The sequence below is a fragment of the Acidimangrovimonas sediminis genome, from assembly GCF_002871005.1.
GTDB lineage: Bacteria > Pseudomonadota > Alphaproteobacteria > Rhodobacterales > Rhodobacteraceae > Acidimangrovimonas > Acidimangrovimonas sediminis.
The window spans coordinates 1-57,671 of record NZ_PHSN01000024.1 but is presented as its reverse complement, the minus strand read 5'-3'; the positions used below and the strand labels follow the sequence as shown (position 1 = coordinate 57,671).

The following is a 57,671-nucleotide window of genomic DNA, read 5'->3' as shown; positions in this document are numbered from 1 at the left end:
TGCGGAACGGGGAGTTGTGGCACATCCTCGCCGTCGGCTTGCCGCCTGATTTCACCCCGTCGAATTCGCCCGGCTTCCTGCCGGTCGAGGGCCAGGAAACCGGGGCCGAGCTTGCTCGTCGCGCCCGTGAGGCCGGCGCCTTCGTGGCGATCGCCCATCCGCAATGGTCGGGCCTGACGCTCGAGGATGCCCGCGGCCTCGAGGCGGCGCATGCGGTCGAGATCTACAACCACGGCTGCGCGGTGGGCTGCGACCGGGCCGACGGGGCCGCGATCGCCGACCTCCTGCTGACCGAGGGCCGCGACCTGACCCTGATCGCCACCGATGACGCGCATTTCACCGAGCCGGACCATTTCGGCGGCTGGGTGATGGTCAAGGCCGAGGAGAACGACCCCGATGCCCTGCTGGAGGCACTCAAGCGCGGCGATTTCTATGCCTCGCAGGGGCCCGAGCTGCGTGATGTCCGGCTTGAGGGCAAGTCTCTGGTGGTGGAAAGCGGCGCCGTCGCCACGGTGATCGTGCAGGGCAAGGGATGCGCCGCCATCGCCCGCCATGGCGAGTCCATGACCCGCACGGAGATGCCGCTGGTGCGGTTCAATGCCAGCCCCTGGATCCGGGTCACGGTGATCGACCGGGCCGGGCGACGCGCCTGGTCGAACCCGATCTGGTTCTGATCCTGGGCAGGGCTGGCCGATCGGGGCCGTCCGCTTGGGGGGCTTCCGTTCGGGTACCTTAGCTTACGGCCTTTCACCGCGGGCCTGCCCGTTTGGGGGCTCCGCTCGGGTGCCTCCCTTTGGAACCATTCCCCTCCGGGCCATTCCGTTCGGGGCTCACGGATCTGGGTCTCACCGATCGGGGGCTTGCAGCTCAGGGCGCGTCCGCCTCGGGGGCGTCGGGGGCGAGGATCAGCGTGACCCTGTCGCCGGCAAAGACGGTCTGGCCGTATTCCACCGGCCGGCCCGCGGGGTCGATGCTGACCTGTTCGGAACTCAGCACCGGGTCGCCTTCGGCCAGCTTGAGGTGCCGCGCCTGCGTGGCCGAGGCGCGGGTGGCGCTCAGCCGGGTCTCGCGCCGGGTGTAATCGGTCACGCCCGCGCGGCCGAGGGCCTCGGTGACCGACGAGATCTCGGCCAGCGCCTCGGCCATGCCGGGCAGGCGCTCGGCGGGAAAGATGCTCAGGAAATGCGCAATCGGCACGGCATCGGCGAGTGACACCCCCTCGGTCACCACGACGGGCGCGCCGGGGGCAATCTCCAGCCGCGCGGCCTCATCGGCATCGGCGGGCCGGGTCTCCAGCCGCAGTACCTGCCGCCCCGGCAGCCGCCCGGTCGCCGCGATCGCGCGATGGAACCTGACCCGGCGCCCGATCGGATACTCTGTCGGCGCATGTCGCACGAAGACGCCCGCACCGCGCCGCGACAGGGTCAGCCCGCGCTCAGCCAGCGCAGCCAGCGCATGGCGTACGGTGTGGCGGTTGACCCCGAAGCGGCTGGCCAGCGCGGCCTCGGTGGGAAGCTTGTCGCCGGGGCCATAATGTCCGGCGGCAATCTCTTCCTCCAGCGTCGCGGCGATGGATTGCCAGACCGGGGGGCGGCCGGCGGCACGGTCGGAGCTGCGGCGCATCGGGTCCTCCTGCGACGGGGGGCGGGGCTTTCCCTTCGCCACGGGTCCCGCTATGATTTGTCTAGTTGTATAGTAAGCTCGACAAATCGGCAAGTTGTCCAGTGTCGGCGCGCGAATGGCAGCTGCGCGGGCGGCCGGCCAGATCAGGCCAAACCAGGCCAAACCAGGCCAGATCAGGCGAACGGAACGGAGAGACGGAAATGAGTGGGACGGTCTTCGCGGTGGTTATCCTGGCGGCGGCGCTGCACGCGACATGGAACGCGCTGGTCAAGGGCGGCGCGGACAAGGCCGCGGCGATGGGCGCGGTCGTGATGGGGCAGGGCGTGTTCGGGGTGGTGGTTCTGGCCTTCGCGGGCCTGCCCGGCGCGGCCTGCCTGCCCTACCTCGCCGCCGGGGTGGCGCTGCACATGGGCTATCAGCTGTTCCTGATCATGGCCTACCGGATCGGCGACCTGACCCAGGTCTACCCGATCGCGCGCGGGGTGGCGCCGCTTCTGGTGGCGGTGGTGTCGGTTGGCGTCCTCGGGGTGGAATTCAGCCGGTCCGAGCTGATCGCGATGGGGATGATCTCCATCGGCATCGCCTCGATCAGCCTGGTGCGGCGCCGCGACGGGCTTCTGCAGGGCAAGGCGACCGGGCTTGCCCTGATCACCGGGGTGTTCATCGCCTCCTATTCCATCACCGACGGTCAGGGCGCCCGCCTGGGCGGCACCGCGCTGGGATATTACGGCGTGATGTCGGTGCTGGACGCGCTGCTCTTCGCGGCAACGCTGCGGGTCGCGCGGCCGGGGCTGCTTGGACGGTCGCTGCGGCACCGCCGACATCTTTTCCTCGGCGGCGGGGCCTCCTTCGTCGCCTATGCGCTGGTGGTCTGGTCCTTCACCCAGGCGCCGATCGCGTTGGTGACGGCGCTGCGCGAGACTTCGATCCTCTTCGCGCTGGGGATCGGCGTCTTCGTGCTGCGCGAGCCGCTGAACCTGGGGAAGGTGCTGTCGACGGCGCTGACCCTCGCAGGGGTTATCTTCCTGCGGCTCGGCCGCGGGTAAGGTGCAGCGGCACGGCCTGATCGGCGCGTGAATTTTCGTCGAAAATTCAGACGCCGGTGGCGGGGGTCAGTCCGCCAAGGGGACAGCGCCGCAGCAGGTGGAACCCTTCCGCGGTCTCGCCGAAGAGGCAGAGCTCCGCCACCGGAAAGGGGCGCGGCAGGAGGGGGGCCAGGACCGGGGCGAGGGCGGTGCGCACGGCTTCGGCCTCGGCCTCGGGCAGCGCACCGGTGAGGGTGAGGTGGAAGCGGAAATCCTCCATCACGTGGGGATAGCCCCAGCGTTGCAGGTTGGCCTCCCCGGCGGGCGAGAGCCCCCTGGCGCGACGCCGGGCAAGCTCGGCCTCCGGGGCAGGCGCACGGTGGTGGTCGAGGGCGCGCACGGTCTCGGCCGCGAGTGCCGAGAGCGCGGGCGCGGGCCCCTCCGGCACCAGCGCCACGAAACCGCCGAGCCGGGCGATCCGCAGCCCGGGCAGGTCGACCGGCGCGCGGCGGGCGGCAAGTGCCGCGAGATCTGCTTCCAGCGCCGCGCGGGTCGATCCGGCGGCGAGGCGGAACGGCGGTTTCAGCGTGCCGTGGAAGCCGTAGCGCCGCGGGCGCGCAGTCAGGTCGGCCACCGTGCGGGGCAGGCCGGGAACCTCGGGGTGCGGCCGGGCGCGGCCCGCCGCGGGATCCCAGCCGAGCCAGCGCGCGGCGAAATCCGCCAGCGGGCCGGGCGGGGGGGCGGCGTAGACGGCGAAACGGCTGAACTCTGGCATCGGGTGGGGTCCGGGATCGGCGGGGGGCATGTGCGAGGCTGGACGTCCGCGCCGCGGGATGCAAGAGGTCGGGGGATGAGCGATCTTGTCCTGACCAATGCGCGGATCGTCACCGGAACCGCGGTGATCCGGGGCAGCCTGAGGGTGGCCGGTGGCTGCATCGCTGCGATCGATGACGGCCCGGTTGCCGTTCCGGGGGCCCGCGATTGCGGGGGCGATCTGCTGATCCCGGGACTGGTCGAGCTGCATACCGACAACCTGGAGCGTCACCTGCTGCCCCGGCCGGGGGTCGCCTGGCCCCAGGCGGCGGCGATCCTCGCCCATGACGGCGAATTGGCCAGCGCGGGGATCACCACTGTCTTCGACGCGCTCCGGGTCGGGTCGATCGTGTCGAACGGCCGGGTCGGCTATGGCCGCTACGCCCGGTCTCTGGCCGATGCGCTGGGCGCGGCCCAGGCGGAGGGGATGCTCCGCATCGGGCATTTCCTGCACCTTCGGGCCGAGGTCTGTTCCGAGACCCTGATCGAGGAGCTGGCGGGCTTCGGCCCCGAGGACAGGGTCGGGATCCTCTCGCTGATGGATCACACCCCAGGGCAGCGGCAGTTTCGCGACCTGGGGCAACTGCGGGCCTATGTCATGGGCAAGCACGGCATGACCGAGGCGGAGTTCGAGCGCCACGTGGAGACGCAGAAGGCGACGCGGGCGCGGCTGGGAACGGCGCACGAGGCGGCCGCGGTCGCGGCGGCGAGGCGGCTGGGCGCGGTGCTGGCAAGCCATGACGACACCACCGCCGCGCAGGTCGCGACAAGCGCCGGGCACGGGGTGCGGCTGGCCGAGTTCCCGACCACGGAGGAGGCCGCGCTTGCCTGTCGGGGCCACGGGATCGCGGTGATGATGGGGGCTCCGAACCTGATCCGCGGCGGCTCCCATTCCGGCAATGTCGCGGCGGAGGAGCTGGCCGCTGCCGGGCTGCTCGACATCCTGTCGTCGGATTACGTTCCCGGGGCGCTCCTCCTTGCGGCGCTGCGGCTGGCCACGCTCTGGGACGATCTGCCGCGCGCGGTGGCGCGCGTCACCTCCGCGCCGGCGAGCGCCGCAGGTCTGGACGATCGCGGCCGCCTTGCGCCCGGCCTCAGGGCCGACATGGTGCAGGTCGCGCGGATCGGAGAGCAGCCGGTGATCCGGGGCGTCTGGTCGCGGGGCCGTCAGGTGGGCTGAACCAGGGGCGCGGCGGTGCCGCAAGCCTTTTGCCGTGCGAGGGGCGCGCTGCCCCCCTGTCACCCCCCGGGATATTTCGGCTCAGAAGAACGGGAGAAGTCTTGCTTTCTTCTGAGCGAAAATATCCCACGGGGGTGCGGGGGTGTGAAACCCCCGCGGATGCAGTGGGTGCGGGGGTGTGAAACCCCCGCGGATGCAGTGGGTGCGGGGGTGTGAAACCCCTGCGGATGCAGTGGGTGCGGGGGTGTGAAACCCCTGCGGATGCAGTGGGTGCGGGGTTGCGAACACCGCGCGGGAGAGGCGGGTCACCTGTCGCTGGCGGGTGGGAAGGTCAGTCTGTCTGGCTTGGGCCAGTCGCCGGAGAGCGCGATCTCGAACAGTGTGCCCGGGGCGAGGGGGCTCGCGTCCCGCCGCAGGTGCAGGGAGAGGTGGCGGTTGCCATCGGTGCGGGCGAGGGTGAAGCGGCCGCCGGTCTCGTCGGCGCGTGTAGGGGCCTCGCGAAAGAAATCCGGCGCGGCGGCGCGCAGGTCCAGCAGGCGTGTCGTCGTGGCGGTCTTCAGCCGGTCGAAGGGGGGGAGGTCGTCGCCCGGAAGCGCGAAGGGGCGGCGGTTGTCGGGATCGGTGAGCTCGAACAGGCCGCGTTCCGCGCGCTGGTAGAAATCGGGGATCCCCGGCAGCACAGCCTTCAGGGCGAGCTGCAAGAGCGACAGCCGCCGCCCCAGCGCGATCAGCGACGACAGCGCGGGCGGGCAGGCGGCCTCCCACACCGCATGGATCCGCAGCGCGGCGGCGATCGCGCGGTCCTCGGCCGCGGTGTCGGGATAGGACCAGCGGCTGACCTCGCCGCCCTCGCGCAGGGCCTTGCGCAGGTGATCGGCCAGGCGGGTGGCGATGTCGGGGCCGGAGGGGACGGGGTCGTTCCAGATCCCCAGCAGGCTTTGTGCCGCGTACCAGGTCAGGGACGGGTCGGCCCCCGGAGCCGCGGCCGTGGCGGCGGCGTGGAGGGTGGCGAAGAGGTCGGGCCGGTGAGAGATCGCGGTGATCCGCATCCGTGTATCCTCGGACCGCTTGGTGTCGTGGCTCGAGGTGAGGGTAAGCGCCCGGGCGCGGGCGCCCTGGGGGCTGTCCAGCCAGGCGTTCAGCCCCGCCGTGTCCAGTGTCGCCGCGTCGGGTTCCGCCCCCACCTCGTTCGCGGCGAGGTAGCGGCTATGGCGGAAGAAGGCGGTGTCTTCCTGCGCCTTGGCCACCACCGCGCCGGTCACCTGCTGGAACCGGGTGCGGAAATCGGCGGCCGGCACGCCCTCCGCCTCGAGCAGCAGCGCGGCCATGAGGTCGAGCGCTTCGGTGTTGGGCAGGGTTTTCGCGGCCTCGGCCACCGCGGTCTCGATCAGCGCGCGGTCCGGCGCGGCGGCCGGCGGCACGGTGAGGTAGCTGCGATAGCGCGGGAAGGCGATCAGCAGGGCCAGCATCGCTTCGCGCAGGGTCTCGGCATCCGGAGGGTCGAGCCGGTCGACGGCGAGCGCGGCCTGCGCCAGGCCGATCAGCTGACGCAGTTCGGCGGCGAGGTCTTCGGGGATCACCTGGGCGCGCGCCTCGCGGCAGAGCGTGGCGTAGGGGGCGCGGCCGCCGGTGCGCGCTTGCCACAGACGGTCGAGCGCGGCGAGGCCCGCGGGCGGGGTCAGCAGCCGGCAGATCTGGCGCCCGGCCTCGTAGCCGGTGGTGCCCGCGACGGGCCAGGCGGGGGGCAGGGCCTCGTCCCCGGTCAGGATCTTCTCGACCCAGATCGGCACCTCTGGGCCGACCGTGGCGCGCAGCCGATCGAGATAGGCGGCCGGATCGGCCAGCCCGTCGACATGATCTATGCGCAGGCCCTGGGCGAGGCCCTCGGCCACAAGCCGGGCGGGGAGGGCGGTCATCGCCTCGAACACCTCCGGGTCCTCGACCCGCATGCCGATCAGGCCGGTGACGTTGAAGAACCGCCGGTGGGTCAGCGCGCCGCGCTCGCGCGACCATTCGCGCAGCTGCCAGCTCTGGCGCGCCAGTACCTCGGGCAGGGGATCGCCCGGGGCGTGGCTTCCCGGCGCCAGCGGCAGCCATCCGCCCTCCCATTCCACCGCGCCGCCCTGCGCGTCGGTCAGGCGCAGGGCGCCCGCCGCCAGCATGTCGTCGAGCGGTTCGGGCAGGAACGGCAGGATCAGGCGGCGCGACCAGTCGATGTCAAAATGCCCGGCGAAGGCGCTGGCGCGGCCGTGGCGCAGGACGTCGCGGACCCACGGATTGTCGAGCGACAGCGCGGTGTGGTTCGGCACGAGGTCGAGGATGACGCCAAGGCCCAGCGTCTGGGCGGCCAGTGCCAGCGCCCGGAACCCGGTCTCGCCGCCGAGCGCGGGGTCGATCGTGGTCGGGTCGGTGATGTCGTAGCCGAGGGTCGACCCCTGCGCGGCGGTGAAGATCGGCGAGAGGTAGAGGTGGCTGATGCCCAGCCCGGCGATATGCGGCAGGAAGGACGCCGCCGTCGCGAAATCGACGCCCGAGCGAAGCTGCAGCCGGTAGGTGGCGCTCAGCGGGCGCAGGTCGCCGGAGCGGGTCGTTGCGGACATCAGGGCAGGATCCTCATCTCGATGGCGAAAGGGTCGGTGCGCGGGTCGCCCAGCGTGAAGAGCGGCGCGGTAAGGTCGGGGGTGGAAAGGTCGGGCGCGGGAATGTTGGGGGCGGCAATCGTCGGGGCGGGGGCACCGAGGCTGACCGCGATCTCCAGCCTGCCCGCGGCGAAGGGCCAGCGGGCGAGAAGCGCCCTCGGGCCCGGGCGTGAGACCTCTCCCAACCCGGTCTTGCCGCTGCGGAACAAAGGCAGCAGGCGGTCGCGGCGCAGCGCAAGCAGGTCGCGGGTGAGGGCACGCCAGCGCGCCTCGCGCTCCGGGTCGGTGCCATAGGGATGGCAGAGCGCCGGCGTGCCCGGGTCGGCGGGGTCGATCATCCGCGCGGTGTCGTAGCCGATGCTGCCAAGTTCGCGCCGCCGCCCCTCGCGCAGGGCCGCCACGTCGCCGGGCGGCGGGTCGGCGAAGAACGGGAAGGGGGCGGTGGCACCCGTCTCCTCGCCCATGAACAGCATGGGCGTGAACGGCATGAGCAGAAGGAGGGCGTGGATCACCGTGCCGGCCTCGTCGCCGATCAGGGCGAGGAGGCGCTCGCCGGCGGGGCGGTTGCCGGCCTGGTCATGGGTGAGGTTGGCGTTGACGAAGGCGCTCCATGGCAGGTGCCCGGCGGGAGCACCGCGGGGGGCGGGCAGGCCGGGGCTGGGCTTGCCCGTCTCGTCCCGGCTTTCCTCGTCCCGGCCCTCCTCTACCTGGCCGTGGGCCATGGCGTGGGCGAGATCGGCAAAGGGATCGGCGGCGAAGCTGGCGTAATAGCCCTGGGTTTCCCCGGTCAGCGCGACATGCAGGGCATTGTGCCAATCGTCGTTCCACTGGGCGTCGTAGCCCGCCTCGCGCAGGGTGGGAAGGTTGCGCTCGTCCTCTAGGATCAGGTGTATGGGGCGGCCACGGTCCCTGCCGCGGATCGCCCCGAGCAGCTCCCTCAGGAAATGCGGATCGGAGGGATCGCGGATCGCATGCACGGCATCAAGGCGCAGCCCGTCGAGGCGGTAGTCGTCGATCCACCCCAGCGCGGTATCGCGCAGCAGGGCGCGGACCTGCGGGCGGGTCATGTCGATGCCCTGACCCCAGGGGGTGTGATCGCCGCCGAAGACCTGCGGGGCATAGGCGGGCAAGTAGTTGCCGAACGGGCCGAAGTGGTTCAGCACGAGGTCGAGGATCACCATGATCCCCAGCGACTGCGCGGCCCGGATGAAGGCGCGCATCTCGTCGGGGGTGCCGTAGGCGGGGTGCGGTGCGCGCAGGAGGACGCCGTCGTAGCCCCAGCCATGCGCCCCGTGGAACTGCGAGACCGGCATGACCTCGATCGCCGTGATCCCGGTGTCGGCCAGCTCCGGCAGGCGGCGGGCGGCGGCCGCGAAACTGCCTTCCGGGGTGAAGGTGCCGATGTGGATCTCGAGGATCACCGCCTCGTCGAAGGGCCGGCCGGGCCAGGGTGCGCCCCAGTCGAAGTTGGCGGGGTCGAAGGTGGCGGGGTCGAAGGTGGTGGGGTCATGGGTCAGCGACGGGCCGTGGACGTCGCCCGCCTGCCGGCGCGCAGCGGGATCGGGATAGTCGATGCCGTCGAGGCGGAAGAGATAGGGCAGGCCCGCCTGCGCCGGGCAGGAGAGCCGCCAGCCGCCGTCGCCGGTGGGTGTCATCGCGTGGGGGGTGCCGTCGAGGACCAGCGCCGCGTGGCCTGCGGCGGGGGCCCAGATCGCGAAATGCCAGGTGCCGTCGCTTTGGGGGGCGGCGCCCCAGGGGAAGGCTGGGCGGACCGGGCTGGGCGTGATGCGGCTCATGCGTCCGAACCCTCCTCCGGCGCGTCGGCGCCATCGTCGTCTGTCTGGCCGCCGTCTGCCGCACCGTCACTTGTCTCGGCGCCCTCCGCCCTGTCCGCGCGGGCGAAGGCGTGCAGCGATTGCCAGGGCAGGTCCATGGGGCCATCGGTGGGGCCATCGGTCGCGTCATCGCACCGGGGGCTGTCGCGCGTGGTGTCGAGGATGTGGCGCCAGCCCGTGCCGGGCAGGGTGAAGGTGCAGGCGTCGCCCGCATTGGCCACGATCAGAAGCTCGGGCTGGCCCGCCAGCCGGTGGCGCAGGCCGACGCAGCAGAGGCCGCCGTCGTTCCAGTCCGCTTCTGTCATCCCGTGGCCCGCCGGATGCCACCAGTCGCTGACCGGCGCCGCGGCGTTCGGGGGAAAGGCCGCCGGGGCGAGGTGTCCGCGCCAGGCATGGCGAAACGCGATCAGCTCGGCCACGGTGTCGCGCAGGTCCTCCCTCGCGCCCGGCCAGTCGATCCAGGCGGTCTCGTTGTCCTGGCAATAGGCGTTGTTGTTGCCGCCCTGGGTCTGGCCCATTTCGTCGCCCGCCAGCAGCATCGGCACCCCCCGGCTGACCATCAGCGACCCGAGCATCGCGCGCGCCCGGCGAAGGCGGGCCGCGTCGATCGTCGCGTCGTCGGTCGGCCCCTCGGCGCCCATGTTGTCGGACAGGTTGTGGCTGTGGCCGTCGCGGTTCTCCTCGCCGTTCGCCTCGTTGTGCTTGTCGTTGTAGCTCAGCGTGTCCCACAGGGTGAAACCGTCGTGCGCGGCGAGGAAGTTGATCGAGGATGTCGCGGGCCGGTGCGAATGGTCGAATTGCAGGGGCGAGCCCATCAACCGATCGGCGATCTTCGGCACCATGCCCGGATCGCGGCGCCAGAAGGCGCGGGTGTCGTCGCGGAACTTGTCGTTCCATTCGCGGAACGGCCAGGGGAAGCCGCCCACCTGATAGCCGCCTTCGCCCACGTCCCACGGCTCGGCGATCAGCTTGACGCCAGAGAGCACCGGATCCTGCCGGATCGCGTTGAAGAAGGCGCCCTCGCGTTCGAACCCGTCGGGTTCGCGCCCGAGGGTGGAGGCGAGGTCGAAGCGGAAGCCATCCACATGTACCGCCTCGACCCAGTAGCGCAGGCTGTCCATGACAAGGCGCAGCACCATCGGATGCGCCATGTTCAGCGTGTTGCCGGTGCCGGTGGTGTCGAACCCGTGGCGCGGGCTTTCCTGAGACAGCAGGTAATAGGAGCGGTTGTCGATGCCCCGGAAGCTGAGCGTCGGGCCAAGCTCGTTGCCCTCGGCGGTGTGGTTGTAGACCACGTCGAGGATCACCTCGATCCCGGCCTCGTGGAACCGCTTCACCGCGGCGCGCACCTCGCGCACGTCCTCGGTCGCGAGGTAGGTGCGGTTCGGGGCGAAGAAGCCGATGGAATTGTAACCCCAGTAGTTCGAGAGCCCCTGGTCGACGAGGTGCCGGTCCTGCACGATCGCATGGATCGGCAGAAGCTCGATCGTGGTGACGCCAAGCTTCAACAGGTGGTCGATGATCGGGGGCGAGGCCAGCGCGCGGAAGGTGCCGCGGTCGGCCTGGACGACGCCGGGGTGGCGCATGGTCAGGCCCTTTACGTGGGCCTCGTAGATCACCGTTTCGGACCACGGCAGGCGCAGAATCGCGTCGCGGTCCCATTCGAAGACCGGATCGGCGACCACGGCCTTGGGCATGAACGGCGCGGAATCGCGGGTGTCCTGGGAAAGATCCGATCCGCCGACCGGATAGCCGAACAGCGCGTCGTCCCATTGCAGGTAGCCGCGCATCGCCATGGCGTAGGGGTCGAGCAGCAGCTTCGCGGGGTTGAAGCGGTGGCCTTCCTCGGGGGCGAAGGGGCCGTGCACGCGGTAGCCGTAGGCAAGGCCCGCCTTCGCGCCGGGCAGGTGGCCGAACCAGATCCCGCCTTCCTGCCGCGGCATGTCGAGGCGTTTGATCTCCCTCTTGCCGTCGGCGTCGAAAAGGCACAGCTCCACCCGCTCGGCATGGTCCGAGAACAGCGCGAAGTTCACGCCGTCGCCCCAGACACGGGCGCCCAGAATGTCGGGCCATCCCGCCCTCGGGTCGAAGCTGAGCGCGGTCGGGTCCATGGGATGTCTCCGGCTGAGGGGGGAGAGAGGGGCAGGGCGCAGCGGCGCGGGTCTTGCGCCACCGGATAAGGGCGCGGCCTGCCCCCCGGTTCCCGGAGACGGGGCAGAATCCCGGGTTTCGGGGCGTGCATGAAGGCGGTTGCGCAGGAAAGCGGCAGCGTCGGGAGGTGGAGGACGGTTGCAGGGCGGTTGCCGGGGGGCATGGCTGCGGCCGTGATCCGGGCGGTGCTCTGCCCTCGACGCAGGTGGTGCGACCGGTTGCCGCGCCTCCGGTCGTCCTCTATCACGAAGCGATGAGGTCGTGCGGGGAGGTACGGCCAGCGGCTCCTCCGCACCCGGCATGCGCCCGCCCGGCGCCCGGGCACGGTGGCCGAGGGAGGAAGCAATGGGTCCCGATCCCGAGCATGACGACAGCCGGCTGGGCGAGACAGGGCCTGAAACGGTGCCTGAAACGGTGCCCGAGATCGCGGCCGGGACGGAGACCGGGGCAGAGTCCGGAGGAGAAACCGGTGCTGGGGGGCGCACGGGCGCCCCCGGGGCAGGGGCCGCCGCCCTGCCAACGGGCGAGGGCACGGGACGCGGGGCAGGGGATGGAACCGGCCGACTTGCCGGGGCGGCCGTCCTGGTGGTCGATGACGAGCCGGGGATGCGCAACTTCCTCGTCAAGACGCTGGCGCCGCATTGCGAGCATGTGGCCGAGGCCGAAAGCACCGCCGCGGCGGAGGCCGAACTGGCCCGCCGGCACTTCGATGTGGTCGTCCTCGACAACATGATGCCGGGGCAGACGGGCATCGACTGGCTGGCGGCGCGCAGGCGGCAGGGCAGCCTTGCCGAGACGATCCTGATCACCGCCTATGCCGATCTAGAGACGGCGATCGGCGCCATGCGGGCCGGTGCGGCGGATTTCGTGCTGAAGCCGGTGCGCGCCAACCAGGTGCTGAACGCCGTGCGCCGCTGCCTCGAGGTGGCGCATCTGCGCCACGAAAACGCGCTGCTGCGTCATGAGCTGCGCGCGACCGGCGTGTGGCGCCCGCGGCGCGACCGGCTGATCGGCGCCTCGCCGCAGATCGGGGCGGTGCGCGAGGTGCTGGCCCGGGTGGCCGACCTGCCCTCGCCGGTGCTGATCCGGGGCGAGTCCGGCACCGGCAAGGAGGTGGCCGCCCGCCACCTGCACCGGTTGTCCGCCCGCGCGGCGCGCCCGTTCGTGGCGATCAACTGCGCCGCCATGCCCGCCGAAACGCTGGAGGCGGAACTTTTCGGCCGCCCGGGGGCACCCGCGGGCGAGGAGGGGGAGGCCGCCGGGGGCGGGGAGGGCGGTCTTCTGGCCTCGGCCCGGGGCGGCACCGTGTTCTTCGACGAGATCGGCGAGATGCCGGCGGCGGCGCAATCGGCACTCCTGCGGGTGCTCGAAAATCGGGGCGGCAGCGCCTACGACCTGCGCCCGCTGTTTTCCACCACCCGCGACCTGCCGGGCGAGGTGCGCGCCGGGCGCTTCCGCGAGGACCTGTATTTCCGTATCAACGTGATCGAGGTCGAGATGCCGCCGTTGCGCCAGCGCGGCAACGACGTGCTCGACCTGGCCGAACTGTTCATGGGAGAGCTGTCGGCGCAGCTGCGGCTGCCTGCGCGCGACCTGACCCCCGCGGCGCGCGGTGCGATGCTGCGCCATGGCTGGCCGGGCAACATCCGGGAGCTTTCAAACTTCGTCGAACGGGCGCTGATCTTCGACCGCTTCCCGCTGGAGATGCTGAGCCCTGCCCAGGCCGCGGGGGCCGCCGCAGGGATCGAACCCCTGGACAGCGTGGAGCGGCGCCACATCCTGACCGCGCTCGACGCGGCCGGCGGCAACCGGACGGAGGCGGCACGCAGGCTGGGCATCTCGCGCAAGACGATCGACCGCAAATGCGCGGCCTGGGGCCTCTGACATGCGCCGGCTGTTCCGCCCGGCGAAGGGGTCGGTGCGGCTGCGCCTGCTGGTCATCGCGCTGCTGCCCATGCTGGTGCTGCTGCCGGCGCTGCTTGGCTTCACCACGCTGCGCTGGGCCACCAAGGTCGACAACCTGCTGATCGTGAAGGTGAACGGCGACCTGACGATCGCGCATCAGTACATGTCGCAGCTGCTGGCCAATTCAGGCGAGCGGATCGCGGCGCTGGGCAATTCGGTGGCCTTTGCACACAATGTCGAAGGGGTGGACCCGGCGGCGTTTCTCGAGGCCGAGCGCAAGCGCCTCGGTCTCGATTTCCTCTATGTCGCGCTGCCGGGGGGCGGGGTGATCGCCTCGTCCACGCCCGCAGCGCCGCGGGTGCCGGGCGACTGGAAGGTGGTCGACACCGCATTGCAGGGCACGCGGATGTCGGCTGTCGATGTCTTCGGGCCGAAGACGCTGGCGGCGCTTTCGCCGGCGCTGGCCGAACGCGCGCGGATTCCGCTGGTGCCGACGCGCGCCGCCGTCCCCACCGACCGCAAGGCCGAGGACGAGGGCATGGTGATCCATTCCGCCGCGCCCGTGACGCTGCCCGATGGCCGGCACGCCGCGCTGGTGGGCGGGATCCTCCTGAACCGCAACCTGCGCTTCATCGACACGATCAACGGCCTCGTCTACCGCGACCGGTCGCTGCCGGCGGGGTCGGTCGGGACGGCCACGCTGTTCCTTGATGACGTCCGCGTCTCGACCAACGTGCGCCTGTTCGAAAACGTGCGGGCACTGGGCACCCGGGTCTCGGCCGCGGTGCGCGAGCGGGTGCTGGGCGAGGGGCGGGTCTGGCTCGACCGCGCGTTCGTGGTCAACGACTGGTACATCTCGGCCTACGAGCCGATCACCGACAGCCTCGGCCGGCGGGTCGGCATGCTTTACGTGGGCTTCCTCGCCGCGCCGTTCAGCCAGGCCAAGACCCAGTCGATCGTGATCGCGCTGCTGGCCTTCCTGTGCATCGCCGCGATCTCGGTCCCGGTGTTCCTGCGGTGGGCGGGGCGGATCTTCGGCCCGCTGGAGGACATGACGGCGACCATCGGGCAGGTCGAGGCGGGGGACCTGTCGGCGCGGATCGGCGGCGTGCCGGGCGAGGACGAGATCGGCCGGGTGGCACGCCACCTCGACCACCTTCTCGACCAGGTGCAGGAGCGCGACCAGAGGCTGCGCGGCTGGGCGGCCGAGCTCAACGCCAAGGTCGAGGAACGGACCCGCGACCTGACCGAGGCGAACCGGCGGCTGGAGCAGGCGACGCAGCAGCTGGTGATGTCGGAAAAGCTGGCCGCGGTGGGAGAGATCACCGCCTCGATCGCGCATGAGATCAACAACCCCGTCGCGGTGATCCAGGGCAACCTGGACGTGGCGCGCCAGACGCTGGGGCCGGCGGCCGACCCGGCGAAGACGGAGTTCGACCTGATCGACGCGCAGGTCCACCGCATCACCGCGATCGTGACCAAGCTTCTGCAATTTGCCCGGCCGGCGGAATTCTCGGCCAGCGCCGACCGGGTGGCGGCGGAGGAGGTGGTGAGCGATTGCCTCGCGCTTACCCGGCACCGGCTGCGCCACGCCGCGGTCGAGGTGGTGCGCGACGACCGCGCGACGCGGGCAGTGCGGATCGAGCGCACCGGGCTGCAGCAGATCCTGATCAACCTGATCGTCAATGCGCTGCATGCCATGCCCAGTGGCGGCACGCTGCACATCGCCACCAGGGACGCCGACAGCGGCGGCCGTCCGGGTGCCGAGATCGTGGTGTCGGATACCGGGGCGGGGATCGCCCCGGCGGTGATCGGGCGGGTGTTCGATCCGTTCTTCTCGACCAAGCGGGCCGAGGGTACGGGGCTTGGCCTGTCGATCAGCCGGATGCTGGTGGACGAGGCCGGCGGCTGGATCAGGGTGGAGAGCCGCCCGGGAGAGGGCGCGCGCTTCACCCTCTGGCTGCCCGAGGCGGGGCAGGGCCCGGAGCGGCCCTCCAGCGGCCCCGACGCGGCGTAGGGGGCGTTTCGGCGCAGCCTGCCGGAGTCTGCGCCGCCGGTGGCGGAACTGGCGCCGTTTGGGACCGGAATGGACAAAATGTCCCGATTTCGCCGTGCGGAGGGGGCGCGGATGGACAGAATGTCCCGATCGGGCGCAGCACACGCTTCGCGTCAGGACAAAATGTCCCAGAAATGCACCGTAAGATATTGATTTAAATATATAAAAAATTTGACAGAGCGCCCAGCCTCTTTCATCGTTCCGCCCGCGGCACGACGCCGCGGCATCTAGGGAAACCCTTCCCCCAGGGCAGGGAGCGGATGCGAAGGACTTGGGAGGGACAAGACATGGCATCCATCGCAGACGGCGCCCCGGCGTCGTCCATACTCAGTCGCGAGGCGATCATCGCGGGGCCGGGCTACAACCGCTGGCTCGTGGTACCCGCCGCGCTCTGCATTCACCTGTGCATCGGCATGGCCTACGGATTTTCCGTGTTCTGGCTGCCGATGTCGCACCTCGTCACCCAGCCCGCCGCCGATTGCGCGGGCATGGGCTTCTTCGGCATGCTGACCACGACCCAGTGCAACTGGTCCGTGCCCGCCGAAACCCACGTGTTCGAGACCTTCATCGCCATCCTGGGCATCTCGGCCGCGATCTGGGGTGGCTGGCTGGAACATGCGGGCCCGCGCAAGGCCGGCTTCATCGCCGCGCTCTGCTGGGGCGGCGGCATGGCGCTGGGTGGACTTGGCGTCATGTGGCACCAGCTGTGGCTCTTCTACCTCGGCACCGGGGTGATCGGCGGCGTGGGGCAGGGGCTTGGCTACATCACGCCGGTCTCGACCCTGATCAAGTGGTTCCCTGACCGGCGCGGCATGGCCACCGGCTTTGCCATCATGGGCTATGGCGGCGGCGCGATGATCGGCGCACCGCTGGCCGTCTGGCTGATGAAGACCTTCTCGGGCGACGGCGTGCAGGGGGTCTGGCAGTCGATGGTGATCCTCGGGATCATCTATTTCATCGTGATGTCGATCGGCGCCTTCTCGTTCCGCGTGGCCCCCACCGGCTGGCGCCCCGAGGGCTGGACCGAGGCGGATGCCGCCAAGTCCAAGGCGATGATCACCAAGCGGCACGTCCATCTGGAACGGGTGGCGAAGACGCCGCAGTTCTGGCTGATCTGGCTGGTGCTCTGCCTCAACGTGACTGCCGGCATCGGCGTGATCTCGATGGCCAGTCCGATGTTGCAGGACGTGTTCGGCACCCACCTGCTGCACGGTGGCGGCGCAGGCATGACGCCCGAGGCGCAGAAGGCCGCGATCGTCGCGGCGGCGGCGGGCCTGGTGGGGCTGATCAGCCTCTTCAACTCGCTGGGCCGGCTGTTCTGGGCCTCGCTCAGTGACCGGATCGGGCGCAAGACGACCTATTACTGCTTCTTCATCCTGGGCATGATCCTCTACATCCTGCTGCCGACCTGGGGGCACATGGGGATCGCGAGCATGTTCGTGCTGTCGATCTGCATCATCCTGACGATGTACGGTGGCGGCTTCTCGACCGTGCCGGCCTATCTTGCCGACATCTTCGGGACGCAGATGGTGGGCGCGATCCATGGCCGGCTGATCACCGCGTGGTCGGCGGCGGGCATCATCGGCCCGGTGCTGATCGCGAGCGTGCGTCAGTACCAGCTGGATCACGGCGTGCCCAAGACGCTGGTCTACGACCGGACGCTCTACATCATGGCGGGGCTGCTGCTGCTCGGGCTGATCTGCAACGCGCTGGTGAAGCCGGTCCACGACAAGCACTTCATGGACGACGAGGAGCTGGCGCAGGAACGTGCCCTGCAGAAGGACCCGGGCGGGGCCCATGCGTCCACCGCGGCGCGCGGCCAGTTCGGGGCTCTGGGCGTGGTGTTCTGGCTGGCGGTCGGGATACCTTTCCTGATCGGGGTCTGGATCGCCATCGCCAAGGGCGCCGCCCTGTTCTGATCCAAGGCACCCTTGCCGATGTTGCGCCGGGCGGTCCTTCGCCCGGCGCTTTCATTCCGAAGGGCGGGCCTCCGAGTCGGAACCATGCACGCGACGCGTGTGGATCGGGGCTGATTCCACAGCTTTGGATGGTATCCGGTGCCGCGCCGCGGCAGGTGATTCCGGCGCCTTCCTGCCGATCCGGCTCTGTCAGGCGGGAAATCCACCGATACGGGCGGCGACATGGCCCCTGCCGCGCAGTCCGTGTCGCGGTCGTGCCCCGGCGGGGGAATGATCCTGTCCAGCGACGCCGGGGGGCGCGGCGGCGTGATCGGCAAGCGCTTCTCGCCCTTGACAGATTCCCCGGCCGGCCTGTTCCGGCGGTTCCCCGATGCCGCCGTGCGGTCCCGCCCGGATGTGCCCGGAGCCTGCGTCGCAGGACACCCAGGGATCGGCGCCTTCTCGCCCGGAGAGGCGCGCGGCCCTTTGCGTCAAAGGCGATTCCGGGTCATCTGAACCCAGATCTTCCCGCACATACCGCCGCATGGCAGGCCAGGAAACGTGACCATCGCAAAGCTGAACACCCGTCCCGGACTCGATGAACTTCGGGCCGCCCGCGACCGCGGGCGCGGCCTCGTCGTGACCGCCTTCGTCTTCTCCCTCTTCGTCAACCTGCTGATGCTGACGGGGTCGCTCTTCATGCTGCAGGTCTACGACAGGGTCCTTGCCTCGCGCTCGATGGAGACGCTGACCGCCCTGTTCCTGCTGGTGTCCGGGCTTTTCCTGCTGATGGGGGTGATCGACTATGCCCGGGGCCGGATCATGGCCCGGGTCGGCGCGCGGTTCCAGACTGCGCTGGACCGGCGGGTGTTCGAGGCGACGATGCGGCGCAGCCAGATCCCGCAGGAACGCGGATTGCCGGCGAATGCGCTGCGCGATGTCGATGCGGTGCAGGCGCTGCTCGGCTCGCCACTGCTGCTGGCGCTGATGGACCTTCCGTGGACGCCGTTCTTCATCGCCGCGATCTTCATCTTCCACCCGCTGCAGGGGGTGACCGCGCTGGCGGGGGCGATCGTCCTGGTCACCCTCGCGGTCGTCAACCAGCTGACGACCGCGCGCAAGGTGAAGGCGGCGCAGGGCCTGTCCACCCAGGCGCAGTTCTTCGCCGAGCAGGTGCGTACCGGCGCCGAGGTGGTGATGACGCAAGGGATGCGCGCCGCGATGCTGCGCCGCTGGCAGGAACTGCGGGTCGAGGCGATGCGCCAGTCGCTGGCGGCCAGCGACCGTACCGGCAGCTTCACATCCGCCACCCGGGCGTTCCGGCTGTACCTGCAATCGGCGATGCTGGCGGTGGGGGCCTACCTCGTTCTGAAGAACCAGATCACCGCCGGGGCCATGGTCGCGGCCTCGATCATGCTGGGCCGGGCGCTGGCGCCGGTCGAGCAGGCGGTGGGTCAGTGGCCGGTCCTGCAGAAGGCGCGTGCGGCCTGGGTCAGCCTTGGCCGCTATCTCGCCGCCACGCCAGAACGTCCGGCGCAGACCCGGCTTCCGGTGCCGGTGCCGCGGCTCGAGGTGCGCAACCTGTCGATCTGTGCGCCGGGCACCCGCACCGCGCTGGTGCGCAACCTGACCTTCACGGTGGAACCGGGGCAGGCGTTGGGCGTGATCGGCGCCAGCGGAACCGGCAAGTCGACGCTGGCCCGCGCGCTGCTGGGCTACTGGCCCGCCGCGAGCGGCGAGATCCGCCTCGGCGGTGCGACGCTGGACCAGTACGAGCCCGACGACCTGGGTCGCCACATCGGCTATCTGCCGCAGCAGGTGGCGCTGTTCGGCGGTACGGTGGCCGAGAACATCGCCCGGATGGAGACCCGCCCCGACGCGGAGGCGGTGATCGAAGCCGCGCGGCGGGCCCATGCGCATGAGATGATCCTTGCCCTGCCCGAGGGCTACGGCACCCGGCTGGACGGCACCGACAGCCGCCTGTCGGGTGGCCAGCGCCAGCGCATCGGCCTGGCCAGGGCGCTTTACGGCGGGCCCCGGCTGCTGCTGCTGGACGAACCCAACTCCGCGCTCGACACCGACGGGTCCGAGGCGCTCACCCAGGCGGTCGAGCGGGCCAAGGCCGATGGCATGGCGGTGATCATCATGACCCACCGTCCGCAGGCGATCGAGGCCTGCGAGCGGCTGATGGTGATGGAGGCCGGGCACCTGCGCGCGATCGGACCGCGGGACGAGGTGCTGGCGCGGGTGACGCAGAATGGCGCGCCGGTGACGGCGATGTTGCAGGCGGCGGCGGCGCGACGCCGCGAGGGGGCGTGATGGCGAGGTTCCGCATGATCCCGGGGCAGCGCCCCGCGGGCCGCGAATGGCCCCGCGACGTGAAGCCGACCACGGCGGAGCGCACCCGCGCGGCGGATGCAGAGGGCGCGGAGACCAAACCGCGGTTCCGTGACCGTGACCGTCGCCAAGGCGCCGAGGGCGACCATCCCGTCCCGAAGGAGGCCGCCGCGGACAACGGCGCGGCAGGGGCGGCCTCTCCGTCGGCCTCTCCGTCGGTCTCTGCGCCGGCCTCCGCACCGCGCCCGGCGCGGTCCGCCGCCGAGGCGCCGCAGGCGGCAGCACAGGCGGCCCCATCCGGCCCGCCGCCACATTCCGGCGCGCGTCCCGCCGCCCGTCCGACGGGCGAAGAGACCCCGCGCTTCGTGCATCATGTCGGGGCGCGTCCCCGGTCGCAGGTCGCGCGGCAGGCAGTGCCCGGCGCCGCGGCGAACGTGGCGAGCGCGGCGCGAGGCAAGCCCGGCGGTCCCGCCGGCCCCGCGGGTCCCACTGGCGCCGCAAGCCCGCCACCCCGCCGCCCCGAGGCTGGCGTCGACGCGTTGCCCGATCCGGTCTGGCGCGCCCGCTGGCCTTTGCTGGCGGGGCTGCTGGCGGTCGGGCTTCTGGTCGGGGGCTTCGGCGTCTGGGCGGTACGCGCGCAGATCGCCGGCGCGGTCGTCGCCTCGGGCCGGATCGAGGTGGAAACCAACCGCCAGGTCGTGCAGCACCCGCAGGGCGGCGTGGTCGGCAAGATCCTCGTTACCGACGGCGACAAGGTCGCGGCGGGCCAGGTGTTGCTGACGCTCGACGGCAGCCGCACCCGGTCGGAGCTTGCGATCGTCGAGGGCCAGCTGCGCGAACTGGCCGCCCGCAGCGCGCGACTGCGGGCCGAGCGCGACGGGAGTTCCGACGTCAGCACGCCCGAGGACATCCCCGCCTGGATCCGCAAGGACCCGGATTTTGCGGCCCAGCTGGCCTCGGAGCGCACGCTGTTCCTGGCGCGCAGCCAGGCGGTGGCCCAGCAGGCCCGCCTTATCGACGAGCAGAACGCCCAGATCGCCAATCGCGTCGACGGCACGCAGGCGGAACTTGCCTCGGTCAAGCGGCAGACGGCGCTTCTGGACGATGCGGTGGGTGTGCAGGAGACGCTCCTGAAGCAGGGGCTGGCCGAAAGCTCGCGCCTGCTGCAACTGCGCACCCAGCGGGAATCGCAGGTCGGCCAGGGGGCGCAGCTTGCGGCCCAGATCGCCGAGCTGAAGGGTCAGATGGCAGCGAACGACATCCAGAAGCTGCAGTTGACCACCAAGCAGCGCGAGGAGGCGATGACCCAGCTGCGCGAGATCGAGTTCAAGGAAGTCGAGCTTCAGGAAAAGCGGCTGACCCTGCTCGACACGCTGTCGCGGCTTGAGATCCGGGCACCGGTGGCGGGGATCGTCTACGACAACAAGGTCTTCGCGGTGCATTCCGTCATCCGCCCGGCGGAGCCGCTGATGTACATCATCCCGCAGGATCAGCCGCTGGTGGTGAAGGCACGGGTCGATGGCAACCATATCGACGACATCAAGGTGGGGCAGGACGTGTCGCTGCGGTTCCCGGCGTTCGACCAGCGTACGACGCCGCCGATCCCGGGCAAGGTGATCCGGATCTCGGCCGATGCGCTGACCGATCCGAACACGCACACGAACTACTATGCGGCGACGGTGGCGCCCGAGAAATCGGCGCTGTCGGTGCTCGGGTCGCACAAGTTGGTGCCCGGGATGCCGGCCGAGGCCTTCATCGAGACCGGAGAGCGCAGCCCGATGGCCTATCTGTTGCATCCCCTGACGGTCTATTTCGAAAAGGCCTTCCGCGAGTGAGGCGGCGGGCGGTGCGCGCCGCCCGCCATCCCAGGCGGCATCTTCAGCGCCGTTCGGCACCGCCCTCCTGGCCATTGTCCCGCCCCTGGCCGGGCAGGGCGGGGAGGTCGCATTGCCCGGCGACGTCGGCGGCCAGCATGTAGCCGCCGCCGCGGATGCTCTGGATCATGTCGTTCACCCCGTCGATGTCGTTCATCCGGTTGCGCAGGCGCCGGACCTGGTTGTCGATAACCCGATCGTTCGCGGTCCAGTCCGGCCCTTTCAGCAGATCCATGATCATGTCGCGGCTGAGCACGCGGTTGGGATTCTGCAGGAACATGCGCAGGAGGTCGAACTCCGTCGCCGTCAGCACGCAGGAGCGGTTCTCGGGCGACAGCAGGCGCCGGCGGCGGCAATCGAGGGTCCAGTCGTCGAAGGTGACGATGCCCGGGCCCGCCACCGGGGCGGGCCGGGGCATGGGCGCGGACGGGGCGGCCGCCTGGGCCGCCGCCTGGGCGACCGACTGCTGATAGGCCTTCGCCCCCGCCTGTGCCCGCCGCAGGACGACGCCGACGCGGGCCAGCAACTCTCGCACGTTGAAGGGCTTGGTGATGTAGTCATCGGCCCCGAGCTCTAGCCCGCGCGCCCGGTCGAGCGGATCGGCGACACCGCTGATCATGATGATCGGCACCTGCGATCGGGTGCGAACCTCCTGCGTCAGGTCAAGGCCGTCCTCGGCCCCGAGACGCAGGTCGATCGTGATCAAATCAACGTGATCGCCGTCCATCGCCGCGATCAGCTCCGCCCGCCCGCCGGCCTCCGTCACCCTGTATCCACCGGCCAGCAGGCACTCCTTCAGGGTGTCGCGGATCGCGGGATTGTCGTCGACAATAACGACATGGGGAATTGCATCTGCTGGCGGGTCGTCGGACATCTTTTTGAAAAGACCGAAGAAAGAATGAATGTCCCCAGTCTAGCAGCAGACGGCCCGCAGCGCGAGTCCCATGACGGGGCCCCGGCGGCGGCCTTCCGGAACCGATTCAAATCGATTCAATTCGATTCCCTCGCGACATCGTCGTTCGCACGGCACATGCGAGAGTTCACAATAGGGGGAGGTATCTTGCCTCCGGGGTTTGGGTGTAACTGTGCCGGCGTATTTCAGCCGGTTCTCCCGGCATGGCCTCGGTGGCTCTTTATGTGAGGTCATTGCTGCCATGGGGGCTATACCCGTTTCTTTGAATTCGCTTCGTCTTCCGGCCGCGCCGGTCACTCCGATCGTGCCGTTCTTGCCGGAAATCCCGGGCGCGCCCGCCAAGCGCCGTGCGCCGGCCGGCAAGGCGCCGGTTCCGGCCACGCGGGCTGCAGACATCTGCCGGGGCTGCCCGGCGGAAAAACGCGGTTTCTGCAGCGCGTTGCCCACGGCGGTGCGCGAGCGCCTTGCCAGTGCGTCGATGCCGGCGATCCAGCGTCCGAACCACTGGTTCTGGGAGGCCGGGGGCGACGACCGTTTCGTGGCGGTCGTGCGCAGCGGCTATTTGCGATTGTTGCAATATTCGCCCGAGGGGCGGCGCATGATCACCGGCATCGCCGGTCCCGGCGCGATCGTCGGAGAGGTCATGAAGGGCCGGGGGCGCTATGGTCTGGAAAGTTCGACCGAGGTCAGCCTGTGCACCTTCGACCGGGCCGAGTTCGATCGGATCCGCCGTGAGGAGCCGTCGTTCCGCCGCGCCGTCTATGCCGAGCGCAGCCGGGCGCTGGAGGCGCTCTACCTGCATATCTGGGCCCGTGGCCTGCAAAAGCCCGAGGAGCGGCTGGCCGATTTCCTGCTGCGCGCGCGGGAGATCCTGCCCTATCAGCCCTTGCCCCACGGCGGTGGCGTGCTGACCCTGATCGTGCCGCGGGCCGATATCGCCGACCTGATCGGTACCAGCCGCGAGACAATCAGCCGGCTGACCCATCTGTGGCAGGCCGACGGCATGATCCGGATGCCTGATCCGCAGCACCTGGTGATCATCGACGTCAAGCAACTGGCGCAGGTGGCCGGGCTGGTGGCGCCGCCGCCGGTGGCGGCAGGCGGCGGGGGCAACGCGTTGGATGCGGGGACGGGGGTCGCCGGGACGGGGGCGATTGCGAAGGGCGCCGGCACTGGCGCTGGGGCTGCCGCCGTGCGCCGGATGCTGAACACCGGTCACCGGGTCTATCTCTGAAGAGGCGGGCGGGCGCGCACGGTCAGGCAAGCGCCCGCTGCAACGACCGGGCCAGCTGGGCGCTGCTGTAGGGCTTGGCAAGGATCGGGGTCTTGGCCTCCGGCACGGTCTCCGGCTCCATCGCGGAGGTCAGCAGAACGCGGACACCGGGCCGATGCGCCGCGATCCAGCGGGCAAGGCCGTGGCCGTTCATGCGCCCGGGCATCGCGACATCGCTCAGCACCAGGCTCACCTCGGTGCCTGCGGACAGCAGCGTCATCGCCTCCGCCGCGCTGCGTGCCGCCAGGGGGCGGTAGCCCAGCACCGTCAGCCGTTCGCAGAGCACCTCGCGCAGGTGGGTATCGTCCTCGACCACCAGGATCGTCTCGCCCGCGCCATGGCGTGGCGCGGCAGTGGCCGCGGGGTCGGCCCGATCCGGCACGGCAAGGTCGCGCGGCAGGTAGAGGCTGACCGCGCTGCCCGTGCCCAGCGTGCTGGAGAGATGCAGGAAACCACCCGCCGCATGCAGGAAGCCCTGAACGCTGTAGAGGCCAAGCCCGGTTCCGGTGCTGTCGTGCTTGGTGGAAAAGAACGCCTCCGTCGCACGTTCCATCGTCTCGCGGCACATGCCAGTGCCGTTGTCCTTCACGCTTATCCTGACGAAGTCGCCAGACCGGGCACCGGCCATCGTCGCGGCCTCGGCGGCACCGAGGGCGATGTTGGCGGTGCTCACGTCGATGCGCCCACCCTCGGCCATCGCGTCGCGGGCGTTCAGCACGAGGTTCATCACCGCGCTGTCGAGATCGCCGGCATCCACGCGGACCGGCCAGAGATCCTCTGCGAGCCTGGTGTGAAGCTCGATCCGTTCGCTGATGGCGCGGTCGAGCAGGCGGCAAAGGTCGCTGACTCGGGCGTTGAGATCCACCCGCTGCGGTGCCGGCTGGCGCCCCCCGACGAGCGACAGCAGCCGGCGGTTGAAGCTTGTGCCCAGCTCTACCGCCCGTGTCGCGCGTTCGAGAAGGCTTCGTGTCTGCGGATCCTTGAGCCGCATGTCGGCAAGTTCGAGGTTCGCAGCGATCACCGTGAGGAGGTTGTTGAAATCATGCGCGATGCTGCCGGCCAGGCGGCCGATCGCCTCCATCTTCCGCGCCCGTCCCAGTTCCTCCAGCGCGGCGCGCCGGGCGGTGGCGTCACTGGCCGCGCCGAACCATTCCACGACCTTGCCGTCCTTGCCGGTGATCGGCACCGCGCGCGACAGCACCCAGCCGCGCCCCCCGTCGGGCAGCAGGATCGGATGCTCAAGCTCGAACACCTTGCCGGTCGCGACTGCGCGGGCGATCGTGGCCTTCACCGTCGCCCGGTCTTCGGCCGGGATGTAGAGATCCATCCAGCCGGTCACCGGATTGGGGGCGTCTTTCAGGAAGCCCTTGCCCTTGAGCATCCGCAGTTCGGACCAGTCCGGGCTCATCCGGTAGACCGAGAAGGAGGTCGCGTCGACGAGGGTCTGGAGATTGTCGCACAGCGCCCCGCCACCCCTGTCCGTTCTGCCGTGCCTCTCGTCGGCGGGGTGCCGCTCCGGCCGCGGGCGGGCAGGTTCCCGGGGTTTCGGGGGGGCGGCAAGCGGGTCGGTCGCGGGGGCGGGGCCGCCGTCTAGCAGGGTGATCAGCGCCCTCTCGACCCGCGCGTCGCCGAGGATCGGCTGGATGAAGAGTGTGACCTGCCGCAGCCTGCCCTCGACGGAAAAGCTATGGGGGGCGGTCACCGTCGCCTCGCCGCCGAGGAAGGCCCGGTTCAGACCCTGCGCCAGCCCGGCGATCAGATCGGGGTGGATCCGTTCGAATGCCACGCCCGAGGCGTCTTCCCCCGCTGGCTGAAGATAGGGCTGCGCGCCGTCGGACACCTCGACCAGCCGATGCCCGCGGTCGATCACCAGGCTGGGACCGGGCGTCGGAATGTCGGCAGTGCCGGGGCGGGATGGCGGGGGGAGGTCCGGCGGGGCGGTGGCAGGCGTGCTGCCCCGCGTTTCCGACATGCCGCGCACTCCGGCACCCGTTACCGAGTTGCTGTCGCTCATGGACCAGACCCCAGCTGAACGAACATTCGCCGCCCGGCGCGGCGAACCACCACCTTCATGTTCAGTTCATACATTTCGCCATTACTTGTCGAGTCCGACCACCTGAATCCAAGCGTCGACCGGGGGTTGAAAAACCTTATGGTGGAATCTGGCTGTGGCGTATCACCTCAGGGGTGCAAAATGCACGGTCAGGCCGCGTCGCGGGCGCCTGGGTGAGTCTGTTCGAGCATCCGCCAGGTGGATTTGCACATCTCCTCCAGCGAGCGGCGGGCGCGGAAGCCCAGCACCGTCTCGGCCATCGCAGGGTCGGCGACCGAGCGGGCAACGTCGCCGGGCCTGCGCGGCGCAAGGACGTGCGGGATCTCCTGGCCCGAGGCCTTCGCGAAGGCGTGCAGCACCTCGAGGACCGTGTGCCCCCGACCGGTGCCGAGGTTCACGCAATGGCTGTGGCCGTCCTCGATCAGCCGCCGCAGCGACAGCACGTGGCCCGCCGCGAGGTCCTCGATGTGGATGAAGTCGCGCTCGGCGCTGCCGTCGGGCGTGTCGTAATCGTCGCCGAACACCGTCAGCCGGGGGAGCTGCCCCAGTGCCACCCGGGCGATCGCGGGGAAGAGGTTCGTGGTCTTTTCCGACGGCGTCTCGCCGATCAGGCCGGAGCTGTGCGCGCCGGCGGGGTTGAAGTAGCGCAGCGCGCCGATGCTCCAGCGCGGTTCCGCCGCGGCGACCATCTCCAGCATCTGTTCGCTGGCCAGCTTGGTGAAACCGTAGGGGTTGGTGTAGTCGCGCCCCGCGGTCTCGGGGATCGGCACGGTCTCGGGCGTGCCGTAGACCGTGGCGCTGGACGAGAACACCAGCCGGTTGACCCCGGCGTCGTCCATCGCCTGCATCAGTGTGATCAGCCCGCCGAGGTTGTTGTCGAAATAGGCCCGGGGGCTGCTGACCGACTCGGGCACCGATTTCAGCGCGGCGAGGTGGATCACGCCGGCGAAGCCACCGCGCGAGAGCACCGCCCGCAGGGCCGTGCCATTGCGCACGTCCGCGCGCACCACGTCGACCCGGCGCTGGGTGATCTGTTTCAGCGCGTCGAGCACGGCGACGTCGGCATTGCTGAAGTTGTCGTAGATGACGGGGTCGAAGCCGGCCGCGACAAGGTCGAGGTAGATATGCGATCCGATGTAGCCTGCGCCACCGGTGAGAAGGATCCGGTCAGCCATTCTAATGCCCTCCTTGCTGAAGCGTTGCTTGCCAGCGCGCCTTTTCGCGGCGCTGGCGGCGTGGATTGTCGAGTGGCTCGGTGATCGACCAGCGGTAGCCCTTGCCGTCGATCAGGGTCTCGTCCCCGAAGGCGCAGATCGTGTGCAGCCCGTGGCCCCATGGCCCCGGCACGGGGGCGAGGTGACGCACCGGCGTTTCCGCGAACTCCTCGGGGGTCAGGCGGTCGATCCGGTGGATCATCACCGCGCCGCCATAGGTGTGGCGGCAATCCTGCCCGGGGCGGTACAGGTGCCCGTCGGCGCCGCGGAACACCGGCCCCGCCGGCCGGGCCGACCCGCGGTCGGTCTTGACCGGGCTGGCGGGATGGGCGCGCCACGGGCCCAGCGGATGGTCGGCGGTGTAAAGCTGCAACCGCGATTGCGGCTGGTCGCCCCGATGGGTGCAGAACAGGTACCAAAGCCCTTCATGCGCGATCACGGTCGGGTCGATCACCGGCGTGCCCGGCATCAGGCGGCGGCGATCGCCCCAGGGGCCGTCCGGGCTGTCGGCGGTGAAGCAGACGAGGCCGTTCGACTCCGAGCATTCGGCGAACAGCAGCCAGCGGCCGTCGCATTCCAGAAGCGAGGGATAGGACAGGTGGTGAGGCAGGGTGACCGAGGGCCGGAACCGCCCGGCATTCAGCGCGGCGTGCAGCGGCGCGGGGGTGCCGCCCCCCCACGCGCCCTTGCCATCCCCTTCGCCGCCATCCTGCGCGGCCTCGTCGGCATCGAGGCAGGCCATGACGATGTCGCCCTTGCCGTTGTGCGCCCCCTCGCCGGAATAGCACAGCCGCTCGGCATAGACGCAGCGGCGCCCGTCGGGCAGGACGAGGCCGAAGGGATCGGCGAGGAAGGTGTTTGCCGCGGGCGAGAGCCACCGCGGTTCGGCGCGCAGGCCGTGGGCGATGATGCTGTCCATGGATTGCGGAACGATCCCGATGGTCCAGAATTCGCGCCGGAAGCGGTGGATGCCGGGTAATCTCGGACCGGGAAGGCGAAGTACCGCGCGGTTCATCTCGATCCCTCTCTTTCTGTCAGGTCTGCGTGGAGTGAAGGGGCGGGCGGGGCCGTGCCCTGGCGGGCAGGTCGACGCCCCGGTCGCTGTCGAGGCCGCGCAGCATGCGCGCCGCGATCGAGGACCAGGAGCGTTCGGTCAGCATCACCTCGCGGCCGTTTGCGGCCATCCCGGCGGCGCCGGCCGGATCGTCGAGCAGGGCGCCGATCGCCCGGCCAAGGGCCTCTGCATCGCCCGGCGGGACCAGCCGCCCGGTCACGCGATCGTCCACCGCATCGGCAAGGCCGCCGACGGCGGTGGCGACCACCGGGCGGCCAAGGCTCATCGCGAGGGCCAGGGCGCCGCTTGAGGTCGCGCTGCGGTAGGGAAAGGCCACCACGTCGGCGCGGCGGATCAGGGTGCCCAGCTCCGAGAGCCCCAGATAGCGGAAGTCGACCGTGACCTGTGCCGACAGGCCGAGCCGTTCGACCCGGGCGAGGAGACCCTCGCGGTCGAACTCTCGGCTGGGATAGCCCGCGATCAGCAGCCTGACGGAGGGCCGGCCGGCGATCCGGGCGAAGCCCTCGACCAGATCCTCCGCGCCCTTGCTGGGACGCAGGCCGCCGAACATCAGCACCAGCTTCTCGCCGGGCCGGACGTGGTAGCGGCTGGCCAGCCGGGCGCGATCGGCGTTGGTCTCTCCGAACAGGAGTTCGGGGCCGTGCGGCAGAACGCGAACCTTGGCGGCCTCTTCCGGGAACAGGCGGCAGAAGTCGCGCCCGGCGGCTTCCGAGAACAGGAAGATGGTCGAGAACGCGGAGTAGGGGCTCGGGAACACCAGATCGAGCACACGGCCGAGCGGGCCGCCCCCGGCCTCGCGGTTGGAAAATTCGTGGCAGATCTGCGCCAGCCGCGGGCCGCCCCCGGCACCTGGGCGGGACCCGCCGCGCGCGATCAGCCGCAGGAATACCGACAGGAAGCGGAACCGGATCGAGCTGAACAGCACGACGTCGGGGCCGAGGGCGCGGATCGTGCGCGTGATCCGGGCCCATTCGCGCGCCAGCACGAGGGCCCGGCCGGCGCGGCGCAGGGGCCAGAGCCGGCGGCGCAGCCAGGCGCCGAGCTGCGTTGCCGCCGGGGCCTCGACCCCCGGCCAGAGGCGCAGGACCGGCAGCACGCGGAACCGATGCGGCAGGTCGGCCAGCTCGTAATCCGTGGCGGTGATCAGCGTCACGTCGGCCCCTTGCCCGGCCAGCGCGTCGGCCAGCTGATAGGCGAAGTGGATCAGGCCGCCGCGGCTGTCCGTCTCGACCAGGACGATCTTCATCGTTGCCACCTGTTTGCCTCGATCAGCCCGTCGTAGAGGGTGCAGAGCTTGGCGATCTGGCGGTCCATCGAGAAATCGGTCTCGACCCGCTGGCGCCCGGCGGCGCCATAGCCTTGCGCCAGCGCCGGGTCGGCCAGCAGAGGGATGATCGCGCGGGCCAGTGCAGAAGGATTGTCGGGCCGCACCAGCCTGCCGGTGATGCCATCCTCGACCATGTCGGGGATGCCGCCCACGTGGCTTGCGACCACCGGCAGGCGCGCTGCCATCGCCTCCATGACCACGGTCGGCTGGGCGTCGAACAGGGTGGGCAGCGCGAACAGGTCGGCCGCGCGCATGATGTCGGCCACGTCACGGCGCTGGCCCGCGAAATGCACGCGGTCGGCGATCCCCTCGGACCAGGCGAGCTCCTCCCACTTCGCACGCATCACGCCGTCGCCGACCACCAGAAGATGCGCCGCGGGCACCGCTTCGCGGATCGCGGGAAAGGCGCGCAGCAGGCGGTCGACGCCCTTCTCGGGGCGCAGCACGCAGACCGATACGATCAGCGGCGCGGTGGGCGCGATGCCGAAGCTGCGGCGCAGCTCGGCGCGGCTGGTCCTAGGCGGCGCGTCGTAATCCTCGATCTCGACGCCGTTGGGCAGCACGAGAATGCGCGCCCGGCCGAGACCGCTGTTGCGCGCGCTTTCGGCGTTGGCGTTGGTCAGGCAGATCGTGCGGTCGGTCCAGCGCGCCATGGTGCGGTACATCAGCCAGCGCCGCATGTCGCGACGCGACGACAGCCCCGGCAGGTCGAGGGTGTGCAGCGTCGCCACCACCGGACGGTTGAGCATCCGGCCCGACAGCGACCCGAGGAGCGTGGCGAATTCCAGATGTGCGTGGATCAGGTCGGGTGCGGTGGCGCGCATGTTCTGCAGGAAGCTGCGAACCTGCCGCAGGTTGCGCAGCTTCGAGACCTCGAGCCGCGTCACCGGGATGCCGCCGTCGGTCAGCGCGCCGTGCATGTGGTTGCCGAACTTCTCCTGCAGGGCCACCACGTCGACCTCGAACCCCTGGCTTGCGATCCGCGGCAGATAGGCGGCCAGCAGGCGTTCCGCGCCCCCGGGTCCGAGGCCGTCGATGACGTGCCGGATGCGACCGCGGCTTGCACCGTGCAACGCGCTTGCCGGGACAAGCGCGGGTTGCGCCAGCGGCAGAGGTTGCGGGATCTGGTTCATGGGGTTCCCTCTGGGTTGGCGGGGGCCGCGGTCGGCGGCACGCGCTTGAGAAGCTGGCGAAGCTCGGCCACGCTCTTGCGGTCGGTCAGCATGATCAGCACGGCATAGACGGCGATCCCCAGCGCGACGCTCAGGCCCAGGCGCGGCACCGGCGGCAGCGCGCCAAGCACACCCTGTGCGGACAGCACCGCCGCCCCCATGACCGCGGCCGACCCGAGGATCGGCGCGACGGCGCGCAGGATGTCGGCGATCGGCGTGTCGGCGCGGCGCTGCATGTAGATGAGGCGCACCGCGCAGCCCGCCACCTCGCAGGCCAGCATGGCGAGGGCGATCATCGCCAGGTCGCGCGTGACCAGGATCACCAGCACCAGCACCGGCAGCGAGATCAGCATCTCGATCACCGTCACCGCTGTCAGCAGCTCGGGCCGCCCGGTGGCCTTGAACACGTCGCCCGAGCTCCACCCCAGCGTCAGGGGGATGCCGCCGAGCGCGAGGATCGCCAGAACCGTGGCTGCGCCGGGCCAACCGGTCCCGAACAGCACCTCGACCGCCTGCGTGCTGATCACCGCGATGCCGACCGAGACCGGAACCATCAGCAGCATCGAGGCCCGCAGTGCACGCAGGTAGGCGGGGCGCAGGTCGCCGGTTTCGCGGGCGATGCGCGAGAAGGTGGGGAACACCACCGTGGTGATCGCCACATTGACGCCGTAGATCGCGATCTCGGGGATGCGGGCCGCCAAGAAATAAGTGCCGAGGGCGGCGGGCATCATCAGGGCCGCGATCAGGTACTGGTCCGCCTTGGTGCGGGCCAGCGCCATGATGTTGATGCTGACGATGTGCTTGCCGTAGCGCGCCAGCCCGCCCAGAACCCGGCGCGAGGGCCGGATCAGCTGCGGCATCCAGTCGGTCTGCAGCCACAGGAAGGCGGTGCGCACGGAGACGGAGGCCAGCATCGCGGCGACGATGCTCCACACTTCCCAGCCCGCGGCGATCAGCGCGATCGCGACCCCCGCCTTGACCACGACGGCCAGGACGTCGGCCAGGGCGCGGCGCCCGAACCGGCCATGGCGCAGCAGCATCGCCTCCTGCGGCGAGGCAAGGGCGCTGAGCGGAAACAGCAGCGCGAGCCAGATGAGCAGCGCGGCCAGCAGCGGGTTCAGCCCCATCGAAGGACCGAAGAGACCCAGCCCCGCCATCGCGCAGGCCTGCACCAGCGACACGGACTGGATCACCAGAAAGGCGGTGCTGAAATAGTCGCGGTCGAGGCCAGGTTCGTAGATCAGCGCCTCGCGCAGGCCGAAGTCACGGATCGTGTCGATCAGTTCGATCGTCAGCAGGGCGGCGGCGACCACGCCCATCCCGGCGGGGCCCACGGCGCGTGCGATGATGACGGTGATGGCGAGGTTGACGAAACGGATCGCGTAATTTGCGGCCAAGGTCGAGGCGACGCCGCCCACCACCCCCATCGGCCCACGCGACTTCCCGCCCCCGCGCGGGGCGGGCCGGCCGGAGCCGGCCGGGGCGAAGGCCACCGTCATTTTCCGGTCGCCCGCAAGACGGCACCAACGGTGCGCAACAGGATACCCAGATCGGTTGCCAGGCTGACATCGCGATCATAGGCGACGTCGAGACAGACCCTCTGGGCATAGGTCGTGTCGTTGCGCCCGGAGACCTGCCAGGCGCCCGACACGCCCGGCCGCTGGCGCAGGTAGGCATCGGCGTCGCCGCCGTAGCGCGACAGTTCTTCCGGCACCACAGGGCGCGGGCCGACAAGGCTCATGTCGCCGCGCAGGACGTTCCAGAGCTGGGGCAGTTCGTCGAAGCTCGACTTGCGCAGCAGGTGGCCGAGGCGGGTGATCCGCGGATCGCAGGTCAGCTTCTGGTCGCGCGCCCATTGCGTCGCGGCCTCCGGGTCGGACGCGAGCAGACGGGCCAGCCGCGGCTCGGCGTCGCGCACCATCGAGCGCAGCTTGTAGCATCGATAGGGGCGCCCACCACGCCCGACGCGGATCTGCGCGAAGACCGGCCTGCCGCCGTCGAGTGAGATCACCAGCGCGGCGACGGCCAGGAAGGGAAGAAAGAAAGCGAGCAGTGCCGACGCCAGTACAAGATCGAAGAGCCGCTTGCCGCCTGCACGATAAAGCGTCGTGCGCGGGCGGTGAATGATGACGCTCAGGTCCGGAATAATTCCGGGATCGTCCGGGATGACCGGAGGAAGATGAGCCGCGGTGCTGATTGAAATGGATTTTGAAATAGAGGGAGAATTGTAATTGGAGTCACGTCTATATTGCTGGCTGAAATACATTTCAGTCACCCCCTGGCGGCAGCACCCTACGATCGCGAGACTGGCAGCACGCTCGCTTGGCTAACGTTTCGTAAAAGAATCGCGGAATTTCATTGATGGCGATCAACGGCCCAAGGATTTTGCGCAGGTGCAGCACGCCTGCTGCGCCTGAAAATCCATTGATTTATCGTTGTAAAGCTTTGCCTTCGAACAGTTTGTTTCCCACTTTGCGGCTAATCCTTCAGCCTCCGGCGCGCTGCCGCGGTGAGGCAGTCACAGTGGTGTTTGCCGCGGCTTTTTTGCGGGAAAAATATTTTATCTATTCAATTCGCAATTCATATGTATTCTGATTAGCGGTATTGATCGATTCTTTCTGTCGCCCGGTTCGGCGACCAGGAAGAGCAGGGCCGGCGTCGACGTGATTTCCACGGAGAACCCGCCGGATCCTGAAAGAAAGATGAATTGACAGGTCCGGAAGATTTAGCGGAACGGACATTTCGCATGGGTGGAAGGGAAATGTATTCTCGGGAAACCGGGCTGGCGCAGCCGGCCCTTGCGTCACCTTTTCTGGCACTCGTCCTGTTGGTTGCAGCCGGGGTCATGGCCGCCATCGGCGCGCCCGATGCGCTTGTCCTCGTCCTGGGCGCGGGCGTGGTCTGGGTTGGCTTCATGCGGCCCACCGTGCTGGTTGCCGCCTATGCCGCGATCGTCTTTTCCAACGCAGCCGACGTGGCCACCGACACGTGGCATCTGCCGCCGATCGGTGCGACGCTGGTGCCCCTGCTTCTGCTGCTCCTGCTGCTGCGCCTTGCGGTCGGGCACGAGCGGCCCGAGGGCGCGCTTGTCGTGCTGCCGCCGGTCGCGCTCTATCTCTTCGGGCGGGCCTGGTCGATGGGCGCGGCGCCGGACACGGAGCTTGCACGCGCGGCGGTGGTGGAGCTGTCGAAGGACCTGCTGATCCTGGTGATCTTCGCCGGGTTCCTGACCACGCTGCCCCGACTGCGCGCCACGGTGGCCGCGGCGGCTGCGGCGATCGGGCTGATCGCGGCGCTGTCGGTCGTCCAGTACGCGACCCACGGGTTCGAGCACAGCTTCGGCGGCTTCGCCAACGCGGTGACGCGGCAGATCGTGGTCGGCCAGTCGGACGGCTGGCGCCTGACCGGGCCGCTGCCGGATGCGAATTTCTACGGACAGCTCCTGGTTCTCGGGTTGCCGCTTGTCGCCGTCTTTTCGGTGATCGGGCGGGGCAGGGCGGTGCGGGCGCTGGCCGTGGCGGGGGTTCTGGCGGTCCTGGTCACCACCGTCTTCACCTATTCGCGCGGTGCGTTGGTCGGGATGGCCGGTGTCGGTGTCGGTGTCCTTGCCGTGCTGTGGCTCGGGGGGCGCCGTTCGGCGCTGTACCTCGGGACCGGCGCCGTGGCGCTGGGGGGCTTGGCCGCGGTCGTGCTGCCGGCGGCGTATCTCGAGCGGGTGTCGCAGATGTGGCAGGCAGGCTGGTCGCTGCTGACCGGCGGGCAATTCGTGCCCGACCCGGCGCTGGCCGAACGCCTGTCGGTGATCCGCGCCGCCCTTTACATGTTCACCGAGAACCCGCTGATGGGCGTCGGCATCGGCCAGTTCAAGAGCCTCTACCCCGAGATCGCGCGGCGACACGGGCTGGACCCGGGCGCCCCGGGCGAGGCGCACAACCTCTATCTCGAGACGCTGGCCGAAGGCGGACTGCTGGGCCTCGGCCTCTTCGCGCTGCTCGTGGGCACCGCGCTGGTGCTCGCCCTCCGGGCACGGCGCCGTCTGCTGGCCGAGGGGCAGCGCGACGCCGCCGCGCTGGTAGCCGCGATCGTGCTCAGCACCGCGGGCTTTCTCTTCACCTCGACCTTCCTGCACGGCGCCTACCAGAGGTTTCTCTGGCTCGACGTGGCGCTGCTGTTCTCGGCCTGGTCTGCCGTCCGCCTTGGCGCGGCGGCGGATTCTTCCTCCCTCGCTTCCAGGAGACCTTCCATGAACAACGATCGCGACTTTGTCTTTTCCGTTACCGGTCTGCTGGCGCGCAGCTGGCCCGTCATCCTGATCTTCGCGCTGGCCGGTGCCGGCATCGGGCTGTGGCAGGTGAACCGGACGCCGCGCAGTTTCGAGGCGCAGACCACGCTGATCTACCGCTTCGGGCGCGAATACTTCCCCGTTGCCCCTGGCGAGCAGCGGCGCGACTGGGGGGCGAACGTCATGATGACCCTCGACAACGCCCTCTTCACCGAGATGCGGCTGCTGACGGCGCATGACCTCTACGTCCAGACCGCGGCGACCGTCTGGCCCTCGGGCGACCTGGGGGCGGGCGATGCCCCGACCGCAGACAAGTCCGCAGACAAGGCCATGGAGACGGCCACGAATACGGCCGCGAACACGGCGGCGGGAATGCCCAAGCGGATGACCGCGGATCAGGTGTCGGACGCGTTCCGCGTGACCCGGGTGCAGGGCGCGACGATGGTGACCGTCTCGGCCCGCAGCGTCGATCCGGCGGTGGCGGACCTCCTGCTCAACACCCAGGTCGCAGCCTATCTCGACCGCCGCCGGAGCCTCTTCGAACAGGATTCGCAAGGCTTCTTCGATGGCCGCATCGCAGACCTTCGGACCAAGCTGGCGGCGCTTTCGCGTGAACGCGAAACGCTGCTCAGGACCGCCGCGCCCGGGACTGCGGCCGAGGTCCGGCTGCAGAAGATCTCGAACGGGACGACCGAGGACGCCGCGCCGCAGTCCAAGGGTGACGACGCGGGGGCGCTGGCCAGGACGCTGGCGCTGCAACCGGTCGAGACCCGGATCTCCGAGCTCAACAACAGCCTGTCTCTGCTGGTGAAGGAGCGCGATGCGCGGATGATCGAGTCAGCCTTCCGCAAGGAGGTTTCGCCCGTGGTCGAGGTCGCCGACGAGCGCCCGGCCGAGGGCAATCCGGTGGGGCCGTCTGCTGCGCTCAGGATCGCCACGTCGGCGGTGGCCAGCGCCGTGGTCGCGGCACTGCTGATCCTGCTGTTCACCATCTTCGCGCGGGCGCTGCCCTCGCATCAGCCGGCCCGCCGCGGCGAGGGGGCGTAACCATGGCGACAGGGACTTACGCCCGCAGCCCCGCGGGCAGCCCCGGCGAGGTGCGCCGGGCCGGGGCGATGCCACGTCCGGGCGCCACGCCCGAGACCGGCCCGGGGGCTGGCACAGGGGCGAACGCGGGGGCCAACACGGGGGCTGACACGCCGACTTCGTCACAGGCGCGCCCGGCCCCGCTTGCGAAGGCGGCTCCGGCCCGGCGCCTGAAGCTTGCCATGATCGTGACCGAGTTTCCGAAGACCACGGAAACCTTCATCATGCGCGACGTGATGGATCTCAGCGCGCTGGATTGCGACGTGAGGATCTTTCACCTCACCCATTTCAACCAGCGCGACACGGTGCACGATTTCGCCCGCCCGACCCTGGGTTGGGCGACGGATTACCCCTACCTGATGTCGACCGAGGTGCTGGCCTCGCTCTGGCGCGGTCTGCGCGGGCGCGACGGCAGGCTGCGCCGGATCGTGAAGGATATCCTGCGCGGCTGTCGCCACGATCCGTCGATGCTGCTCAAGTCGTTCTTCATCCTGCCGAAGTCCCTGCGCATCGCCGATGAGCTTCGGCGCTGGGGCGCGGATCACGTGCATGCCGCCTATGCCGGGCATCCGACCACGGCGGCCTGGATCGCGCATCGCATGACCGGCATCCCGTTCAGCCTGTCGAGCCATGCGCACGACCTGTTCGAGACCCAAGCGCTGCTGGCCGAGAAACTGCCGGAGGCGGCCTTCGTGCGCACGATCAGCGATTACAACAAGGCGTTCATCCTGCGCCACGTGCCGGCACTTGCCGCGCACCCGCCGGAGGTGATCCACGTCGGCACCTATCCCGGCGCCGCGCCGCTGCCGGCGCCGCGCGGGCGCGCGCCTTTCCGGCTGCTCTACGTCGGCTCGCTCGAAGAGCGCAAGGGCGTGGATCTGCTGCTACGGGCGATGTCGCGGCTGGCCCTGAAGGATTGGCAGCTCGACATCCTCGGCGACGGGCCCGAGCGCAAGCGGCTTGAGAAGCTGGCCACGACCCTGCCGATCCGGCGCCATGTCACCTTCCACGGTCGCCAGCGCAACGAGACGGTGCAGGAAGCGATGCGGGCAGCCTCGGTCCTGGTGGTGCCCAGCCGGATCGGGGCGCGCAACCAGACAGAAGGCCTGCCGACCGTGATCGTCGAGGCGTTCTCGCACGGGCTTCCGGTGGTGGCGACACGGCTGACCGGCATCCCCGAGATCGTCCGCGACGGCGAGACCGGCCTGCTGTTCGAGATGAACGATATCCCCGGGCTGATGCGCGCCATCTCGTCGATCCACGCCGACCCGCAGGGTGCCACGCGGATGGCGCAGGCCGGGCGCCGCCTCGTCGAGGCGGAATTCGACCAGTGCCGCAACGCCGAGCGCCTTCTGGGCCTGATCCGGCAATCGGTTCGCCCCGCCCCGGATGCGAGGAGCATCGAATGAACGTCGCCAATGTGGACAAGACCGCGCCGTGGCGGGGGCCGGGCGCGGCGGGGGAGGTGCCCCTTGCGGTGGCGCAGGATCCGGGTCGGTCGCTGCGTATCCTGATGGTCTGCACCCGCGATCCGCGGGGGCGGATGTCGGGCCGCAAGATGGTTCTGCGGACCGTCGTCGACAGCCTGACCGCGCTCGGCCACAAGGTCACGCTGTGCCATTTCGGAAGCTCTTCGGGGCCGGGCCCCGACCCGAACGACGGCGCGGTCTACCTGAGGCTGCCGTTGCCGACCGCGCTCGAACTGCTGGTGAACGGCGTGCTGGCGCTGGCGCTGGGGCGGCGCGCGATCAACGAGGCGCTCTACGACAGCAGCCGGGCGCACCGCATCGTGGCGGATCTGGTGGCCTGGAACGGCTATGATCTGGTGATCACCGACATGGTCCGCACCGCGGGCTACGGCGCGCGGTCGGGCCTTCCGTGGATCGCCGATCTCGATGATCTGCTGTCAGAGCGCTACGGCTATCTCGCCGGGGCGGGGAAGCGGACGGACAACCTGTTCGGCTACCATTCCGCGCCGCTGATCCGGCGACTGGTGCAGGTCGCCCGGCAGGTGCAGCCGCTGATCCTGCGCCGGGAATCGCGCATCCTTGCCCGGCGCGAGGCCGCGGTCGCGCGGTTGGCCGACCTTACCACGCTGGTGAGCGAGGCCGAGGCCGCCGCGCTTGCCGCCCGCAGCGGCCGGCCGGTGACCGACACGCCGATGGCGGTGGCCGGCCCCGCACGCGCCCCGGACGAAAGGCGCCGCGCGCGCGAGGCGGTGTTCCTCGGCGGGCTCGACTACGGGCCGAATCTCGTGGCGTTGCGTCAGTTCGACGGGCAGGTGATCCCGGCGCTCAGGGCCCGGGGGATCGGGGATTTCACGCTCGACGTGATCGGCACCGCTACCGCCCAGCAGGCCGCCGCCCTGTCCGGAGCGATCCGGGTGCGGGGCTATATCGACGACCTCGACACCGCCCTGCAGGGCTATGAGACGCTGGTGGTGCCGGCGGTGACCCCGGGCGGCGTCAAGACCAAGATCATCGTCGCGGCGCTGAACGGCACGCTGGTGCTGGCGCATGCCTCGGCGCTCGAGGGAATGGGGCTGACCCCCGGCACCAACGTGCTTGCCTGGGAGGGCGCCGAGGATCTGGCGCGGATCCTGGCCGCGCTGAGGGAGGGACGGATCGACCGCGCGCCGATCGCGCGCGCGGCACGGAACTGGGCGCTGGCCCGCTACGCGCCGGAGGTGCTGCGCGAGCGGTGGAGGCGGAACGTCGCCGCCTGCCTGGCCAGCGCCCAGACGAAACCGCGGCTCCGCAAGGGCCCGATGCTGACCCGCGCGCTTTCGAAGGAGAGTGCGTGATACGATACAGCCTGTGCCAGAGGGACCGATGATCCGGCTTGCTCTTCTTCTTGCCGTCTCCGTGACAATGCCGATGCTCGCGACGAATGTGCCCGCCCGAACGCTCTACGTCGCGCCGGGGGGCAAGTCCTGGGCGTCGGGATCCGCATCAGCGCCGGTCGGCAGCCTTGCCGACGCGGCCCGGATCGCGCGGCCCGGGGATACCGTGCTGGTCGCGCCCGGCACCTATCGCGGGCCGCAGCGGTTCCGCGCCAGCGGCAAGACCGGCGCGCCGATCACGATCCGGCCGGCAAGACCCGGCACCGTCACCTTCGACGGTACCGGGTCGCCCGCAAACAGCGATCTGGTCACACTGATCGGATCGCATCTTCGCTTCGTCGGCTTCGCGGTGGTGAACGCCTCGCGCAGCGGCATCAGCGCCTGGCACACCTGGGACGTGACGATCCTTGCCAACACCGTCACCGGAAGCCGCCGCGCCGGGATCTGGGTCGGCGCCGAGCGCGCGCGCCTGTCGGGGTACAACCGCATCGCCGGCAACCGGATCTATTCCAACTGCCGCGAGAACGCCGCCCGGGCCTGGGCCGGAGGCTGGGCGCGGGCGATCGCGGTCGACCTGTCGGACGGCACGCTGGTGGAACAGAACCTGGTCGAGAGGAACTATTGCGAAGGCATCGGCGCGCTGTCGACTCGCGGGGCCACAATCCGGCGCAACGTCGTCTCCGACAATTTCAGCGTCAACATCTACCTCGACAACGCGCCCGAGACGGAGGTGCGCGAGAACATCGTCTTCACCACCGGCGACGGCCATTTCTACCGTGCCGGCCGGCCGGCACACGGCATCCTGATCGCCAACGAATACACCCGCCTGATGCTGCCCTCGACAAGGATCGTGGTGCAGGGCAACACGCTGATCGGTGTCGACAGGCCGCACTACGCCTATTACGGCGCCGGCGGCGGGCTGAGCGACAGCTGGATCACACCCAACGAGATCGTTTCGCGGATGCCGGTCGACCAGCTGCTTGCACGGATCGCCCGGGTGATCCGGATCCGGCCGGCGAAATCCGATTATTGCGGCGCGGTCATCCGCTGCTGATGCCCTCCGGGGCCTGGCCGATGCGCCTTGGCGGCGTTTGCGTGGCCCCGCCGGATCGGGGCCCCGGTTTCTGCAGCGAAACCCGAGCGAGAATCTGGACCGGGATCACCCCCTTGATGTAGTCTTTTCGTAACACGGAACTACGTCATGTAGGGGCGGTTTGCACATTTTGGGGTCTTGTTCGTTCAAACTTGTCAAGTGCGCAAAAGAGCGCCCCCTGTCACGCAGGTATAGGTCGGCCCCGCTCCGCCGTCTGCGCGCAGCAGTTTCGGCGGAACCGCACCCACGGCATCGTGGGTGCGCCTCGCAGTCTTTACCCTGCCTTCACCCGACGACTAGGCAGGTCGGCAGTTCTTCCAAGGTTCGGGCGCGTTCGCCCTTAATGTCGTGGAGAAGCGCTGACACCGCTTCTCCCTATTCCGCAGGAGAAACTGAGAATGGCCAGATCCTGGCATCACTGGTACAACCACGCAGACCACTTCAACTTCGGTTCGAGCAGCTCGACCACCTCGACCGTGGACACGAGCACGACGACCGATACCACAACTGACACGAGTTCCGGCACGACGGCCGACACGACAACCGTCGACACGGGTTCCATCACCTCGATGCTGGGCGAAAGCTCCAGCAGCGCGGCGCTCACCACCGACAGCGCGACCACCTCGACCGTCGACACCAGCACGACGACGGCCGCGGACACGACCACCGCAGCCACCAGCACCACGACCAGCACCACGACCAGCACCACAAGCGGCCTGTCCGCCGCGGACCAGTCGCTGATCAACAGTGCCACCTTCATCGTTGCGACCGATGGCAACGACAACGGGGCGGGGACGGCTTCGGATCCGCTGGCGACGCTCAACGCGGCGATCAGCCAGGCGCATGCCGGCGACACGATCCTCGTTCGGGGCGGGACCTACCAGGGGCAGGTCAACATCTGGCAAGGCGGCACCGCCGACGCGCCGCTGACGATCAAGGCCTATCCGGGCGAACACCCGGTCATCGACGGCTCGGGCACCGGGAGCAACACCGACCTGGTGTCGATCACCGCCTCGAACGTGGTCTTCCAGGGCTTCGAAGTCGAGAATGCAAGCCGCACCGGCATCGGCGTCTGGGACGCCAGCAACGTGCAGATCCTCGACAACCTCGTGCACGATACCCAGCGCGGCGGCATCTACGCCGGCGCCGACCAGCCGGGCATCGCCTCGAACATCACGATCTCGGGCAACGTCGTGCATGACACCGTGCTGGAGAACGAGTCGCGCAGCGCGAGCTCGGGCTGGGCGCAGGCGATCGGCGTCGATCTCGTGTCCGATTCCAACGTCACCGGCAACTATTCCTTCGACAACTATGGCGAAGGGTTCGGTGCTCTGTCCTCGACCAACGTCGTCTTCGCCAACAACACGGCCTACGACGACTTCAGCGTCAACATGTACTTCGACAAGTCGCAGTACATCTCGGCCTACGGCAACACGCTGTTCGAGACCGGCGACAGCGAATATTACCGCAACGGTTCGCCGGCCGCGGGGATGACGATCGCCAACGAGTACACCTCGTACCAGATGGCCTCGCTCGGTGACGACATCCACGACAACACCTTCCTCGGCGTCAGCGGTCCGTACTACGACGACAGCTACGGCTGGGGCGGTGGTCTGAGCGATTCCACGCTGGGTGCCGAGACGATGCTGTCGGCGTCCGACGTCACTTCCGACATGCTGTGGACCGAGGATCTCTGGGCCGCCTGATCGCGGCAGGTTCCACGGAAACCAGACCGCGGCGCCCGGCGCCGCATCCCACGCGACGTGCCCTGCACGGCGGCGCGCCCGGCTTTGTCCGGGCGCGTCTTCATTCCGGGACGGGACGATGATGTGCGAGCGGCTCACCCGGGGCGCACCTCCAGGCGATTATCGACACGGACCAATCCCTTGAGCCCGCGCAAGGTCAGCGCGGCGGCATCTTTCTGGTAAGCACGCTCGACGACCCCTTCGAGCGTTGCAACGCCCCCGGTTACGCTGACCCGCACCGCATCCCGCGGCACCGCGGTGTTCCAGCGCAGCCGGCTGGCCGCGTGCCGGGCAATCACCGCGTCCATATCGTCGGTGGCCTCGTCCTGCGACACTCCGGGGTAGATGGCATTCATCCTCGCCTCCCGCTGATGCAAGCACTGCTTACGTTCACGCCCGCGCCACGCCTTCGCGTGCCTGCGGGTAACGGGCGCCGCCGCTATGAGTCTGGACGTCGACGGCGGCGGCGCCCTGTTCCCGGCTGGCGATCACAGGCTCTGGGGTTGAGCGGTCGTGCGAGCAGCCGGTCAACCGGGAACACCCCTATTTGGAGCGAATCACCCCCACGGTTCATTGACGGCGCGCAACGCGGGGCCATTGCGCGCCATCAATGCACGTAGCTGCACATGTCGCATTGTGTAAATGCGTAGCCTGGTGAGGTGGGCAATGGGAGACGCAAGAGTATGGATTCTTGTGATGAATTCCTCGAACGCTCAGATCCTGCGGCGCTATCCGCCGACGGGAGATCCGGGCGAGCGGCAGATCGCCCTGAGGGCGAGCCGCAGGCGCATGAGCGCGCTGCTCAGGGCGCCGGAACTGGCGCCGCCGGAAGAGACATTCGTCGGCTTCGGCGAGAATTTCGCGCAGCGGACCATCTGGCGCCGGGCGCTGGATGTGGATCACCTGGGTTTCCTGCACCAGGTGGCGGATTTTCTCGAGGCGCACCGCGTCGCGGGGGACTTCGACGGGCTGGCGGTGTTCGCCGGGCCGAAGACGCTGCCACGGTTCCTGGCATTGATGCCGGTACACCTTCGGCAGACCGTGATCGCCGAATTCGACCAGAACCTGATCGACCTTCCGCCCGACCTGATGCGCAGCGCGATCGCCGCGGCGCTGCGGGGGCGGATCGACGTCTTGCCGGGGCGCGACCTTTGATGAAAACCGTTGTGGATAACAAGTAAAAATCGTATATTTTCAGACGATTGTTTTTGAACTTTCCGTTTTTGCATCTTCCAGAGAACAGATTTCACCGGGCAGGGGGCTGCCCGACCAAGCCACGGGATCAGACCATGCGACATGTTCAAGTGACGACTGCCGCCACACAGGGCCGGCCTCTCGACAAGCTCACGCGACTGATGCACTCGCTGCCGGCGCCGCTGCAGGCGGAGCTTGAAAGCGTCTGGGAATGCCGGAACGTCGCGCAGGGAGAGGTGCTTCTGGCCGAGGGCGAGGACACCGGTCATGTCGGCTACGTGGTCGAGGGGCTTCTGGGCATGGTCAAGGAACTGCCCGACGGGCGGCGCCATATCGTCGGGCTGCTGGTCGCCGCCGACATGTATGGCCGGGCCTTCGACGGCCTGTCGGGCTACCGCATCGAGGCGCTGGCGGATTCGGTCGTCCGGGTCTGCGACCGCGAGGTGTTCGAGGACATCGTCGGCCGCTCGCCCGAGACCGAACACATGTTCCTCGTCGAGGTGCTGGACGAGCTGGACGCCGCACGGGAATGGGTGATGGTGCTGGGCGGGCCCAAGATCGTTCAGCGGCTGGCGGCCTTCCTGTTCATCCTGTGCCGGCGCAAGCGGCGCGAGGGCTGGAACCCGGCGGCCGAGGGCGGCCGCGTCAACCTGCGACTGGAGATCCGGCGCCAGGACCTTGCGCATTACCTCGGGGCCCGGCCGGAATCTCTCAGCCGGGCGTTCCACGAGCTGGAGCGCCGGGGCATCATCCGTATCAACGACCCCTATGACGTCGACGTGCTGACCCTCTCGGGCCTGGTCGAGGCCGCGGGGCAGGACATGGCGCTCGACGCCGATTTCTGAGCGGCGCGGGCGTCGCAACTGGAATTGCCGGGCGGATCCTGTGCCCGGCATCATCGGCGCGCCGGGGAGGGCGGGCCGATCGGGGGCGGGGCCAGAGGAGGGCTCCGCCCCTTCGTCGCTCGTCCTGCACTTTCGTCCCTCCCTGCACGCCGCTTTCCCGATGATCGCCGTCAATGCCCGCCCAAGGTGGGCGTGCCAGCCTGCGGGCACCGGCACGGAGATCTGCCTGACGTCGCGAGGGAGGACATCATGGGACGGACGCACTGGCAGGACTGGATCGTTCTGGGAACCGGCCTCATGCTGGCGCTCGTGCCTCTGCTGTGGGAGATCGAGGCCCCCGAGGGCCTGCCGCGCTGGACGCTGACGGCGGTCTTCGGCGCGGCCGGGTTGCTTGCTGCGCTGGCGGCGGCGCTCGCGCTTTACACCGATGCGGTCTGGGAGGAATGGATCGCCCTTGTCGCCGGGGCCTGGCTGGCAGCGGCGCCCTGGGTTCTGGGCTTTTCCGGCGACACCCTGCTGACATGGCTGTCGGCTGGGGCGGGCGCCGTGATCTTCGTCATGGCGGTCCTCTCGCTTACCGAAACCGGGCGATAGCGCCCGCCTCGGCAAGCCATGACCTTTCGCGGTTGCGGCTGCGGCGTGCGGCGGCGGAAGGTGTAGCCATGCCATCAGGGAAGCCCCGTTATGCGCTGGCGTACTGCCTGGCGGATTTTCTCATAACTAACTGATTTTAATCGACTTAATCGCGGCGTTCGGCTGCAATAGGAAATTCCTATCAAAAACGGCGAGTCAATCGATTTTACGCTGCGACGCGGCGTGCTTAGGTATGCTGCGACCGCAAAGAGAGGAATTTCCGATGGCGAAGATCAACACCAAAATCCTGCCGTTCAAGGCGCAGGCCTTCAAGCAGGGCAAGTTCATCGAGGTGACCGAATCCGACGTGGTCGGAAAATGGGCGGTCTTCTTTTTCTATCCGGCCGACTTCACCTTCGTCTGCCCGACCGAGCTGGGCGATGTCGCCGACCATTACGAAGAGCTCAAGGCGCTGGACGTCGAAGTCTACTCGGTCTCGACCGACACCCACTTCACCCACAAGGCCTGGCACGACTCGTCGGAAACCATCGGCAAGATCGAATACACCATGATCGGCGACCCGACCGGCACACTGACCCGCAACTTCGACGTGATGCGCGAAGCCGAGGGCCTGGCCGACCGCGCGACCTTCATCGTCGATCCCGACGGTGTGGTGCAGGCGATGGAGATCACCTGCGAAGGCATCGGCCGCGACGCATCTGACCTGCTGCGCAAGATCAAGGCCGCGCGCTACATCCGTGCGCATCCGGGCGAGGTCTGCCCGGCGAAGTGGAAGGAAGGCGAAGAGACGCTGGCGCCTTCGCTCGATCTCGTCGGCAAGATCTGATCGCCGCCTGACGACCCCGGCGCCGTTCGCGGCGCCGGGACCCTTCCAAGACCCGCCCCTTCCCGAAGGAGACCGCCCGTGCTCGATTCCAACCTGAAGACCCAGCTGAAATCCTACCTGGAGCGTCTCGTGCGCCCGGTCGAGATCACCGCCTATGCCGACGACGGTGCCAAGTCGGCCGAGATGATGGGCCTTCTGGAGGATATCCGCACGCTCTCCGACAAGATCACGGTGGAGCGGGTCGAGGGCGGCGCGCGCGTGCCGTCCTTCGCACTGAACGCCCCGGGGCAGGATATCCACCTTGCCTTCGCGGGCCTGCCGATGGGGCATGAATTCACCTCTCTCGTGCTGGCGCTCCTGCAGGTCGGCGGCTATCCGGCCAAGACCGAGCAGGCGATCCAGGATCAGGTGCGCGCCCTTGGCGGCAGCTTCCGGTTCGAAAGCTATTTCTCGCAATCGTGCCAGAACTGCCCCGATGTGGTGCAGGCGCTGAACCTGATGGCGGTGCTGAACCCCCGGATCGAACATGTGGCGATCGACGGATCCACCTTTCAGGCCGAGGTCGAGGAACGGCAGGTGATGTCGGTGCCCTCGGTCTGGCTGAACGGCGAACCCTTCGCCTCGGGCCGCATGAGCCTCGAGGAGATCCTTGCCAAGATCGACACCGGTGCTGCGGACCGCGCGGCCGAGGCGATGACCGCGCAGGCCCCGTTCGAGGTGCTGGTGGTCGGCGGCGGGCCTGCGGGGGCTGCTTCGGCCGTCTATTCGGCGCGCAAGGGCATCCGCACCGGCGTGGTGTCGGAACGCTTCGGCGGGCAGGTGCTGGACACGATGGCGATCGAGAACCTGATCTCCGTTCCCCATACCGAGGGCCCGAAACTGGCCCGCGCGCTGGAAACCCATGTCCGCGAATACGATGTGGAGATCATGACTGCCGAGACGACCAAGCTGGAGCAGGTCGCGGGCGGTTTCCGCGTCACTTCGGCGGCCGGCGCCACGCTGACGGCGAAATCGGTGATCCTGTCGACCGGCGCGCGCTGGCGCAAGATGGGCGTTCCGGGCGAGGATCAGTACCTCAACAAGGGCGTGGCCTTCTGCCCCCATTGCGACGGCCCGCTGTTCAAGGGCAAGCGCATCGCGGTGATCGGCGGCGGCAACTCGGGCGTCGAGGCGGCGATCGACCTTGCGGGGCTGGTCGAGCATGTCACCCTGATCGAATTCGACACCAGGCTGCGCGCCGACGAGGTGCTGCAACGCAAGCTGCATTCGCTGCCGAACGTGGCCGTGCTGACCAACGCGCGCACGACCGAGGTGACGGGCGACGGCGCCAAGGTGCAGGGCCTGAACTACGAGGATCGCGCCTCGGGCGAGATTGTCCACCTGCCGCTGCAGGGGATCTTTGTCCAGATCGGGCTCGTGCCCAATACCGAATGGCTCAAGGGCGTGGTCGACCTCACCCCGCGGGGCGAGATCGTGGTGGATGCCCATGGCGCCACCTCGCTGCCCGGCGTCTTTGCCGCGGGCGATTGCACCACGACGCCGTTCAAGCAGATCGTCATCGCGATGGGCGAGGGGGCGAAGGCCTCGCTCGCGGCCTTCGACTACCTGATCCGCCTGCCGGCGGAGGATCAGGCCCAGACCGCAGAAGAAAAGGCCGCCTGACCCCGCGATGAACCTGCGCGACTTCGAGTATCTCGTCGCCCTGGCCGATCACCTGAACTTCCGCCGCGCGGCGGAGGTCTGCAACGTCAGCCAGCCGACGCTCTCGGGCCAGATCCGCAAGCTCGAGGACGAGCTGGGCGTCGCATTGTTCGAACGCGCGCCGCGCAACCTGATCGTCACCGCGGCGGGGGCCGAGGCGGTGGCGCGCGCACGCCGAATCCTCGACGAGGTGGGCCAGCTGCGGGCGGCCACGGCCCGGCTGGGCCCGCAGGGAAACCTCAGGCTTCACCTCGGCATCTTCCCGACCCTCGGCCCCTATCTTCTGCCGCATCTCGTGCCCGCCCTCATGCAGCGTTTCCCCGGGATGGAGCTGTTGCTCACCGAGGAAAAGAGCGCGGTCCTCCACCGCCACCTGGTCGAGGGGCGGCTGGATGCCGCCGTGCTGGCGATGCCGGTCGAGGATCGCCACCTCACGGGGATGGAGCTGTTTTCCGAACGTTTCCTGCTGGCCGTGCCCTCCTCCCACCCGCTGGCGGCCGAGCCGGCGATCGGCGCCGGCCAACTTCAGGGCCAGCGGCTGATGCTGCTCGAGGATGGCCATTGCCTGCGCGACCATGCGCTCGAGGTCTGCCGGCTCGGCGGCGCGGCCGAACAGGACGGCTTCCGCGGCACCAGCCTCGAGACGATCCGGCAGATGGTGCGCGCAGGCGTCGGCATCACCCTACTGCCGGCGCTGGCCTGCCGCGACGGCGGCGGCACCGGCGACCTCTCGCTCGTGCCGCTCCGCGACCCGCGCTTCCGCCGCCGGATCGGCCTCTTCTGGCGGCGCAGCCTGGCAGAGACGCGTTTCCTCGAGGAGGCCGCCGGCGTCATCGGCCAGGTCGCCTCGGACCTTCTTCGCGCCGGCTGACGCGGGCGCTCCAGCTCTCCGTTCATTGTTCCCCAAATACGCAAGCCCACGGGGCGCGCCCCGCGGCGCGGCCGGGGAAGGAGAACCTGCAAGAGGCATGCATCTTTCGAATGCCCGTCATGCGTCGAAACAAAATGACACGATTGAGGTTTCCGGCGAAGCAAGATTGCGTTAGCGCCCCCAGGTTCGATCGCGAACCCTTCGGGACCCCGTCGCGACCCCCTGAAAACAGAACTTCGGAAAGACAATGACTGACGCAACCTCCAGCACGGCGCCGTTCCAGACGGCCGCGGCGGCCGTGGAGTCCCCCGTGAATTCCCCGGCCCGCATTCTGCTGGCCAGCCTGATCGGCACGACGATCGAGTTCTTCGACTTCTACGTCTATGCCACCGCGGCGGTCCTGATCTTTCCGGCGCTGTTCTTCCCCAACGACGACGCGATGACGGCGCTGCTGGCCTCTTTCGCGACCTTCTCGATCGCCTTCTTCGCCCGGCCGCTGGGCGCGCTGGTCTTCGGCCATTTCGGCGACCGGATCGGGCGCAAGGCGACGCTGGTCGCCGCGCTGCTGACCATGGGGGTCTCGACCGTGATCATCGGCTTCCTGCCGACCTATGCCTCGATCGGGGTCTGGGCGCCGCTGCTGCTGGCGCTGTGCCGCTTCGGCCAGGGCTTCGGCCTCGGCGGCGAGTGGGGCGGGGCGGTGCTGATGGCGACCGAGAACGCGCCCAAGGGCAAGGAGAGCTGGTACGGCATGTTCCCGCAGCTGGGCGCGCCGCTGGGCCTCTTCCTGTCGTCGGGCCTTTTCCTGATCATCCTGAACTTCATGCCCAAGGCCACGCTGCTCAGCTGGGGCTGGCGCCTGCCGTTCCTGTTCTCGATCGTGCTGATCGCGATCGGCCTCTGGGTGCGCCTGTCGATCGCCGAGACCCCGGCCTTCCGCCGCGCCATCGAAAAGGCCGAGCGCGTCAAGGTCCCCGCGGCCGAGCTGTTCCGGACCCACAAGGTCAGCCTCTTCCTCGGCACCTTCGTGGCGCTGGCGACCTTCGTGCTGTTCTACATCGGCACCGCCTACCTGCTGGCCTACAACGTCAAGGTCATCCACGTCAGCCTGATCGACGCGCTGGAGATCCAGGTCTGGGGCGCGGTGGTCTTCGGCGCCTTCATCCCGCTCGCCGGGGTCTGGGGCGACCGGTTCGGCCGCCGCCGGGTGCTGATCTGGACCACGGTCGCGATCGGCGTCTTCTCCTTCGCGCTGCCGGCGCTGTTCACCGGCGGGTTCTGGGGCGTCTTCGGCTTCGCCACCATCGCGATGGCGCTGATGGGCTTCACCTACGGCCTGATCGGCGGCGCGCTGGCCGCGCCGTTCCCGACGCCGGTGCGCTACACCGGGGCGTCGCTCACCTTCAACTTCGCGGGCATCGTGGGGGCCTCGCTGGCGCCCTACATCGCCACCTACCTGCAACATAACTACGGGCTGAACTACGTCGGCTACTACATGCTGGCGGCGGCGGCGATCACGCTGGTCTGCATCCTCGCGACCAAGCGCAACCACGTCTGAGCCCGTCGCGGCCAGGCTGGCAGAGACCACAGGAACGGGGCGCGGCCGGCGGTGGCCGCGCCCCTTTGCCATGCGGCCCCCGTGCCGCCGGCGCCGCCCGTGCCGGATACATGCGCGGCGTCGCGATCAGAGTGGGACAGGGCCGCACAAGCCCTTGTCAGCCCATTGCGATCCACGGGATTTGCGAAACCGTCTCGCCAAGGATGCGGGGAGGATGAAAGCGAGGGCGCCCGGCGGCCGGTCTCACGCGGGCGGGAAGTCGGCGAAGGACGGATGACCCGTAAAGCGGGTTGTTGTCGATTTCTAGCCGGCCGTCGAAGATGAAGCGCTGAAGTCCATCAAAAGCTTTCAGCGTGTAGTTGATCGCCTGTTTCAGTGCGCCTGCGGCAAGATCCTTGTTCTGGGCCAGCTTGGCGTGGATATCGTTCAGAATGGGGAGAGACTTTTGCTGACGCTGGGCTGCACGCTCTTCTGGGGGTAGCCCGGAGATGGCAGCCTCTACTTTGTACATCTTCTTGATAAGCTTCACGATCCGGGCGGCCAGCGGGCTTTTCGTGGCGATTTTGGCCTCATGGAACTTGCGACGCGCATGGGCCCAGCAGCGAACGATTTCAACGCCGCCGTTCACGCCCTCGGCCTTGCGCAGCCCATAGTAGACGGCGTAGCCATCGGTATGCAGGAAGCGGATTTCTGCCTTCTCTAGCATTTCCTTGGCCACGGATCCCGCCCGCGAAGGCGCATAGTGATAGATCACCGCCGGGCGCGCATCAGGATCCCAGCGTCGCTCATCGCGACAAATAACCCAGATGTAGCCAGTATCGCACTTACCCTTGCCCGGGGCCAGAACACGAAGGGGCGTTTCGTCCATGTGCGGCGCATAGCCAGACCGCACATGCTTGGTGAATTCATCCACAACCGGCGCGAGGAAATTTGCGACATGGATCACGTTCGTGCTGATGGTCTGGACGCTCAGATTGACGCCGGCGTTTTTTAAGCGGCGCGCCAGACGGTAGGTCGGGATGTGTTCGAAGAATTTCTGGACCGCCGCCTCAGCGATCAGTTGAGGGTCGATGCTGCGGCCTTTCATGATGTAGTTTTTGGCCCTGGCTGCCACCGGCTTGTTTTCCTTGCAAAGCTCGCTGCGGTTGCATGCGCAGGTATGATAAATGTCCCGAATGGCCTCGACGTGCTCCGGCACCGTCACGAACCGGACGCTTTTCCAAGAGCTGATCGGCTTCATTTCACAGCCGCAGCTGCAGCAGGTCGTCTCCTCAGGGTAGTGGTGGATCTCGCGGACCGGGACGTCAGCAGCCATCTTGCGAGGACGCTTGCCCTTCTTGGCGAGGGGCTGCAGTTCTTCATCCTCTTCGTCATCCGGGAAGTCTGCGGCATCCAATTCGCCGCCCTGATCCTTCTCAGAGCTTTGTCCGAAATGTTCCTGGCGCAAGACCGCGAGTTGTTCTTTCACACGGCGCAAATCACCTTTGAGCGCCTTGATCCGCTTCTTGGCTTTTCGGGCCTCGATCTCACTCTCCCCGAACAGCGAGAGGATCGTGCCAATACGCGCGGCGACGGTCGTCTTCGCGGTTTCGGGGCATTCCGGCAGTTCATTCAGCGTTGAGAGAATGCCGTCGCAAACCATTGCGATCGGGTTGAGCTCAGCGGCAGCAGCCTGGCTTTCATCGGTGCTTCCGAACAGCGGCTTGGAATTCGGATGTGCGGAAGCTGTCGGTGGGAGCGAAGGCCCCCCCGGGCGATTGATGGTCATTCTGGTTTCCTCGTGTGGGTCGTTCCCCGCCCGCTTCCGGGCGGCGAAGGCTCAAACCGGAGCACGCCGAGTCATGGCGCGCAGACACGATCGGACATGCCTCACCGATCTCCGTCCGCGTGGAGGGCGATCGAAGCTGCGGGCGGGCCGCCGAGGGGTGTCACGTCGATGAGAAAAACCGGGGCACAAGCAGGTCCGTTGCGCATTCACGCAAGGACTGCTATCCGTTTGGCAGCAACGCTGTAGCGGGCCTCGGTCTGCTCAGGATGGCCCTACGAAGATGCGGGAACATCTTCGCAGGGCCTTTTGCTAACTGCCGGGCATGATCTGTCCTTCCTTCGACTTAGCGTTTGATCAAAGTTCTAGGCGGCGAGCGCTCTGTCCTCAACTCATTGAAATTCTTCCGAAAACCCCCAATATTCCAACTGTGTCGGCGACAGGTTGTGAAAAAGCGCACGGAAACTCCGCCCATGCTGGCGGAGGGGAAACGAGTTCAGCCGATGCGCAGGGCTTGGTCTTGACGGGAGATGGGCCGTCAGGCCCCAACACAGGAAAGCGATGTCAGCTGTTCACGGTTGGCCGTAGATGCGCAAGGGATGGACGCCGGAAGGCCGAGACTACAGGCTCGGTTCACGACAGCCCGGTCCGGAGAAGCCGGATGCGAAAGGTCAAAATGATGTGCCGCCGCTGGCGCCGAGCTGCTAAAATGACATATGGATGAGATTCTTCAAATCACTGAGAAATACGACGCCGAGTATGTGAAAGATGGGATCACCTCGATCGAGGAGATCAACCGCTTCGCAACTACATTCTATCGTGATGTTGCGGAGATCTACGATTGTTTGACCCGCATTAGAAACGTTAAGCGCAATCCGACAGGTTTTTCGCTGGATGATGCCCCTATTCTCGGCCTGCTTGTGCGCGTCTGGAAGCTCTTGAAGGAGATAATTAAGTACTACGAGCAAAACAATGCGGAAATTATTGGAATTCTTGAACGTCCCCTTATCGAGGCATCGGTGGTTGCCACACACCTTATGACCAGCGAAGGTGGTATAATCGAGGATTATAGAAGGTGTTCCTATAAAGATCATCTCCGAATCCTGCGCGACCTTGAGGCCGGTTCCGTGTTCTTCGAGTCAAAGGCCGGGAAGCGACTCCTGGAATCGATACGCGAGAAGATGGAAATTGAGAGTCTCACACCGCAAGATTTTGGAGAGCAAAAGAGAAATCGCTGGCGCGTACAGGGAAAGACATTTTACGACATATTTGCAGAAGTCGTGCACGCTGACCTATATGCCTGCACATATGGAATGATGTCTGGGTCGATTCATGGCTCTTGGAATGAAACGTTGGATTGGTATCTCATTCGTAACGACGACGGCAGCTACTCACCGAACCCGTTCGGCCATCCTGCCGATATTCGGTATGTATCGCCAACCATACGCTTCACCAACAAGCCTTTTCGGCTATGGCTCCAAAGAATAGATGCGTATGGCGACGACACCGAAAGATTGCTAGTGTGGATTGAGCGCCTGAATGCGGCCCTATTTATGAAATTTGACGAAATGTATGATGGGTAGGATTGGAGCTCAGGTAGGAAGAGAGCCAAAAATTCCGCGCCTCGCTTCGAATCAATGGAATAGACGTGCGCGGCGAGCAGCGATGGAATATGATATGCGCAGGAAAGCAAAACAGGTCAATAAAATAGACACGCCACTGGAAACGGCGCTGCGCGACCTTCGCGCTGCGCTCCTTGCCTTGAAGCCGGCCGGTGCGGACGGTTTCGAGGGGCTGCTAGCAGTTGTTCTTGGAAAGATTGCCCGGCAGGATTTTCGCCTTGCAAAGTCAGGTCTTCAAAATGGTATGGATGGCGCGACATTCTCGTCAGGCAGCTTCATCTCGTTCGAAGCCAAGCGGTACGATACGACGATTAACGACAACGAAGTTCTGACCAAGATCACGCGCCTCATCGGCAGCAGCACTCCCCCTGACCTCTGGGTCCTGGGCGCGACTAAGGGAGCCAGCACGCAGTTGCTGGAGCCCATGAAGTCCGCGGCTGAGAAGAATGGTATCGGCATTCTCGTGCTCGATTGGCCCTGTGCTTCGCCCGTACCACCCCTGGCCGCCGCCTGTGCCTTGGCGGCCGACGAAACAATTGCGTTCGTGCAACGGCATGTCGATGACGCGAAACTCCTGCAGAAGGCACAGGCCGCCCTTGGGACTATCAAAGCCGCGCAGCAATTCGGTGATGCAGGTGCGGCGATACAGGAAGCTCTTAACGAGCCGTCGTACGCTCTTGCGAATGCAAGACGGGCAAATCGAGCGTGGCTCGATTCCGTCTTTGCGGACCGAGGACGTGCAAAGGGGCTGTTCGGACAAGCGCTCGCACCAAGCGCTGCTGGTCCTTTGCAGGCGCGTCAACGCCCGGCACTGCTTCAACAGGTACAGGAGCGTCTTGGATCGGCACCGTCACATAAGATCGTCGCACTCGTAGGCGGAGAAGGGCATGGCAAATCGTGGCTGCTTGCTCAGAGCTGGCAGAGCCTCGACGACCGGCCCCTCATGGTCATCATTCCCGCCAGCGATCTGAAGCCGGTCGCCGCATACGGGAGCCTGACGCCGTATCTTGTCGCGAGGTTGATCCAGCAAACAGGTGAGAGTGAAACGGAAGTAATTCGCAAGCGCTGGGAGGCACGCTTCGCACACTGGAAGGAGGAGCCCAACACCTCATCACCCCGGTTTGTGCTCTGGGTCGACGGGCTCAATCAACAACCTGATTTCGCCTGGCCGCGATGGCTGGATGACGCTGCGGCCGTTGTCGAGATGTATGGCGGCGTCCTCGTCGTGACCTCTCGGGAAACCTACTTCGACGAGCAGATTCGCAGAGGGGTACACACGAACGTTGACGTAATCCGTGTTCCTGAATGGACGCCCGCTGAGCGAAATGAGATTCTGGCCTCAAATTGCATCGACACTGGAAGAGTAAAGCCGCTGGTACTGGCACGCCTGCAAAACCCCAGAATCCTCAGTATTGCATTTGATCTGCTCGATGCCTCAGGGATCGAGAACTTCACGGAGCTGAGTGTTGAGAGGCTTCTTTTCGAGCATATCCGCATGAGCGCCCGCGATGGCAATGGCGCCGAAACTCCGGATCAGTTTTCAAAGAGGCTGGCTCAGCACGCGCAAGAGATCATAGGCCGCGTGCGACAGCAGCAGCGGGAGGATCGCCTGATCTTCAACCTTGCGAACGGCGGGAGCGGCGGACACCAACTGAGCGAGGAGCTATTAGCTGTAACCGCGGAACATTTTTTCAAGTCTCTGCCGGAGGATGCCACACTTTATACGCTTTCTGAAGAAGGTCTCTCCTTGGCATTGGGACTATCTGTGATCAAAGCCTTACAGAGAGCGGAGCGGAACGATAGAAATGTAAGTGATGCGCTTGACGAGTTGATTGAGCCGATTGCGGCGCTCGACAAAACAGCGGAAGCCGTGTTCTCCGGTGCAATGGTCGCGAGCATCGATGACAAATGCGCTCCGGCGATAAAACGCGCATTGATTTGCGGGTTTTTGCATCTACAAAACATTGACACCTCCAACTACCCCGCCTTCGCCGCTGTGGTGCGTAATGCCACGGATGCTGCCATGTGTGCTCTGTTCGACCTCGTTACGACAAACAGGTATGCCCCAAACAAGGACTGGTTGTTGGCGGCACTCAGAGAATGCCGCGTCAATGCAGTGTGCTGGAAGATCATCGGAAACCACATTTCCAGTTGGCTAAGAGCATATTCGCTTGATCCGGAATACGGGGTCCTTAGCTCACTCTCTCGGGATGATCCAAAGAAGGCGGCCATTGAGCTCAAAAAGAAGAAAGAAGAGCTCGATCAACATGTCGCCTCCCTGTCCACGGCAGAGAAACTGTTCTTGAAGGAAAAGATGGTCCTCTGTGAGGGGTTTGATCCGCTTTCGCTCAGCGAGCATGCTTTCGAATTGCTGGCGGGCATGCCTCTCAACGGCTTCGCCGAAGAGCTTGTGGCGTATAGCTTTGCGTACGCCTTGAACACGAGCATTCACGCCCCCTATGATGAGTTTCTCGCGCTGGTTCGATTTAATCGCTCAGACTGGCCGGAGACGCGTGATGCCCTTCGTTCTGCGTCGGCATTTCTTACGCAGGACGAGACATCGAGGACGGGAAGATGGGCGCTGGTTGCTGTGCTGCGTGGCATCAGCACCGCCGAAGAAGCAGACCTCGAAGAGCGACTGGTTGTGGAGCTGATCAAGGACCGCCCCAAGTTCGAGGGTTGGCGGCTTGTCGAGAAGTACTGCGCCACCGATCCGTGCGATCCACTGTCGAAGCGTCCGGACAATCTCGATGAAACAGCGGAGCGTTACAGGTCCATTGACGCTGTGGAACTCCTCAAGAGCCGCTCGATGGGCGCAGAAGATCATTTCGTCAAGGATGCGCGCCCAGGTCTCGCCCGGTTCGATCCCGAGACAGCTATCGCTACGCAGCGCCGGATCGCCCAGTCGCTTGTGTCGAGGGACGACAGTGACCTGATGATCGGTGTCACATCGCTTGAACCTCATTGTGCTCTCCTTGACGCGGAGACGGTCACGAAGCTTCTGGAGATATCCAGATCACTCAGTTCCCCGCGTGAGTCAGACGACCGGGGCAGCAGAGAACGATGGATAGCGGCACAGTATGCGCTCCAGATTGCATTGCCGCATCTCGACGGAGATGAACAACTTGAGGCCCTAGCCGGACTTCCCCCTCACGGACCGCCGCTGCTCAAGCTCGCGGAGGTTCTCAGACCGGCGAGCCCCGAAAAGCTGGAGCGGGTACTGGGTCACGCAGCGCAATCCGGCGATCACTGCCGCGGGTTGATGGCATTAATGTTCGCCGCGCACTCGGGGACTTCGCTAACAAAGCACAGCCAAATACTGGTTGCTCAATTCGCAGTGAGCGAACACTCGTCGGTACGTGCGCTCGCCATGAGCATTATCGCGAGCGGAAAATACGAGGATCTCACCAAAAGCATAATCACCTCCGGCTGGGACGCGAATACGCTTCACCCGCGGGACGATCACTTCGAAATCTGGTATGGTTCGAGCGTGCTCATCAGCGGAGCCGAAATGGACCTGTTGAGCGTTGAAGCGGCGCTGGATCGGATTACACCGCGTCTTTATGGCAGGGCCGCTACCACGCTGGGAGAGAGTGTCCGACCGGCAATTGGATCGCGGCTGGGAAGCGCTGTTCAGAAAGCGCTCGACGTACCGATCCCCTTCACTCCACCAATTGTAGAGCAGCAGACAGAGAGCACGGGGTATCATCGGCCACCTCTTCTGTCGCTTGCCGAGCCGGAAGAGAAACAAGGCCCTACGGCATTCTTCAAGCAACTTTCGGAAACGCCGGAAGAGTTTCAGGAGCGCCAGCGACAAGGCTGGCAGTCCTTTGATCGGTTTGACGCTGCACTCACGGCAGATAAGGCCCGCCTGATTGTCGAAGATGTTGGGCTTGCCGCTGTTGAAGCGTACGTATCATGCCTCAGGGATCATGGTGCTGAGTTTGCCGCAGTACTTATGACGCTCGACCACATAAAGCTCACACGCATCTACAACTTCGCCCTGATGTTCGCGCAGTGCTTGTCCCTCTATGATCCCCCGCTTGCAAAAGCTCTGTTCGGCCACCTCTCGGGAAACAGGGCATATGTAAGCCTCGTGCACGGCCCCTCAGAAGTCTCATTGGAGGCAATATGTGTATGGGCGAGTTCTGACAGCGAAGACCTTGACCGACTGCGGTCGGAAAGGTTGTCTGCTGCCGAGACGGACCACCGTCTGGCACAAGAAGTGATGGCTGCGCTCTATGGCGGGAAAGAAGCCTTTCTCGAGCGGTACGTGCAAAATAGCCTCAAGAGCCCGGTGCCGACGGTTGTTGCTCGGGCGCTGATGGTTCTTGGATTCGGGCTCCAATCACCAAAGGCCGAAGAACTTTTGGCAGACTATAAGAACGCGAAGGGGTTTGTTGGGGCGGCAGCAAAAAGTGCGCAGTTCGCCTATGATCGCAACAGGTGGGCGCAACACTGGTTCGAAGGTTTGTGCAACACGGATTCTGCGGAGGAGTTCTGGAGATTCAGTGTTTTGCTGGAGAAGGTCGTTGATGCTCGATTTGCCATCTGGTCACCGGGCGTGGTTCGGTCGGGAGCGGCGATCTCAAGATTTGAGCCAAGCATTGGGGGCGCTATCGAGCGCAGGGTCAAGCTTTGGAAGTCAAAACGTGAAAGCACGCTCTGCGGCAGCAAAGCGCCTGGCGAGGTGTATCTCGTAACAGAGTGACGGCATTTCTTAGCATCGTTCGGAAATCGGGATATATTCTTCCGTTGTGATGGAATATCTAGAACGGGTGAAATCATGGAATTTCATGTGAATAATCCTTATGGCTCTGCCCGCTTCGCCACCGCGGCCGAGGTACGCCGCGCGTTTCGCCAGATTCGGCGGCACATGGCAAAGGATCGGGCTTGTTGCACATATCGGTGATGAGGATTCACTGCGCGAATCCAGTGCGTTAGATCGGCGGCATGCCGAAGCCCTCTCCCACGCGCTATCGCACGACGAACTGGTCCGACTATCGAGCCATTGATGCGCCATTGGTGACCTGCCCCCCTTGGGTCCCTCGTTCATAACGAGAGTCTGCGGGTTTGAGATTGGTAGTCTGGGCGGTCTTTCTGGGCAAGCGCGCCGGGCGCGGAGCCCTCAAATTGCTCAAGCGCCCGGCGCGCTTCGAGCGGCGTCTGGTTTCCCAGAGACGAGTGCGGTCTGACGGCGTTGTAGTCGTAGCGCCAGAGCGCCAGCTTGCGCCGGGCGTCGTCCAGGGTGTCGAAGATCTCCTCGTTGAGATGGCGTAATCGG

At 67.6% G+C, this 57,671-nt stretch carries 39 protein-coding genes (1 of these 39 running past the window's edge); 23 read left to right on the top strand and 16 right to left on the bottom strand.

The annotated features are described in order from the left end of the window. A protein-coding gene (locus CVV76_RS19725) for a CehA/McbA family metallohydrolase (RefSeq protein ID WP_102226412.1) crosses the window boundary here: on the top strand, positions 1-674 show its 3' portion. It extends 247 nt beyond the left edge of the window; the window shows 674 of its 921 coding nt (coding positions 248-921); the start codon falls outside the window, past its left edge; the stop codon is at positions 672-674. A 193-nt stretch (positions 675-867) separates the two neighbouring features. Here CVV76_RS19725 and phnF read toward each other — a convergent pair whose 3' ends face one another. After that, positions 868-1,623, bottom strand: a complete 756-nt coding sequence (gene phnF, locus CVV76_RS19720) for a phosphonate metabolism transcriptional regulator PhnF (protein ID WP_102226411.1) — start codon at positions 1,621-1,623, stop codon at positions 868-870. Between the two features lie 200 nt (positions 1,624-1,823). Between phnF and CVV76_RS19715 the strand changes: the two genes are divergently transcribed. After that, the gene (locus tag CVV76_RS19715) at positions 1,824-2,669 is read left to right on the top strand and encodes a DMT family transporter (protein WP_102226410.1); all 846 of its coding nucleotides are present in this window, start codon (positions 1,824-1,826) and stop codon (positions 2,667-2,669) included. Positions 2,670-2,715: 46 nt separating this feature from the next. On the opposite strand, the gene CVV76_RS19710 is transcribed toward CVV76_RS19715, so the two are convergent. Then, the gene (locus CVV76_RS19710) at positions 2,716-3,423 is read right to left on the bottom strand and encodes a DUF1045 domain-containing protein (RefSeq protein WP_102226409.1); all 708 of its coding nucleotides are present in this window, start codon (positions 3,421-3,423) and stop codon (positions 2,716-2,718) included. A 75-nt stretch (positions 3,424-3,498) separates the two neighbouring features. On the opposite strand from CVV76_RS19710, the gene CVV76_RS19705 reads away from it, so the two are divergent. Beyond that, the gene (locus CVV76_RS19705) at positions 3,499-4,641 is read left to right on the top strand and encodes an alpha-D-ribose 1-methylphosphonate 5-triphosphate diphosphatase (protein WP_102226408.1); all 1,143 of its coding nucleotides are present in this window, start codon (positions 3,499-3,501) and stop codon (positions 4,639-4,641) included. Between the two features lie 305 nt (positions 4,642-4,946). Here the strand turns inward: CVV76_RS19705 and treY are convergent, their stop codons facing one another. Genes treY through glgX form a run of 3 tightly spaced genes read right to left on the bottom strand, consistent with a single transcriptional unit; the run spans position 4,947 to position 11,226 of the window. Beyond that, positions 4,947-7,241 carry a malto-oligosyltrehalose synthase gene (gene treY / locus CVV76_RS19700; RefSeq protein WP_102226407.1) on the bottom strand — a complete coding sequence of 765 codons (2,295 nt, stop codon included), beginning with the start codon at positions 7,239-7,241 and terminating at the stop codon, positions 4,947-4,949. Then, entirely contained in the window at positions 7,241-9,076 is a 1,836-nt protein-coding gene (locus CVV76_RS19695) for an alpha-amylase family glycosyl hydrolase (protein ID WP_102226406.1), read from the bottom strand. Before CVV76_RS19695 ends, treY begins: the two co-directional genes overlap by 1 nt. After that, positions 9,073-11,226, bottom strand: a complete 2,154-nt coding sequence (gene glgX, locus CVV76_RS19690) for a glycogen debranching protein GlgX (protein ID WP_102226405.1) — start codon at positions 11,224-11,226, stop codon at positions 9,073-9,075. Before glgX ends, CVV76_RS19695 begins: the two co-directional genes overlap by 4 nt. Before the next feature lie 385 nt (positions 11,227-11,611). Here glgX and CVV76_RS19685 point away from each other — a divergent pair, with 385 nt between their 5' ends. From CVV76_RS19685 to CVV76_RS19665, 5 genes are all read left to right on the top strand, one after another. Further along, positions 11,612-13,150, top strand: a complete 1,539-nt coding sequence (locus CVV76_RS19685) for a sigma-54-dependent transcriptional regulator (RefSeq protein WP_102226404.1) — start codon at positions 11,612-11,614, stop codon at positions 13,148-13,150. Position 13,151: 1 nt separating this feature from the next. Then, positions 13,152-15,188, top strand: coding sequence for a sensor histidine kinase (locus CVV76_RS19680; protein WP_102226403.1), 2,037 nt, complete (start codon positions 13,152-13,154; stop codon positions 15,186-15,188). A 326-nt stretch (positions 15,189-15,514) separates the two neighbouring features. Next, the gene (locus CVV76_RS19675; RefSeq protein ID WP_102226402.1) at positions 15,515-17,146 is read left to right on the top strand and encodes an OFA family MFS transporter; all 1,632 of its coding nucleotides are present in this window, start codon (positions 15,515-15,517) and stop codon (positions 17,144-17,146) included. A gap of 546 nt (positions 17,147-17,692) precedes the next feature. After that, on the top strand, positions 17,693-19,444 hold the full coding sequence (locus tag CVV76_RS19670; protein WP_408607894.1) for a type I secretion system permease/ATPase: 1,752 nt from the start codon (positions 17,693-17,695) through the stop codon (positions 19,442-19,444). Continuing rightward, entirely contained in the window at positions 19,444-21,297 is a 1,854-nt protein-coding gene (locus CVV76_RS19665) for an HlyD family type I secretion periplasmic adaptor subunit (protein ID WP_233193031.1), read from the top strand. The genes CVV76_RS19670 and CVV76_RS19665 overlap by 1 nt, the downstream gene beginning before the upstream one ends. 43 nt (positions 21,298-21,340) lie before the next feature. Here the strand turns inward: CVV76_RS19665 and CVV76_RS19660 are convergent, their stop codons facing one another. Further along, positions 21,341-22,210 carry a response regulator transcription factor gene (locus tag CVV76_RS19660; RefSeq protein WP_102226401.1) on the bottom strand — a complete coding sequence of 290 codons (870 nt, stop codon included), beginning with the start codon at positions 22,208-22,210 and terminating at the stop codon, positions 21,341-21,343. Positions 22,211-22,727: 517 nt separating this feature from the next. Between CVV76_RS19660 and CVV76_RS19655 the strand changes: the two genes are divergently transcribed. Further along, positions 22,728-23,483, top strand: a complete 756-nt coding sequence (locus CVV76_RS19655; RefSeq protein ID WP_158243201.1) for a Crp/Fnr family transcriptional regulator — start codon at positions 22,728-22,730, stop codon at positions 23,481-23,483. A 22-nt stretch (positions 23,484-23,505) separates the two neighbouring features. Here CVV76_RS19655 and CVV76_RS19650 read toward each other — a convergent pair whose 3' ends face one another. From CVV76_RS19650 to CVV76_RS19620, 7 genes are all read right to left on the bottom strand, one after another. Next, positions 23,506-25,536, bottom strand: coding sequence for an ATP-binding protein (locus CVV76_RS19650; protein WP_102226399.1), 2,031 nt, complete (start codon positions 25,534-25,536; stop codon positions 23,506-23,508). Between the two features lie 188 nt (positions 25,537-25,724). Continuing rightward, a complete protein-coding gene (gene galE, locus CVV76_RS19645; protein ID WP_102226398.1) occupies positions 25,725-26,750 on the bottom strand; it encodes a UDP-glucose 4-epimerase GalE in 1,026 nt (341 codons plus the stop codon). Between the two features lies 1 nt (position 26,751). Next, on the bottom strand, positions 26,752-27,804 hold the full coding sequence (locus CVV76_RS19640) for a glucosamine inositolphosphorylceramide transferase family protein (protein WP_102226397.1): 1,053 nt from the start codon (positions 27,802-27,804) through the stop codon (positions 26,752-26,754). Positions 27,805-27,823: 19 nt separating this feature from the next. Continuing rightward, positions 27,824-29,110 carry a glycosyltransferase family 4 protein gene (locus tag CVV76_RS19635; protein ID WP_102226396.1) on the bottom strand — a complete coding sequence of 429 codons (1,287 nt, stop codon included), beginning with the start codon at positions 29,108-29,110 and terminating at the stop codon, positions 27,824-27,826. Beyond that, positions 29,107-30,324 carry a glycosyltransferase gene (locus CVV76_RS19630; RefSeq protein WP_102226395.1) on the bottom strand — a complete coding sequence of 406 codons (1,218 nt, stop codon included), beginning with the start codon at positions 30,322-30,324 and terminating at the stop codon, positions 29,107-29,109. Before CVV76_RS19630 ends, CVV76_RS19635 begins: the two co-directional genes overlap by 4 nt. Then, positions 30,321-31,862, bottom strand: coding sequence for an oligosaccharide flippase family protein (locus CVV76_RS19625; protein ID WP_102226394.1), 1,542 nt, complete (start codon positions 31,860-31,862; stop codon positions 30,321-30,323). Before CVV76_RS19625 ends, CVV76_RS19630 begins: the two co-directional genes overlap by 4 nt. Further along, the gene (locus CVV76_RS19620) at positions 31,859-32,629 is read right to left on the bottom strand and encodes a sugar transferase (protein ID WP_102226393.1); all 771 of its coding nucleotides are present in this window, start codon (positions 32,627-32,629) and stop codon (positions 31,859-31,861) included. The genes CVV76_RS19625 and CVV76_RS19620 overlap by 4 nt, the downstream gene beginning before the upstream one ends. 579 nt (positions 32,630-33,208) lie before the next feature. Here CVV76_RS19620 and CVV76_RS19615 point away from each other — a divergent pair. From CVV76_RS19615 to CVV76_RS19595, 5 genes are all read left to right on the top strand, one after another. Beyond that, positions 33,209-35,692 carry an O-antigen ligase family protein gene (locus CVV76_RS19615; RefSeq protein WP_158243199.1) on the top strand — a complete coding sequence of 828 codons (2,484 nt, stop codon included), beginning with the start codon at positions 33,209-33,211 and terminating at the stop codon, positions 35,690-35,692. A 2-nt stretch (positions 35,693-35,694) separates the two neighbouring features. Further along, a complete protein-coding gene (locus CVV76_RS19610; RefSeq protein WP_102226391.1) occupies positions 35,695-37,140 on the top strand; it encodes a glycosyltransferase family 4 protein in 1,446 nt (481 codons plus the stop codon). Then, entirely contained in the window at positions 37,137-38,534 is a 1,398-nt protein-coding gene (locus CVV76_RS19605; RefSeq protein WP_102226390.1) for a glycosyltransferase family protein, read from the top strand. The genes CVV76_RS19610 and CVV76_RS19605 overlap by 4 nt, the downstream gene beginning before the upstream one ends. A 73-nt stretch (positions 38,535-38,607) precedes the next feature. Next, positions 38,608-39,627: a NosD domain-containing protein gene (locus CVV76_RS19600; protein ID WP_158243198.1), complete on the top strand. Its 1,020-nt coding sequence runs from the start codon at positions 38,608-38,610 to the stop codon at positions 39,625-39,627. 437 nt (positions 39,628-40,064) lie between these two features. After that, positions 40,065-41,372: a right-handed parallel beta-helix repeat-containing protein gene (locus CVV76_RS19595; RefSeq protein ID WP_102226388.1), complete on the top strand. Its 1,308-nt coding sequence runs from the start codon at positions 40,065-40,067 to the stop codon at positions 41,370-41,372. Positions 41,373-41,506: 134 nt separating this feature from the next. On the opposite strand, the gene CVV76_RS19590 is transcribed toward CVV76_RS19595, so the two are convergent. Beyond that, the gene (locus tag CVV76_RS19590; RefSeq protein ID WP_102226387.1) at positions 41,507-41,767 is read right to left on the bottom strand and encodes a BON domain-containing protein; all 261 of its coding nucleotides are present in this window, start codon (positions 41,765-41,767) and stop codon (positions 41,507-41,509) included. Between the two features lie 286 nt (positions 41,768-42,053). Here CVV76_RS19590 and CVV76_RS19585 point away from each other — a divergent pair, with 286 nt between their 5' ends. From CVV76_RS19585 to CVV76_RS19555, 7 genes are all read left to right on the top strand, one after another. Beyond that, entirely contained in the window at positions 42,054-42,566 is a 513-nt protein-coding gene (locus CVV76_RS19585; RefSeq protein ID WP_102226386.1) for a host attachment protein, read from the top strand. A 134-nt stretch (positions 42,567-42,700) separates the two neighbouring features. Next, positions 42,701-43,450 (top strand): Crp/Fnr family transcriptional regulator, encoded by a 750-nt coding sequence (locus CVV76_RS19580; RefSeq protein WP_102226385.1) that lies wholly within the window; start codon positions 42,701-42,703, stop codon positions 43,448-43,450. A gap of 249 nt (positions 43,451-43,699) precedes the next feature. Beyond that, complete coding sequence (locus tag CVV76_RS19575; protein ID WP_102226384.1) at positions 43,700-44,044, top strand: SPW repeat protein; 345 nt, start codon at positions 43,700-43,702, stop codon at positions 44,042-44,044. Positions 44,045-44,306: 262 nt separating this feature from the next. After that, entirely contained in the window at positions 44,307-44,870 is a 564-nt protein-coding gene (ahpC, locus tag CVV76_RS19570) for an alkyl hydroperoxide reductase subunit C (protein WP_102226383.1), read from the top strand. A 78-nt stretch (positions 44,871-44,948) separates the two neighbouring features. Further along, positions 44,949-46,532 carry an alkyl hydroperoxide reductase subunit F gene (ahpF, locus tag CVV76_RS19565; protein ID WP_102226382.1) on the top strand — a complete coding sequence of 528 codons (1,584 nt, stop codon included), beginning with the start codon at positions 44,949-44,951 and terminating at the stop codon, positions 46,530-46,532. Between the two features lie 7 nt (positions 46,533-46,539). Next, positions 46,540-47,442, top strand: coding sequence for a LysR substrate-binding domain-containing protein (locus CVV76_RS19560; RefSeq protein WP_102226381.1), 903 nt, complete (start codon positions 46,540-46,542; stop codon positions 47,440-47,442). A 247-nt stretch (positions 47,443-47,689) separates the two neighbouring features. Then, positions 47,690-49,000 carry an MFS transporter gene (locus CVV76_RS19555; RefSeq protein ID WP_102226380.1) on the top strand — a complete coding sequence of 437 codons (1,311 nt, stop codon included), beginning with the start codon at positions 47,690-47,692 and terminating at the stop codon, positions 48,998-49,000. A gap of 157 nt (positions 49,001-49,157) precedes the next feature. On the opposite strand, the gene tnpC is transcribed toward CVV76_RS19555, so the two are convergent. Then, the gene (gene tnpC, locus CVV76_RS19550; protein WP_102226379.1) at positions 49,158-50,768 is read right to left on the bottom strand and encodes an IS66 family transposase; all 1,611 of its coding nucleotides are present in this window, start codon (positions 50,766-50,768) and stop codon (positions 49,158-49,160) included. A 713-nt stretch (positions 50,769-51,481) separates the two neighbouring features. Between tnpC and CVV76_RS19545 the strand changes: the two genes are divergently transcribed. Both CVV76_RS19545 and CVV76_RS19540 read left to right on the top strand, forming a co-directional pair. After that, a complete protein-coding gene (locus CVV76_RS19545) occupies positions 51,482-52,348 on the top strand; it encodes a DUF5677 domain-containing protein (RefSeq protein WP_102226378.1) in 867 nt (288 codons plus the stop codon). An 82-nt stretch (positions 52,349-52,430) separates the two neighbouring features. Beyond that, on the top strand, positions 52,431-57,098 hold the full coding sequence (locus tag CVV76_RS19540) for a hypothetical protein (RefSeq protein ID WP_146010333.1): 4,668 nt from the start codon (positions 52,431-52,433) through the stop codon (positions 57,096-57,098). A gap of 341 nt (positions 57,099-57,439) precedes the next feature. On the opposite strand, the gene CVV76_RS19535 is transcribed toward CVV76_RS19540, so the two are convergent. Beyond that, positions 57,440-57,671, bottom strand: a 232-nt coding sequence (locus CVV76_RS19535; protein WP_146010332.1) for an integrase core domain-containing protein, incomplete at its 5' end; no start/stop codon positions are given.

Bases quoted from the DNA above. Each gene is read 5' to 3' on its own strand.
- phnF (WP_102226411.1), bottom strand. From the start codon at position 1,623: ATGCGCCGCAGCTCCGACCGTGCCGCCGGCCGCCCCCCGGTCTGGCAA.
- CVV76_RS19715 (WP_102226410.1), top strand. From the start codon at position 1,824: ATGAGTGGGACGGTCTTCGCGGTGGTTATCCTGGCGGCGGCGCTGCAC.
- CVV76_RS19710 (WP_102226409.1), bottom strand. From the start codon at position 3,423: ATGCCAGAGTTCAGCCGTTTCGCCGTCTACGCCGCCCCCCCGCCCGGC.
- CVV76_RS19705 (WP_102226408.1), top strand. From the start codon at position 3,499: ATGAGCGATCTTGTCCTGACCAATGCGCGGATCGTCACCGGAACCGCG.
- treY (WP_102226407.1), bottom strand. From the start codon at position 7,241: ATGTCCGCAACGACCCGCTCCGGCGACCTGCGCCCGCTGAGCGCCACC.
- CVV76_RS19695 (WP_102226406.1), bottom strand. From the start codon at position 9,076: ATGAGCCGCATCACGCCCAGCCCGGTCCGCCCAGCCTTCCCCTGGGGC.
- glgX (WP_102226405.1), bottom strand. From the start codon at position 11,226: ATGGACCCGACCGCGCTCAGCTTCGACCCGAGGGCGGGATGGCCCGAC.
- CVV76_RS19685 (WP_102226404.1), top strand. From the start codon at position 11,612: ATGGGTCCCGATCCCGAGCATGACGACAGCCGGCTGGGCGAGACAGGG.
- CVV76_RS19680 (WP_102226403.1), top strand. From the start codon at position 13,152: ATGCGCCGGCTGTTCCGCCCGGCGAAGGGGTCGGTGCGGCTGCGCCTG.
- CVV76_RS19675 (WP_102226402.1), top strand. From the start codon at position 15,515: ATGGCATCCATCGCAGACGGCGCCCCGGCGTCGTCCATACTCAGTCGC.
- CVV76_RS19665 (WP_233193031.1), top strand. From the start codon at position 19,444: ATGGCGAGGTTCCGCATGATCCCGGGGCAGCGCCCCGCGGGCCGCGAA.
- CVV76_RS19660 (WP_102226401.1), bottom strand. From the start codon at position 22,210: ATGTCCGACGACCCGCCAGCAGATGCAATTCCCCATGTCGTTATTGTC.
- CVV76_RS19655 (WP_158243201.1), top strand. From the start codon at position 22,728: ATGCCGGCGATCCAGCGTCCGAACCACTGGTTCTGGGAGGCCGGGGGC.
- CVV76_RS19650 (WP_102226399.1), bottom strand. From the start codon at position 25,536: ATGAGCGACAGCAACTCGGTAACGGGTGCCGGAGTGCGCGGCATGTCG.
- galE (WP_102226398.1), bottom strand. From the start codon at position 26,750: ATGGCTGACCGGATCCTTCTCACCGGTGGCGCAGGCTACATCGGATCG.
- CVV76_RS19640 (WP_102226397.1), bottom strand. From the start codon at position 27,804: ATGAACCGCGCGGTACTTCGCCTTCCCGGTCCGAGATTACCCGGCATC.
- CVV76_RS19635 (WP_102226396.1), bottom strand. From the start codon at position 29,110: ATGAAGATCGTCCTGGTCGAGACGGACAGCCGCGGCGGCCTGATCCAC.
- CVV76_RS19630 (WP_102226395.1), bottom strand. From the start codon at position 30,324: ATGAACCAGATCCCGCAACCTCTGCCGCTGGCGCAACCCGCGCTTGTC.
- CVV76_RS19625 (WP_102226394.1), bottom strand. From the start codon at position 31,862: ATGACGGTGGCCTTCGCCCCGGCCGGCTCCGGCCGGCCCGCCCCGCGC.
- CVV76_RS19620 (WP_102226393.1), bottom strand. From the start codon at position 32,629: ATGTATTTCAGCCAGCAATATAGACGTGACTCCAATTACAATTCTCCC.
- CVV76_RS19615 (WP_158243199.1), top strand. From the start codon at position 33,209: ATGGCCGCCATCGGCGCGCCCGATGCGCTTGTCCTCGTCCTGGGCGCG.
- CVV76_RS19610 (WP_102226391.1), top strand. From the start codon at position 35,695: ATGGCGACAGGGACTTACGCCCGCAGCCCCGCGGGCAGCCCCGGCGAG.
- CVV76_RS19605 (WP_102226390.1), top strand. From the start codon at position 37,137: ATGAACGTCGCCAATGTGGACAAGACCGCGCCGTGGCGGGGGCCGGGC.
- CVV76_RS19600 (WP_158243198.1), top strand. From the start codon at position 38,608: ATGCTCGCGACGAATGTGCCCGCCCGAACGCTCTACGTCGCGCCGGGG.
- CVV76_RS19595 (WP_102226388.1), top strand. From the start codon at position 40,065: ATGGCCAGATCCTGGCATCACTGGTACAACCACGCAGACCACTTCAAC.
- CVV76_RS19590 (WP_102226387.1), bottom strand. From the start codon at position 41,767: ATGAATGCCATCTACCCCGGAGTGTCGCAGGACGAGGCCACCGACGAT.
- CVV76_RS19585 (WP_102226386.1), top strand. From the start codon at position 42,054: ATGCGTAGCCTGGTGAGGTGGGCAATGGGAGACGCAAGAGTATGGATT.
- CVV76_RS19580 (WP_102226385.1), top strand. From the start codon at position 42,701: ATGCGACATGTTCAAGTGACGACTGCCGCCACACAGGGCCGGCCTCTC.
- CVV76_RS19575 (WP_102226384.1), top strand. From the start codon at position 43,700: ATGGGACGGACGCACTGGCAGGACTGGATCGTTCTGGGAACCGGCCTC.
- ahpC (WP_102226383.1), top strand. From the start codon at position 44,307: ATGGCGAAGATCAACACCAAAATCCTGCCGTTCAAGGCGCAGGCCTTC.
- CVV76_RS19560 (WP_102226381.1), top strand. From the start codon at position 46,540: ATGAACCTGCGCGACTTCGAGTATCTCGTCGCCCTGGCCGATCACCTG.
- CVV76_RS19555 (WP_102226380.1), top strand. From the start codon at position 47,690: ATGACTGACGCAACCTCCAGCACGGCGCCGTTCCAGACGGCCGCGGCG.
- tnpC (WP_102226379.1), bottom strand. From the start codon at position 50,768: ATGACCATCAATCGCCCGGGGGGGCCTTCGCTCCCACCGACAGCTTCC.
- CVV76_RS19545 (WP_102226378.1), top strand. From the start codon at position 51,482: ATGGATGAGATTCTTCAAATCACTGAGAAATACGACGCCGAGTATGTG.
- CVV76_RS19540 (WP_146010333.1), top strand. From the start codon at position 52,431: ATGGAATATGATATGCGCAGGAAAGCAAAACAGGTCAATAAAATAGAC.